General features: G+C 66.8%; 53 protein-coding genes and 2 tRNA genes (2 of these 55 running past the window's edge). 23 read left to right on the top strand and 32 right to left on the bottom strand.

Annotation, left to right across the window (positions count from 1 at the left end):
* Positions 1-1162 carry the 5' portion of a dihydroorotase gene (locus AC13GI_RS06095; protein ID WP_099821209.1) on the bottom strand. It extends 185 nt beyond the left edge of the window, so only the first 1162 of its 1347 coding nucleotides appear in the window; it begins with the start codon at positions 1160-1162; its stop codon lies off the left edge, out of view.
* A 1-nt stretch (position 1163) separates the two neighbouring features.
* Positions 1164-1418, bottom strand: coding sequence for a membrane protein insertion efficiency factor YidD (gene yidD, locus AC13GI_RS06090; RefSeq protein WP_014037867.1), 255 nt, complete (start codon positions 1416-1418; stop codon positions 1164-1166).
* 273 nt (positions 1419-1691) lie between these two features.
* Between yidD and dksA the strand changes: the two genes are divergently transcribed.
* Entirely contained in the window at positions 1692-2912 is a 1221-nt protein-coding gene (gene dksA, locus AC13GI_RS06085) for an RNA polymerase-binding protein DksA (protein WP_380651269.1), read from the top strand.
* 663 nt (positions 2913-3575) lie between these two features.
* On the opposite strand, the gene AC13GI_RS06080 is transcribed toward dksA, so the two are convergent.
* From AC13GI_RS06080 to cysS, 3 genes are read right to left on the bottom strand one after another with little or no spacing between them, the layout of a single operon-like run.
* The gene (locus tag AC13GI_RS06080; protein WP_265952588.1) at positions 3576-4823 is read right to left on the bottom strand and encodes an MFS transporter; all 1248 of its coding nucleotides are present in this window, start codon (positions 4821-4823) and stop codon (positions 3576-3578) included.
* On the bottom strand, positions 4820-5272 hold the full coding sequence (locus AC13GI_RS06075; protein ID WP_099821206.1) for a SufE family protein: 453 nt from the start codon (positions 5270-5272) through the stop codon (positions 4820-4822). The genes AC13GI_RS06080 and AC13GI_RS06075 overlap by 4 nt, the downstream gene beginning before the upstream one ends.
* Before the next feature lie 54 nt (positions 5273-5326).
* Entirely contained in the window at positions 5327-6703 is a 1377-nt protein-coding gene (gene cysS / locus AC13GI_RS06070; protein WP_482995794.1) for a cysteine--tRNA ligase, read from the bottom strand.
* A gap of 186 nt (positions 6704-6889) precedes the next feature.
* On the opposite strand from cysS, the gene AC13GI_RS06065 reads away from it, so the two are divergent.
* The 11 genes from AC13GI_RS06065 (at position 6890) to AC13GI_RS06015 (ending at position 18266) form a co-directional block, all read left to right on the top strand.
* On the top strand, positions 6890-7453 hold the full coding sequence (locus tag AC13GI_RS06065) for a glycine zipper 2TM domain-containing protein (RefSeq protein ID WP_099821204.1): 564 nt from the start codon (positions 6890-6892) through the stop codon (positions 7451-7453).
* A 329-nt stretch (positions 7454-7782) separates the two neighbouring features.
* Positions 7783-8793 carry an N-acetylornithine carbamoyltransferase gene (locus AC13GI_RS06060; RefSeq protein WP_025876421.1) on the top strand — a complete coding sequence of 337 codons (1011 nt, stop codon included), beginning with the start codon at positions 7783-7785 and terminating at the stop codon, positions 8791-8793.
* Between the two features lie 59 nt (positions 8794-8852).
* A complete protein-coding gene (locus AC13GI_RS06055) occupies positions 8853-10049 on the top strand; it encodes an argininosuccinate synthase (protein WP_089236225.1) in 1197 nt (398 codons plus the stop codon).
* A 140-nt stretch (positions 10050-10189) separates the two neighbouring features.
* Complete coding sequence (locus tag AC13GI_RS06050; protein WP_099821202.1) at positions 10190-11278, top strand: acetylornithine deacetylase; 1089 nt, start codon at positions 10190-10192, stop codon at positions 11276-11278.
* 74 nt (positions 11279-11352) lie between these two features.
* Positions 11353-12681, top strand: coding sequence for an acetylglutamate kinase (locus tag AC13GI_RS06045; RefSeq protein WP_180166388.1), 1329 nt, complete (start codon positions 11353-11355; stop codon positions 12679-12681).
* Between the two features lie 5 nt (positions 12682-12686).
* A complete protein-coding gene (locus AC13GI_RS06040; protein WP_482995793.1) occupies positions 12687-13286 on the top strand; it encodes a GNAT family N-acetyltransferase in 600 nt (199 codons plus the stop codon).
* Positions 13287-13296: 10 nt separating this feature from the next.
* Positions 13297-14253, top strand: a complete 957-nt coding sequence (argC, locus tag AC13GI_RS06035) for an N-acetyl-gamma-glutamyl-phosphate reductase (RefSeq protein ID WP_099821199.1) — start codon at positions 13297-13299, stop codon at positions 14251-14253.
* A gap of 18 nt (positions 14254-14271) precedes the next feature.
* Positions 14272-15567 (top strand): argininosuccinate lyase, encoded by a 1296-nt coding sequence (gene argH, locus AC13GI_RS06030; protein ID WP_099821198.1) that lies wholly within the window; start codon positions 14272-14274, stop codon positions 15565-15567.
* On the top strand, positions 15567-15830 hold the full coding sequence (locus AC13GI_RS06025) for a YciI family protein (protein ID WP_089236219.1): 264 nt from the start codon (positions 15567-15569) through the stop codon (positions 15828-15830). Before argH ends, AC13GI_RS06025 begins: the two co-directional genes overlap by 1 nt.
* Before the next feature lie 10 nt (positions 15831-15840).
* Positions 15841-16998 carry a glutamate 5-kinase gene (proB, locus tag AC13GI_RS06020; RefSeq protein ID WP_482995792.1) on the top strand — a complete coding sequence of 386 codons (1158 nt, stop codon included), beginning with the start codon at positions 15841-15843 and terminating at the stop codon, positions 16996-16998.
* Positions 16995-18266, top strand: coding sequence for a glutamate-5-semialdehyde dehydrogenase (locus tag AC13GI_RS06015; RefSeq protein WP_482995791.1), 1272 nt, complete (start codon positions 16995-16997; stop codon positions 18264-18266). The genes proB and AC13GI_RS06015 overlap by 4 nt, the downstream gene beginning before the upstream one ends.
* A gap of 567 nt (positions 18267-18833) precedes the next feature.
* Here AC13GI_RS06015 and pgaD read toward each other — a convergent pair.
* From pgaD to AC13GI_RS05965, 10 genes are all read right to left on the bottom strand, one after another.
* Positions 18834-19325: a poly-beta-1,6-N-acetyl-D-glucosamine biosynthesis protein PgaD gene (gene pgaD / locus AC13GI_RS06010; RefSeq protein ID WP_099821193.1), complete on the bottom strand. Its 492-nt coding sequence runs from the start codon at positions 19323-19325 to the stop codon at positions 18834-18836.
* On the bottom strand, positions 19322-20569 hold the full coding sequence (gene pgaC, locus AC13GI_RS06005) for a poly-beta-1,6-N-acetyl-D-glucosamine synthase (RefSeq protein WP_482995790.1): 1248 nt from the start codon (positions 20567-20569) through the stop codon (positions 19322-19324). Before pgaC ends, pgaD begins: the two co-directional genes overlap by 4 nt.
* A 7-nt stretch (positions 20570-20576) precedes the next feature.
* Entirely contained in the window at positions 20577-22475 is a 1899-nt protein-coding gene (gene pgaB, locus AC13GI_RS06000) for a poly-beta-1,6-N-acetyl-D-glucosamine N-deacetylase PgaB (protein WP_099821235.1), read from the bottom strand.
* Positions 22476-22485: 10 nt separating this feature from the next.
* On the bottom strand, positions 22486-24525 hold the full coding sequence (pgaA, locus tag AC13GI_RS05995; RefSeq protein ID WP_482995789.1) for a poly-beta-1,6 N-acetyl-D-glucosamine export porin PgaA: 2040 nt from the start codon (positions 24523-24525) through the stop codon (positions 22486-22488).
* A gap of 330 nt (positions 24526-24855) precedes the next feature.
* A complete protein-coding gene (locus AC13GI_RS05990) occupies positions 24856-26061 on the bottom strand; it encodes a CynX/NimT family MFS transporter (protein WP_380653995.1) in 1206 nt (401 codons plus the stop codon).
* A gap of 226 nt (positions 26062-26287) precedes the next feature.
* Positions 26288-26364: transfer RNA gene (locus AC13GI_RS05985), tRNA-Pro, on the bottom strand.
* A 138-nt stretch (positions 26365-26502) separates the two neighbouring features.
* Positions 26503-26579 (bottom strand) — tRNA-Pro (locus AC13GI_RS05980).
* 56 nt (positions 26580-26635) lie between these two features.
* Complete coding sequence (gene cydX, locus AC13GI_RS05975) at positions 26636-26749, bottom strand: cytochrome bd-I oxidase subunit CydX (RefSeq protein WP_025876452.1); 114 nt, start codon at positions 26747-26749, stop codon at positions 26636-26638.
* A 54-nt stretch (positions 26750-26803) separates the two neighbouring features.
* Positions 26804-27958, bottom strand: coding sequence for a cytochrome d ubiquinol oxidase subunit II (gene cydB / locus AC13GI_RS05970; protein ID WP_265955516.1), 1155 nt, complete (start codon positions 27956-27958; stop codon positions 26804-26806).
* Between the two features lie 15 nt (positions 27959-27973).
* Complete coding sequence (locus AC13GI_RS05965; protein WP_099821188.1) at positions 27974-29557, bottom strand: cytochrome ubiquinol oxidase subunit I; 1584 nt, start codon at positions 29555-29557, stop codon at positions 27974-27976.
* A 227-nt stretch (positions 29558-29784) separates the two neighbouring features.
* On the opposite strand from AC13GI_RS05965, the gene cydD reads away from it, so the two are divergent.
* Positions 29785-31527 carry a thiol reductant ABC exporter subunit CydD gene (cydD, locus tag AC13GI_RS05960; RefSeq protein WP_482995788.1) on the top strand — a complete coding sequence of 581 codons (1743 nt, stop codon included), beginning with the start codon at positions 29785-29787 and terminating at the stop codon, positions 31525-31527.
* Positions 31524-33203, top strand: coding sequence for a thiol reductant ABC exporter subunit CydC (gene cydC / locus AC13GI_RS05955; protein WP_482995787.1), 1680 nt, complete (start codon positions 31524-31526; stop codon positions 33201-33203). Before cydD ends, cydC begins: the two co-directional genes overlap by 4 nt.
* Before the next feature lie 173 nt (positions 33204-33376).
* Here cydC and AC13GI_RS05950 read toward each other — a convergent pair whose 3' ends face one another.
* From AC13GI_RS05950 to ccmA, 11 genes are all read right to left on the bottom strand, one after another.
* Positions 33377-33721: a DUF1294 domain-containing protein gene (locus AC13GI_RS05950; RefSeq protein WP_482995786.1), complete on the bottom strand. Its 345-nt coding sequence runs from the start codon at positions 33719-33721 to the stop codon at positions 33377-33379.
* Complete coding sequence (gene metX, locus AC13GI_RS05945) at positions 33721-34833, bottom strand: homoserine O-acetyltransferase MetX (RefSeq protein ID WP_482995785.1); 1113 nt, start codon at positions 34831-34833, stop codon at positions 33721-33723. Before metX ends, AC13GI_RS05950 begins: the two co-directional genes overlap by 1 nt.
* 148 nt (positions 34834-34981) lie before the next feature.
* On the bottom strand, positions 34982-35971 hold the full coding sequence (locus tag AC13GI_RS05940; RefSeq protein ID WP_482995813.1) for a tetratricopeptide repeat protein: 990 nt from the start codon (positions 35969-35971) through the stop codon (positions 34982-34984).
* Positions 35965-36423: a cytochrome c-type biogenesis protein gene (locus tag AC13GI_RS05935; protein ID WP_099821233.1), complete on the bottom strand. Its 459-nt coding sequence runs from the start codon at positions 36421-36423 to the stop codon at positions 35965-35967. The genes AC13GI_RS05940 and AC13GI_RS05935 overlap by 7 nt, the downstream gene beginning before the upstream one ends.
* A 4-nt stretch (positions 36424-36427) precedes the next feature.
* Positions 36428-37045 carry a DsbE family thiol:disulfide interchange protein gene (locus AC13GI_RS05930; protein ID WP_025876469.1) on the bottom strand — a complete coding sequence of 206 codons (618 nt, stop codon included), beginning with the start codon at positions 37043-37045 and terminating at the stop codon, positions 36428-36430.
* Positions 37046-37054: 9 nt separating this feature from the next.
* Positions 37055-38974 (bottom strand): heme lyase CcmF/NrfE family subunit, encoded by a 1920-nt coding sequence (locus AC13GI_RS05925; protein ID WP_482995784.1) that lies wholly within the window; start codon positions 38972-38974, stop codon positions 37055-37057.
* Positions 38975-39436 (bottom strand): cytochrome c maturation protein CcmE, encoded by a 462-nt coding sequence (ccmE, locus tag AC13GI_RS05920; protein WP_089236204.1) that lies wholly within the window; start codon positions 39434-39436, stop codon positions 38975-38977.
* Positions 39433-39618 carry a heme exporter protein CcmD gene (ccmD, locus tag AC13GI_RS05915; protein WP_099821182.1) on the bottom strand — a complete coding sequence of 62 codons (186 nt, stop codon included), beginning with the start codon at positions 39616-39618 and terminating at the stop codon, positions 39433-39435. The genes ccmE and ccmD overlap by 4 nt, the downstream gene beginning before the upstream one ends.
* Positions 39615-40379, bottom strand: coding sequence for a heme ABC transporter permease CcmC (gene ccmC, locus AC13GI_RS05910; protein WP_482995783.1), 765 nt, complete (start codon positions 40377-40379; stop codon positions 39615-39617). The genes ccmD and ccmC overlap by 4 nt, the downstream gene beginning before the upstream one ends.
* 43 nt (positions 40380-40422) lie before the next feature.
* Positions 40423-41118 (bottom strand): heme exporter protein CcmB, encoded by a 696-nt coding sequence (ccmB, locus tag AC13GI_RS05905; RefSeq protein ID WP_089236201.1) that lies wholly within the window; start codon positions 41116-41118, stop codon positions 40423-40425.
* Entirely contained in the window at positions 41115-41816 is a 702-nt protein-coding gene (gene ccmA / locus AC13GI_RS05900; RefSeq protein ID WP_482995812.1) for a heme ABC exporter ATP-binding protein CcmA, read from the bottom strand. The genes ccmB and ccmA overlap by 4 nt, the downstream gene beginning before the upstream one ends.
* Positions 41817-41959: 143 nt before the next feature.
* Between ccmA and AC13GI_RS05895 the strand changes: the two genes are divergently transcribed.
* The 3 genes from AC13GI_RS05895 (at position 41960) to AC13GI_RS05885 (ending at position 44472) form a co-directional block, all read left to right on the top strand.
* Positions 41960-43108, top strand: a complete 1149-nt coding sequence (locus AC13GI_RS05895) for a pyridoxal phosphate-dependent aminotransferase (protein WP_482995782.1) — start codon at positions 41960-41962, stop codon at positions 43106-43108.
* A gap of 14 nt (positions 43109-43122) precedes the next feature.
* Positions 43123-43929 (top strand): amidohydrolase, encoded by an 807-nt coding sequence (locus AC13GI_RS05890; RefSeq protein WP_482995781.1) that lies wholly within the window; start codon positions 43123-43125, stop codon positions 43927-43929.
* A gap of 105 nt (positions 43930-44034) precedes the next feature.
* Positions 44035-44472 carry a hypothetical protein gene (locus AC13GI_RS05885; RefSeq protein ID WP_089236197.1) on the top strand — a complete coding sequence of 146 codons (438 nt, stop codon included), beginning with the start codon at positions 44035-44037 and terminating at the stop codon, positions 44470-44472.
* On the opposite strand, the gene AC13GI_RS05880 is transcribed toward AC13GI_RS05885, so the two are convergent.
* On the bottom strand, positions 44459-44752 hold the full coding sequence (locus AC13GI_RS05880; protein WP_482995780.1) for a hypothetical protein: 294 nt from the start codon (positions 44750-44752) through the stop codon (positions 44459-44461). The two genes, AC13GI_RS05885 and AC13GI_RS05880, sit on opposite strands and share 14 nt — an antisense overlap.
* Positions 44753-44847: 95 nt before the next feature.
* The gene (locus AC13GI_RS05875; RefSeq protein WP_482995779.1) at positions 44848-45975 is read right to left on the bottom strand and encodes an MFS transporter; all 1128 of its coding nucleotides are present in this window, start codon (positions 45973-45975) and stop codon (positions 44848-44850) included.
* A 78-nt stretch (positions 45976-46053) separates the two neighbouring features.
* Here AC13GI_RS05875 and AC13GI_RS05870 point away from each other — a divergent pair, with 78 nt between their 5' ends.
* Positions 46054-46854: an AraC family transcriptional regulator gene (locus AC13GI_RS05870; protein ID WP_482995778.1), complete on the top strand. Its 801-nt coding sequence runs from the start codon at positions 46054-46056 to the stop codon at positions 46852-46854.
* Positions 46855-46871: 17 nt separating this feature from the next.
* Here AC13GI_RS05870 and AC13GI_RS05865 read toward each other — a convergent pair whose 3' ends face one another.
* The 4 genes from AC13GI_RS05865 to AC13GI_RS05850 are packed head-to-tail and all read right to left on the bottom strand — an operon-like array spanning position 46872 to position 51130.
* Positions 46872-47597, bottom strand: a complete 726-nt coding sequence (locus AC13GI_RS05865; protein ID WP_133119639.1) for a hypothetical protein — start codon at positions 47595-47597, stop codon at positions 46872-46874.
* A 27-nt stretch (positions 47598-47624) separates the two neighbouring features.
* Positions 47625-49346 (bottom strand): pseudouridine synthase, encoded by a 1722-nt coding sequence (locus AC13GI_RS05860; protein ID WP_482995777.1) that lies wholly within the window; start codon positions 49344-49346, stop codon positions 47625-47627.
* Positions 49339-50211 carry an SMC-Scp complex subunit ScpB gene (gene scpB, locus AC13GI_RS05855; protein WP_482995776.1) on the bottom strand — a complete coding sequence of 291 codons (873 nt, stop codon included), beginning with the start codon at positions 50209-50211 and terminating at the stop codon, positions 49339-49341. The genes AC13GI_RS05860 and scpB overlap by 8 nt, the downstream gene beginning before the upstream one ends.
* A 13-nt stretch (positions 50212-50224) precedes the next feature.
* Complete coding sequence (locus AC13GI_RS05850) at positions 50225-51130, bottom strand: segregation and condensation protein A (RefSeq protein WP_482995775.1); 906 nt, start codon at positions 51128-51130, stop codon at positions 50225-50227.
* A 372-nt stretch (positions 51131-51502) separates the two neighbouring features.
* On the opposite strand from AC13GI_RS05850, the gene AC13GI_RS05845 reads away from it, so the two are divergent.
* From AC13GI_RS05845 to AC13GI_RS05825, 5 genes are all read left to right on the top strand, one after another.
* Entirely contained in the window at positions 51503-51802 is a 300-nt protein-coding gene (locus tag AC13GI_RS05845) for a YciI family protein (protein ID WP_482995811.1), read from the top strand.
* Positions 51799-52074, top strand: coding sequence for a BolA family protein (locus AC13GI_RS05840; protein ID WP_482995774.1), 276 nt, complete (start codon positions 51799-51801; stop codon positions 52072-52074). Before AC13GI_RS05845 ends, AC13GI_RS05840 begins: the two co-directional genes overlap by 4 nt.
* Before the next feature lie 164 nt (positions 52075-52238).
* Positions 52239-53261 (top strand): LacI family DNA-binding transcriptional regulator, encoded by a 1023-nt coding sequence (locus AC13GI_RS05835; protein WP_099821232.1) that lies wholly within the window; start codon positions 52239-52241, stop codon positions 53259-53261.
* Between the two features lie 76 nt (positions 53262-53337).
* The gene (locus AC13GI_RS05830) at positions 53338-56394 is read left to right on the top strand and encodes a TonB-dependent receptor (RefSeq protein ID WP_482995773.1); all 3057 of its coding nucleotides are present in this window, start codon (positions 53338-53340) and stop codon (positions 56392-56394) included.
* Between the two features lie 244 nt (positions 56395-56638).
* On the top strand, positions 56639-57526 hold the 5' portion of the coding sequence (locus AC13GI_RS05825; RefSeq protein WP_482995772.1) for a glucoamylase family protein. Its footprint extends 717 nt past the window's final position; 888 of the gene's 1605 nt are visible here — the first part of the coding sequence; its start codon is at positions 56639-56641; its stop codon lies beyond the right edge, outside the window.

The following is a 57526-nucleotide window of genomic DNA, read 5'->3' as shown; positions in this document are numbered from 1 at the left end:
GCACCAGGTCGGCGAAGTAGCCTTCGCGCAGGAAGCCACGCTCTTCCACGTCGAACAACTGGGCGGGAGCATGGGCGAATTTCTGCACCACCTGCTCGCGGGTCAGCTTGCCTTCGTGCACGCGTTCCAGCGCGGCGACCAGCGCGTACTGCACCAGCGGCAGGCCGGACGGCGCCTGCGCATAGGGCTTCTGCTTCTCTTCCCAGGTATGCGGGGCGTGGTCGGTGGCCAGGACATCCAGTACGTCGTCAGCCAACGCGGCGGTGATCGCCTCGCGATCGGCGACGTCCTTGATCGCCGGGTTGCACTTGATCAGGTTGCCCTTGGTGGCGTAGTCCGGGCGGGCGAAGTGCAGGAAGTGCACGCAGGTCTCGGCGGTGATCTGCTTGCGGCTGCCGTCGGCGCGGATCAGCGGGCCCTTCTCGAACAGCGCCAGTTCGTCGGCGGTGGAGATGTGCAGCACGTGCAGGCGGGTGCCGTGCTTGCGCGCCAGCGACATGGCCAGCCGCGTCGACTTGATGCAGGCTTCGCGCGAACGGATGTCCGGGTGCATCTCCGGGGTCAGTGCGTCGCCGTACTTTTCCTGGAAGGCCTTCAGGTTGGCATCGATCATCGGCGTGTCTTCGCAGTGCGTGATGATCGGGGTCGGGCACTCGCGGAAGATCGCATCCAGGGTTTCCGGGTTGTCGACCAGCATGTTGCCGGTGGATGCACCCATGAACACCTTCACGCCCGGCGCCTTCTTCGGGTCGAGCGCGCGGATGGCCTCCAGGTTGTCGTTGCTGGCCCCGTGGTAGAACCCGTAGTTGGCCCAGGCACGGCCGCGCGCCAGCTCGTACTTGGCTTCAAGAATGGTCGAGTCGAGTGTCGGCGGGTTGGTGTTGGGCATGTCCATGAAGCTGGTCAGGCCGCCGGCCACGGCCGCAGCCGACTCGCTGGCGATGTCACCCTTGTGGGTCAGGCCCGGTTCGCGGAAATGCACCTGGTCGTCGATCATCCCGGGCAGCAGCCAGCGCCCGGCCGCATCCACCACCTGTTCGCCATCACGCGGGGTCAACCCCTTGCCGATCTGCGCGATGCGGTCGTTCTCGATGCGCAGGTCGCCTTCGAAGGTGCGGCCTTCATTGACCAGGCGGGCGTTGGTGATGAGCGTGGAGGACATGTCAGTGTTTTCCTGTGCAACGGCAAGAAGGGGCGTTGGGAGATTCGGGCACTGGATCGAAGCCGCCGGGATGGAACGGATGGCAGCGGCCCAGCCGTCGCGCCGCCAGCCAGCTGCCGCGCAGCGGGCCGTGCCGGGAGATGGCGTCCATGGCGTATTCAGAGCAGCTCGGCACGAAACGGCAGCGAGGCCCCAGCAGCGGGCTGATGAAGCGCTTGTAGAAGCGCAGCAGGGCGATGAGCAGGCGCGAGATCACTCAGTCATCTTAAGCCAGTTGGCATGAAGGCCGCATTTGTGCAGGATGGGCCGTTGGTCGCATGTCGTAGATGGCCTGCGACCGCTATCGGCACCCCTCCAGGTGCCGGACAGGTTCCGTACCGCGCAAGGCGGTCCGTGTTCGTCGGACCGCACCTTGGACCCGTTGACTCCTGGACTGAATGGAGCGGGTCCCCAAGGTTGCTGCTGCGGGTCGGGTAGGCTATAAAGGCCCGCTTTCCCGGGCCCCGGGGAATCCAAGGAAGAGCGTTTCGTGGCTGCTAAAAAAACTGCAAAGAAGGCCGTCAAGGCCGCCAAGAAAACCGCCAAGCCTGTTGTGAAGAAGTTGGCGGCCAAGCCCGTTGCCAAGAAGCCGGCCAGCAAGCCGGTGACCAAGGCGGCATCCTCACAACCGGCGGCCAGGAAGGCCACCGCAAAGAAAGCGCCGGCCAAGTCCGGCAAGCCGGCAGTGGCGAAGAAACCCGCTGCGCCGGTCAAGGCCAAACCTGTCGCTGCCAGCAAGAAGGCACCGGCGGTGAAGAAGGTTGCCAGCAAGGCTGCGCCGGTGAAGAAGGCCGCTGCCAAGCCGGCGCCGAAGAAGGCAGCAGCCAAGCCGGCGCCGAAGGCGGTGGTGAAGAAGGTTGCCGCCGCGCCTGCTGCGAAGCCGGCAGCCAAGAAGGTGGCGCCTGCCAAGCCGGCACCTGCCGCCAAGGCTGCCAAGAATGTCGCCGCGCCGGCTGCCAAGCCGACGCCGGCCCCAGTAGTGAAGTCCGCACCGAAGCCAGCTGCGAAGCCGGCCCCGGCCAAGTCTGTCCCGGCCAAGACCGCGGCAGTGGCAGCAGCCAAACCGGCCTCCAAGCCGGCCCCGGCCGCCGCTTCTGCAGCATCGACCGCCCCGCAATCCAAGAATCCCGTGCCCGTTTCGAAATCGCCTGCTAAAACCGCCGTGAAATCCGATTCCGCTCCGAAGACCGTGACCCGCCCCGTGGGCAAGGTCGCTGTGGCCGTCGCCGCCCGTTCGTCGGCACCTGCGCCGCGCAGCAAGTACAAGGTCGTCGAATACAAGACCGACGAGGCCACTGGCCGCCCGATCCTGCCGGCAGGCTACAAGCCGGCCTCGGACGAGGAGTACATGAGCCCGCTGCAGCAGGAATACTTCCGCCAGCGCCTGCAGAACTGGCGCGCCGATCTGGTGGAAGAGTCCAAGCAGACCATCGAGAACCTGCGTGAGGAAGTGCGTGACATCGGCGATGAAGCCGAGCGCGCGACCCGCGAGACCGAGAACTCGCTGGAACTGCGCACCCGTGACCGTTACCGCAAGCTGATCGGCAAGATCGACAGCACCCTCAAGCGCCTGGAAGCGGGCGATTACGGGTACTGCGTGGACACCGGTGAAGAAATCGGCCTGGAGCGCCTCGAAGCGCGCCTGACCGCCGAGCGCACCATCGACGCCCAGGAGCGTTGGGAGCACCTGCAGAAGCAGCAGGGCGACTGATTCCGGTTCGTTGTGATGTCATGCGAAAAGCCCGGCTTCGGCCGGGTTTTTTGTTGCTGCGCGATTGGCTGTGTAGAGCGGCGCCTTGGTTGTTCCGTGAGCGAGCGGGCGGGTCACCCGGGCCAGGACACGCCGTAAACCCATCCCTGGGGGCTCGGTCGCGCCATCCATGGCGCGAACGGTCCTGGCCCGGGTGACCCGCCCGCTCCAGACGGTTCCCGAGTGCGGCCGCTGTAGAGCCGAGCCCACGCTCGGCTCAGGCCGAAGCCGGAGGGCAGGGAAGAGCAGGAGCAAGAGCAAGAGCAAGAGCAAGAGCAGCCAAGCATGGCTTGACTCTACCAGGAGCGGTCATGCGTGCGCTCGCGGCTGTTGGGTCCGCCTTGTAGCGAGCCGAGCACCGCAGGGGAATCAGGGGCGAAGAGGCGCCGCTGTTTGAGCGCAGCGAGTTCGGCGCCGTCCCCTGATTCACCGAGGAGCGCAGGGCACCGGTGCGCAGCGCCGGCTCGCGGATGGCGGCGCGTTTCTTTGGTTACTTTCTTTGCGCGCGCAAAGAAAGTAACACCCCGCCGCGGTCGCGGAAAAGGGCCGCCGGGCATGGCCCGGCGCTACCGGTGCGTGGGCGCACGGAAATGCGCAGCCGAGCATGGGCTCGGCTCTACAGGATCACTGCAGATCGCGCAGATTCAATTTCCGCAGCGTCGGGTTCTTCCACGCGGTGATCCCGGCCACGCTCAGCACCGCGAACCCGCCCAGTACCACTGCTGGCACCAGCCCCAGCACCTTGGCCATCGTGCCGGCATAGAACGCGCCCAGTTCGTTGGACGAGCTGATGAAGATGCCGTTGATCGACGACACCCGGCCGCGCATCTCTTCCGGCGTGGCCAGCTGCAGGATGGTGGAGCGGATCACCACCGACACGCCGTCGAAGGCGCCGTAGAACAGCAGGATCAACGCCGACAGCCAGAAGTGCTGGGACAGGCCGAAGCCGATCACGCACAGGCCGAAGCCGGCCACCGCGAACAGCAGCACGCGACCGGCATTGCGGTGCAGGGGGTGGCGCGCCAGCCACAGGCCCACGCACACCGACCCCAGTGCCGGGGCCGCGCGCAGGATGCCCAGGCCCTCCGGACCGTGATGCAGGATCTCGTGCAGGAACGCCGGCAGCATCGCCACTACGCCGCCCAGCAGTACCGAGAACATGTCCAGCGCCATGGCACCGACCATGATCCGGTTGCCAACCACGAAGCGCGCGCCTTCGGCGATGCTCTTGAAGATCGGGGCGGCCGGGCCGGCATGCACCGGTTCTTCCACTTTCAGCGTGGCCAGGCAACCCATCGCCACCAGTGCGAAGGCCGTGGCCACCGCATAGGACAGGCCCTTGCCACCGACGCCGACCAGCACGCCACCCAGTGCCGGGCCGGCGATCATGCCGGTCTGGAACACCACGGCGCCGAGGCCGGCGCCACGGGCGAAATGTTCACGTGGCAGCACGCGGGCGAACAGGGCGTTGTAGATCGGTGACAGGAAGGCGCGGACCATGCCGGTCAGGGCGATGGCTGCATAGATCGGCCACACGCCTTCAACCGGCAGCCAGCCCTTGGCGACGCTGGTCAGCACCAGCGCGGTGGCGATCAGTCCGGAACAGGCGACCATGCCCAGCTTGCGGCGCGGCAGATGATCCACCAGATAGCCGGCAAACGGCGCCACGCAGAAGAACGGCAGCACCTCGGCCAGGCCGATCAGGCCCAGCGAGAACGGATTGCGGGTGACTTCGTAGATATGCCAACCGACGGTGACCGCGACCACCTGGTAGGACAGCATCGCGAAGATGCGGTACGCCAGCAGCCGGGCGAAACCGGGCCGGGACAGCAGGCCCAGCGCGGTGTCTTCGGCCGTGGCAGGTTCGCTCACGACGGATCGCGCTGCAGCTGGGCCTGCGCGGTCTCACGGATGAAGGCCAGCATCGCCGCCACGCCGTTGCTGCGGGTCGGCGACAGGTGGCGGGACAGGCCGATATCCTGGATATAGCTGGGTTCGGTGGCCAGGATCTCCTGCGCGGTGCGCCCGGAGTACACGCGCAGCGCCAGGAAGATCAGGCCGGAGACGATGGCCGAATCACTGATGGCGTGGAAACGCAGCGACTGCGCATTGCCTTCCGGCACGATCCAGACCATCGACTGGCAACCGAGCAGGCGGTGCTCTTCGGTCTTCCATGCTTCCGGGAAGGCGGGCAGCTTGCGGCCGAGGTCGATCAGGTACTGGTAGCGCTCGGACCAGTCGCCGAAGAAACCGAATTCCTCGGCGATGGCCGTCTGTGCCTCGGCGGCAGTGGGTTCAAGCGGGAATGGGGAGTCGATCACAACAGTCTCTACAGTGGGAGCGTGGCCGGCGGGCCGGCCACGGGGCAGGGCAGGTCAGCCGCGCTTGCGCGACCAGCGAACGCCCTGCGGGGTGTCTTCCAGCACGATGCCCTCGGCGGCCAGCTGGTCGCGGATGGCGTCGGAACGGGCGAAGTCGCGCGCCTGCTTGGCTGCCGCACGTTCGTCGATCAGGCCCTGGATGCGCGCGTCGTCGTCGCTGTCGCCGGCGGCGTTGCCGAACCAGTGCGCCGGATCGGCCTGCAGCAGGCCGAGCGCCAGGCCGGCGCCCAGCAGTTCGCCCTTCAAGCGTGCGCGTTCGGCCGGATCGGTGGCGCGGCGTGCTTCACCGGCGATACGGGCCACTTCGGCCAGCGCCTGCGGGGTGTTGAGATCGTCGTCCAGGGTCGCCTCGACGGTGGCCGGGATCACTGCGCTGGCCTCGACCGATGCCAGCTCGCGCAGGGTGCCGTACAGGCGGTCCAGCGTGCGCACCGATTGCTCGATCAGGCCATCGGACCAGTCCAGCGGCTGCCGGTAGTGGGCCGACAGCAGGGCCAGGCGCAGTGCCTCCGGCGGATGCTGGCGCACCAGGTCATGCACGCGCTCGATGTTGCCCAGCGACTTGCTCATCTTGGCACCGCCGAAGTTGAGCATGCCGTTGTGCAGCCAGAAGCGGGCGAAGATCCTGCCGCCGTGGGCGCATTCGCTCTGCGCCAACTCGTTCTCGTGATGCGGGAACTGCAGGTCGACACCGCCGGCATGGATGTCGATGGTCTCGCCCAGGTGGGCGGCGGCCATTGCCGAGCACTCGATGTGCCAGCCCGGACGGCCGCGGCCCCAGGGCGATTCCCAGCCGGGCAGGTCGTCGCTGGACGGCTTCCACAGCACGAAATCGCCCGGGTCGCGCTTGTACGGGGCCACGTCGACACGGGCACCGGCCAGCATCTCGTCCGGGTCGCGGCGCGAGAGCTTGCCGTAGCCGTCGAAGCTGGCCACCGCGAACAGCACATGGCCTTCGGCGGCGTAGGCATGCCCGCTGCTGACCAGCTGCTCGATCATGGTGATGATCTGCGGAATGTGCGCGGTCACTTCCGGCTCGATGTCCGGCGGTGCCACGCCCAGCGCGGCCATGTCTTCACGGTAGGCGGCGGCGAAGCGGTCGGTGATGGTGCTGATCGGCACGCCCTGCTCGCGCGCGGCGGTGTTGATCTTGTCGTCCACGTCGGTGATGTTGCGGGCGTAGCGCAGGCCACCGAAGCGCCGCCGCAGCAGGTCGGCCAGCACCCCGAACACCACCGGCCCGCGGGCGTTGCCGATGTGCACGTAGTTGTAGACCGTCGGGCCGCACACATACAGGGTCGGACAGGCCGGGTCGAGCGGGGTGAACGGTTCGAGCTGGCGAGTCAGGTTGTTGTGCAGGCGCAGGGTCATGGGTCTGTGACTGGGGGACAAGCCTGTGATTTTAGAACGTGTCGGGCCCCTTTGGGGGGCCGCTGCCACCGGTGGACGTCAGCGGCGGCCCGGGTGGGGTGGGCAGGAACGGCGCGGACGGGTAATGTTCAGCCCCTTGCGGTCACCACTGCCTACACTATTGCCGTGTCCCTGCTCCCTTCGCCAATGAAAACCACCGCGTTGCTGACCCTGGCCTGCCTGTCGGCGCTGCCCGCCGTGGTCCTGGCCCAGGAAGCCGAGCCCCGCAACCGGGTGGTGATCGTGGAGAACGTGAAGTTCGACTACGCCCAGGTGCTCAACGTGGAGCCGGTGTTCCAGACCCTGCGCGCGACCCGCACCGAGGAGCACTGCGAGCCGGTCTCGACCCGCACCCTGGCCCCGGTCAATGTCACCGGCGAGGAGCCGGTCGAGGACAAGGGCCGCATCGGCCGCCTGTGGGATTCGGTGCGCTCGATGTTCAAGCGCAGCGATGAGGAGGTGCTGGAGGAGCTTCCGGCGGAAACCCCCGCGCCGGCGCCGGCCAACACGGGCCCGATGCTGACCCGGGACTGTCGTATCGTCCCCGTCGGGCGCGAGTTCCGCCGTCCCATCGCCTATGACGTGGACTACGTCTACAAGGGCACCAAGTACCGTTCACGGCTGCCGGAAGACCCTGGCAACCGGCTGAAGATCCGGGTTTCGATCACCCCCTGGGTGGGCCCGGAGCAGGCTGCCGCCGGCACCCCCTGATTCTGCGACGCCGGCCTCTTGCGCCGGCCCCGGCCGCATGTAAAGATTGCCGACCAATGAAGCTCACCGACTTCCAGCACGACAGCAGCGCCGCCCGCCAGGCCACTGGCATGACGTCGCGTGCCCGTCGACCGGAACCCCACATTCTCGCTGGGTAATCCGGAGCTTTCTGCTGTTCGTCCGAAAAAAACCCAGCCCGCCGGCTGGGTTTTTTCGTTTCCGCGTTCTGAAAGCTTCATCTGCAACCTTTTCGTACCACCCTGGTTCCCGGTTTTCCCTTCCACCTTCCACCGCGTCGACCACCGGCGCCGCTCATGCAAGGAATGATGATGTCCCCCAAGCACTTCCTGAACACCCAGGACTGGAGCCGCAGCGAACTTGACGCGCTGCTGACCCAGGCTGCGCTGTTCAAGCGCAACAAGCTCGGCGACCAGCTCAAGGGCAAGTCGATCGCGCTGGTGTTCTTCAATCCGTCCATGCGCACCCGCACCAGTTTCGAGCTGGGCGCGTTCCAGCTCGGTGCCCACGCAGTGGTGCTGCAGCCGGGCAAGGATGCATGGCCGATCGAGTTCAACCTCGGCACGGTGATGGACGGCGATACCGAAGAGCACATCGCTGAAGTGGCCAAGGTGCTCGGCCGTTACTGCGACATCATCGCCGTGCGCGCGTTCCCCAAGTTCGTCGACTGGGCCTACGACCGCCAGGACGTCGTGCTCGAGAGTTTCGCCAGATACTCGCCGGTGCCGGTGATCAACATGGAGACCATCACCCATCCGTGCCAGGAACTGGCGCACGTGATGGCCCTGCAGGAGCATTTCGGTACCCAGGACCTGCGCGGCAAGAAGTACGTGCTGACCTGGACCTACCACCCCAAGCCGCTGAACACCGCCGTGGCCAACTCGGCGCTGACCATCGCCACCCGCATGGGCATGGACGTGACGCTGCTGTGCCCGACCGCCGACTACATCCTCGACGAGCGCTACATGGGCTGGGCCGAGCAGAACGTGGCCGAGAGCGGCGGTTCGCTGAAGATCAGCCATGACATCGACAGCGCCTATGCCGGTGCCGACGTGGTGTATGCCAAGAGCTGGGGCGCGCTGCCGTTCTTCGGCAACTGGGAACCGGAGAAGCCGATCCGCGACCAGTTCAAGCACTTCATCGTCGACGAGCGGAAGATGGCGCTGACCAACAACGGTGTGTTCAGCCACTGCCTGCCACTGCGCCGCAACGTGAAGGCGACCGACGGCGTGATGGATTCGCCGCAGTGCATCGCCATCAACGAGGCCGAGAATCGCCTGCATGTGCAGAAGGCGATCATGGCCGCTGTTGCCGGCCGCTGATTCTTTTCGATTCGAACATTTCCGCCGGGCATGGCCCGGCGCTACCAGGACATACCCCCATGAGCAACAAAGACGTCGTTCTCGCCTTCTCCGGCGGCCTTGATACCAGCTTCTGCGTGCCGTACCTGCAGGAGCGCGGCTACAACGTGCATACCGTGTTCGCCGATACCGGCGGCGTGGATGACGAAGAGCGCGATTTCATCGAGAAGCGTGCCGCCGAGCTGGGTGTCACCAGCCACCAGACCGTCGATGGCGGTCCGGCCATCTGGTCCGGCTTCGTCAAGCCGTTCGTGTGGGCCGGCGAGGGCTACCAGGGCCAGTACCCGCTGCTGGTGTCGGACCGTTACCTGATCGTCGATGCCGCGCTCAAGCGCGCCGCCGAACTGGGCACCAACATCATCGCCCACGGCTGCACCGGCATGGGCAACGACCAGGTGCGTTTCGACCTGGCAGTGAAGGCGCTGGGTGACTACCAGATCATCGCGCCGATCCGCGAGATCCAGAAGGAACACACCCAGACCCGCGCCTACGAGCAGAAGTACCTGGAAGAGCGTGGCTTCGGCGTGCGCGCCAAGCAGCAGGCCTACACCATCAACGAGAACCTGCTGGGCCTGACCATGTCCGGCGGCGAGATCGACCGTTGGGAAGCACCGGGCGAGGGCGCCCGTGGCTGGTGCGCACCGCGCAGCGAATGGCCGGAAGCACCGCTGACCGTCACCCTGAAGTTTGTCGAAGGCGAAGCCGTCGAGCTCAACGGCAAGGCCCTGCCGGGCGAGCAGATCCTGGCCCAGCTCAACAAGCTGTTTGCCCCCTACGGCGTCGGCCGTGGCGTGTACACCGGCGACACCGTGATCGGCCTCAAGGGTCGCATCGTGTTCGAGGCGCCGGGCCTGGTCTCGCTGCTGGCCGCGCACCGCGCGCTGGAAGATGCGGTGCTGACCAAGCAGCAGAACCGCTTCAAGCCGGACGTGGCGCGCAAGTGGGTGGAGCTGGTGTACGAAGGCTTCTACCACGACCCGCTGAAGACCGACATCGAAGCCTTCCTGAAGTCCTCGCAGGCCAAGGTCAACGGCGAAGTGGTGCTGGAAACCCGTGGTGGTCGCGTCGACGCCGTTGCCGTGAAGTCGCCGCACCTGCTCAACACCAAGGGCGCCACGTATGCGCAGTCGGCCGACTGGGGCGTGGAGGAGGCCGAAGGCTTCATCAAGCTGTTCGGCATGAGCTCGACGTTGTATGCGCAGGTCAACCGCGGCTGAGCCGCGATCGACCTGCCCGCGCATTCCTCCTTAACCCCGCGCCGTTGGCGCGCCCCCTTCAACAAGAAGGGGGCTCTCCTCCAGACGCGTTCCGGTAGCGCCGGGCCATGCCCGGCGGAAATCCACAGGATTGTTGATTCATGCTTGAACAGACGCTCGATCACCTGCAGGCGCTGGTGTCCTTCGACACCCGCAACCCGCCGCGTGCGATCACCACCGGTGGCATCTTCGACTACCTGCGCGACAACCTGCCCGGGTTCAATGTCGAGGTGATCGACCATGGCGCCGGCGCAGTCAGCCTGTACGCCGTGCGCGGTACGCCGAAGTACCTGTTCAACGTGCATCTGGACACCGTGCCGGACTCGCCGCACTGGAGTGCCGACCCGCACGTGATGCGCCGCCTGGACGACCGCGTGGTCGGCCTCGGCGTGTGTGACATCAAGGGCGCGGCCGCGGCGCTGGTGGCGGCGGCCAATGCCAGCGATGGCGATGCCGCGTTCCTGTTCTCCAGCGATGAAGAAGCCAACGACCCGCGCTGCATCGCGGCGTTCCTGGCCCGGGGCATCAAGTACGAAGCGGTGCTGGTGGCCGAGCCGACCATGAGCGAAGCGGTGCTCGCGCACCGTGGCATCAGCTCGGTGCTGATGCAGTTCGCCGGCCGTGCCGGCCATGCGTCGGGCAAGCAGGATGCCGCCGCCAGCGCGCTGCACCAGGCGATGCGCTGGGGCAACCGCGCGCTGGACCACGTCGAATCGCTGGCTTCGGCACGCTTCGGTGGACTGACCGGCCTGCGCTTCAACATCGGGCGCGTGGAAGGTGGCATCAAGGCCAACATGATCGCGCCGGCGGCGGAAGTGCGCTTTGGCTTCCGGCCGCTGCCGTCGATGGATATCGATGCGCTGCTGGCGACCTTTGCCGGTTTCGCCGAACCGGAAGCGGCGGTGTTCACTGAAACCTTCCGTGGCCCGAGCCTGCCGGCCGGTGACATCGCCGAAGCCGAGAACCGCCGCCTGCTGGCGCGCGACGTGGCCGATGCGCTGGACCTGCCGATCGGCAACGCGGTGGACTTCTGGACCGAGGCGTCGCTGTTCTCGGCCGCTGGCTACACCACGCTGGTGTTCGGCCCGGGCGACATCGCCCAGGCCCATACCGCCGACGAGTTCGTGACGCTGGAGCAGCTGCAGCGCTACGCCGACGCCGTACACCGGATCATCGCCGCCGGCGCCTGATCGACCTACAACGCCGCTGCGCTTCTGCGCGGCGGAACTGCAACGCGGCGACCGCCGCCTGTGACGAAACCGAAATGTCTCCTGCCCTCCAGCCCCACCGCCAGACCCGCCAGACCATCGTGCGCCTGCTCTCGAGCATGGCCAGCGCGAAGGAGATCAGCCAGTACCTCAAGCGCTTCTCGCAGCTGGACGCCAAGCGCTTCGCCGTGGTCAAGGTCGGCGGCGCGGTGCTGCGCGACGATCTCGACGCGCTGACCTCCTCGCTGTCGTTCCTGCAGGAGGTCGGCCTGACCCCGATCGTGCTGCATGGCGCCGGCCCGCAGCTGGATGCGGAACTGGCGGCCGCCGGCATTGAAAAGCAGACGGTCAACGGCCTGCGGGTGACCTCGCCGGAAGCGCTGGCGATCGTGCGCCGGGTGTTCCAGCAATCCAACCTGCGCCTGGTCGAAGCCCTGCAGCAGAACGGCGCGCGCGCCACGTCGATCACTGGTGGCGTGTTCGAGGCGGAGTACCTGGGCCTGGATACCTACGGCCTGGTCGGCGAGGTGAAGAAGGTCAACCTGGCACCGATCGAAGCCAGCCTGCGTGCCGGCTCGATCCCGGTCATCACCAGTCTTGGTGAGACCGCCGGCGGGCAGATCCTCAACGTCAATGCCGACTTCGCCGCCAACGAACTGGTGCAGGAACTGCAGCCGTACAAGATCATCTTCCTGACCGGCACCGGCGGCCTGCTGGACGAAGCGGGCAACGTGATCGATTCGATCAACCTGTCCACCGAGTACGACCACCTGATCGCACAACCGTGGATCCACGGTGGCATGAAGGTGAAGATCGAACAGATCAAGTCGCTGCTGGATCGCCTGCCGCTGGAATCGTCGGTGTCGATCACCCGGCCCGCCGACCTGGCCAAGGAACTGTTCACCCACAAGGGCTCGGGCACGCTGGTGCGCAAGGGCGAGAAGGTGCTGCGTGCAACCGCCTGGAGCGAGCTGGACCTGCCGCGCCTGAAGGGCCTGATCGAATCCAGTTTCGGTCGTACCCTGGTGGCGGACTATTTCCAGAAGACCACGCTGCTGCGCGCCTATGTCAGCGAGAACTACCGCACGGCGGTGATCCTCACCGATGAGGCCGAGGGCGTGTACCTGGACAAGTTCGCCGTGCTCGACGACGCGCAGGGCGAAGGCCTTGGCCGCGCCGTCTGGAACGTGATGCGCGAGGAAACCCCGCAGCTGTTCTGGCGTTCGCGCAACGGCAATCCGATCAACCATTTCTACTACGCCGAATCCGATGGCTGCTACAAGCAGGGCCATTGGAAGGTGTTCTGGTACGGTGCCGATGGCATCGACCGGATCAGGACCTATGTCGACCACTGCGCCGTGCGCGCACCGAGCCTGGAGGGCTGAGCGCGATGAACCACGCCGACTGGACCCGGGTACCCACGCTGACCGGCACGCATGCGCGGCTGGAACCGCTGCAGATGAGCCATATCGATGGCCTGCGCGGTGCGTTGGGTGACGGCGCGTTGTCGAAGCTCTGGTACACCCAGGTGCCCGATGCGAAGACCATGACCGGCTACGTGCAGGCCGCGCTGCAGGCGCAGGCCGAAGGCAAGGTGCTGCCGTTCGTGGTGTTCGATGCCAATGACCAGATCGTCGGCACCACCCGCTACTACGACCTGCAGGCAGACGTGCCGCGGCTCAGCATCGGTTACACCTGGTACGGCGAGTCGGTGCAGCGCACCGGGGTCAACACCGAAACCAAGCTGATGCTGCTCGGCCATGCCTTCGAGCGCTTGCAATGCCTGAGCGTGGTGTTTGAAACCAGCTGGTTCAACTTCACCTCGCGCACCGCGATCGCACGCCTGGGCGCCAAGCAGGATGGCGTGCTGCGCAATCACCGTCGTCATCCCGACGGCACGCCACGCGACACCGTCATCTTCTCCATCATCGACGCGGAATGGCAGGGCGTGAAACGCCACCTGCAGCACCGCCTCGACTCGCACGCATGAGCACGTACGCATGAGCACTTCCTCCTCGTTCACCGTCGGCATCGTCGGCGCCCGCGGCCATACCGGCGCCGAGCTGATCCGGCTGGTGGCCGCACATCCGAACCTGCAACTGGGCTTCGTGTCGTCGCGCGAACTGGCCGGGCAGCGCGTGTCCGACCACTACCCGCAGTGGCAGGGTGAACTGCAGTTCGAGAATCTCGACGCCGATGCCGTGGCCGCCAAGGGCGTGGATGCGGTGATCCTGGCTCTGCCCAACGGTCTGGCCGCTCCGTTCGTGGCGGCGCTGGAAACGGCGAAGCCGGACACGGTGATCGTCGACCTGTCGGCCGACTACCGTTTCGACACTACCTGGTACTACGGCTTGCCCGAGCTTACCCGCAGCCGTTACCGCGGGCAGAAGCACATCAGCAATCCCGGCTGCTACGCCACCGCAATGCAGCTGGCGATCCATCCGCTGCGGGAACTGCTGGCCGGCCCGCCACAGTGCTTCGGCGTGTCTGGCTACTCCGGTGCCGGCACCTCGCCGTCGGACAAGAACAATGTCGAGCTGCTGGCCGACAACCTGATGCCGTACGCGCTGACCAACCACGTGCACGAGCGTGAGGTGTCCGTGCAGCTGGGCGTAGCGGTTGAGTTCATGCCGCACGTCGCGCCGCATTTCCGTGGAATCACCCTCACCGCCAACCTGTGGTTGAACCGCGTGCAGACCCGCGAGCAGATCGTCGAGCGCTTCCAGCAGGCCTATGCCGGTGAAGCACTCATCGAGGTCGTGGACGAGGCGCCGTGGGTGAGCCGCATCGCGGGCCGCCATGGCGCCCAGGTCGGCGGCTTCACGCTGGCCCCGGGCGGCAAGCGGGTGGTGGTGGTGGCGACCCTGGACAACCTGCTCAAGGGCGCGGCCACCCAGGCCATGCAGAACCTCAATCTCGCGCTGGGCATCGACGAACTGACGTCGATCCCGCACTGAAACCGCACAGGAGCCCCCATGGCAGACCTTCTTTGGCAGAAGCCCGGCGTCGCTGTCGATGCCCAGATCCAGACCTTCCTCGCCGGCGACGACGTGATCCTCGACCGCGAATTCTTCCTGCATGACATCGCCGCCAGCGCCGCGCACGCGCAGGGCCTGCAGCACATCGGCATCCTCAGCGCCGATGAACTCGCTGGCCTGCTGCGCGAACTGGAGGTGCTGGCGCAGGACTTCCGCGAAGGCCGCTTCGTGCTGGATACGCAGTATGAAGATGGCCATTCCGCCATCGAGGCACGGTTGACCGAGCGCCTGGGTGATGCAGGCCGCAAGATCCACACCGGCCGCAGCCGCAACGACCAGATCCTGGTCGCCACCCGGTTGTGGTTGAAGGAGAAGCTGCAGCGCGTCGCGCAGGTCAGTGCCGAAGTGGCCAAGGTGGCGCTCGACCGTGCGCAGGCCGAGCAGCATCTGCCGATTCCCGGTTACACCCACATCCAGCGTGCCGTGGTGTCCTCGGCAGGCATGTGGTGGGCTGGGTGGGCCGAGGCCTTCATCGACAACGCTGTGCGTGCCCGCGATACCCATGCACTGGTTGATGCCAATCCGCTCGGCACCGCCGCCGGTTACGGCGTGAACCTGCCGCTGGACCGCGAGCACACCACCCGCGCGCTTGGCTTTGCGCGCATGCAGATCTCGCCGATCTACGCGCAGCTGTCGCGTGGCAAGTTCGAACTGGCCGCACTGGAAGCGCTGGGTGGCGCGACCCTGGACCTGCGCCGCATCGCCTGGGACCTGTCGCTGTTCACCAGCGCCGAATTCGGTTTCGTGGCGCTGCCGGCGCAGTACACCACCGGCAGTTCGATCATGCCCAACAAGCGCAATCCGGACGTGATCGAGCTGATGCGGGCGACCCATGCCAGCGTCGCCGCTGCACGTACCGAGATCGAGCAGCTGCTGTCGCTGCCGTCGGGTTACCACCGCGATCTGCAGTCGTCCAAGGGCGCGATATTCCACGGCTTCGGCCGTGGCCTGGCCGCGCTGGAGCTGCTGCCGGCGCTGCTGGCCAACCTGGAATGGCGCGATGACAAGCTGCGTGCGGCGATCGATTCGGGCATGTACGCCACCGACGTAGCGGTGGAAGCCGCGGTCGCCGGCGTGCCGTTCCGCGAGGCCTACAAGGCCGCTGCTGCCGGCGCCGACAGCGCAGGGCAGGGGCGTACGCCGGAAGGCAGCCTGGCGGCGCGGGTATCGCCGGGTTCGGCGTCGGACCTGCGCCTGGATGAACTGCGCGCGCGCTGGCAGGCGCTGTCCTGATGGCCGGCACCGTTTACCTGGTGCTGGCGATGCGCCAACCGGGCTTCACCGACGCCGTGGTGCAACCGCACCGCGACTTCCTCGATGCTTTGCAGGCCGAAGGCAAGCTGCAGCTGACCGGCGGCTTTGCCGATGGCAGTGGCGGTGCCTATGTGCTGTGCAACGTCGACAGCCTGGCGCAGGCACAGGCCATCGTCGCCACCGATCCGCTGGTGACGATGCAGGCATCGGCGCTGAGCGTCCACGAATGGAATACCCGCTGAGGCGCTCCTGATGACTGTCCACGCCGCCACCGTTGCATCGCCGTTCCCCGAACAAGCGCTGCCGTCGTGGCGGCGTGCCGTGCTCAAGGTCGGCAGCAGCCTGCTCGCGGCCGATGGCGGTGGCCTGTCGCCGCGTCATGCGCTGGGCCTGGCCCAGTTCGTCTCGGCCAACGTGCTGGCTGGGCGCGAAGTGGTGATCGTCTCCTCCGGCGCGGTCGCTGCCGGCCGCGCGATCCTGCCCAGGGCCGATGAACCCGGTGCAGCGATGGCTGCGCGACAGGCGTTGGCGGCGCTTGGCCAGGCGCAGCTGATCGGTCTGTGGCAGCGCTTCTTCGAGAGGCCGGTGGCGCAGGTGCTGCTGACCCATGACGATCTGCGCAACCGCCGTCGCTATCTCAACGCGCGGGCAACCCTCAACGAGTTGTTGCGGCTGGGTGCGCTGCCGGTGGTCAACGAGAACGACACCGTGTCGGTGGACGAGCTCAAGCTCGGCGACAACGACAACCTGGCCGCGACCGTGGCGGCGCTGGTCGATGCCGATGCACTCTTCATCGCCACCGACATCGATGGTCTGTACAGTGCCGACCCGCGCACGCATGCCGATGCACGGCCGTTGCACGAGGTGCCGGAGTTGAATGATGCCGTGCTGGCGATGGCTGGCGGTGCCGGTTCAGTCGCCGGTACCGGCGGCATGCGCACCAAGCTGGAGGCCGCGGCCAAGGCCGGCCGTGTCGGCATCGAAACCTATCTGTTCAACGGTCGCAGCGGCGAGGTGGTGCGCGCGCTGGCGCAGGATCGCCTGTTCGGTACCCGCATCCACGCGGCGCGCAGCCGCGAGGCCGCCCGCAAGCACTGGCTGCGGCACGCGCCGCTGGCCGAAGGCGCGATCCTGATCGACGCCGGTGCAGCGCAGGCGATGCGCGAGAAGGGCGCCTCACTGCTGCCCGGTGGCATCACCGGTGCCGACGGCGCGTTCCGCCGTGGTGACATGGTGCAGGTGTGCTGGAACACCGACGCCGGCCGGGTCTGCGTGGCCCGCGGTGTCAGCCAGTACGCCGCCGATGATGTGCGCCGCATTGCCGGCCGCCACACGCGCGACATCCAGACCGTGCTCGGCTACAACTACGGCGGTACCGTCGTCCATCGCGACGATCTGGTGCTGCCATGAACCCATTGCAGGATGCCCCGATGAGTGAGATCGATTCGCAGGCCCGCGCCTGCCGTGACGCAGCCCAGGTGGTCGCTGGCCTCGACAGCGGTGCGCGCAGGGCGCTGCTGCAGGCGATGGCGCAGTCACTGGAGGTCAATGCCGGGCAGATTCTTGCAGGCAACGCGCGCGACCTCGCTGCCGCCCGCGACAAGGGCGTGGGCAGTGCGATGCTCGACCGCCTGGCGCTGGACCCTGCGCGCCTGCTGGCAATGGCCAACGCCGTGCGTGAGGTGGCGAGCCTGCCGGACCCGGTCGGGCAGGTGACCCGCGACGACGTGCGACCGAACGGCATCCGCGTACAGAAGGTGCGCGTGCCGCTGGGGGTGATCGCGATGATCTACGAAGCGCGCCCGAACGTGACCGCCGAAGCCGCCGCACTGTGCCTGAAAGCGGGCAACGGCGTGATTCTGCGTGGAGGCTCGGAGGCGATCCATTCCAACACTGCCATCGCCCAGGCGTTGGCCGCAGCATTGAAGGCCAACGGCGTGCCCCCTGCTGCCGTGACGGTGCTGACCGACCTGCGCCGCGAAGCCATGCTGGAACTGCTGCAGCTGCATGAACTGATCGACCTGGCGATCCCGCGCGGTGGCGAGGGCCTGATCCGCTTCGTTGCAGAACACGCGCGGGTACCGGTGATCAAGCACTACAAGGGTGTGTGCCATCTGTTCGTCGATGCCAGCGCCGACCCTGTCAAGGCGCTCGATCTGCTGGTGGATGGCAAGTGCAGTCGCCCTTCCGCGTGCAATTCACTGGAAACCCTGCTGGTGCACCAGGACATTGCTGCGGACTTCCTGCCGCGTGCTGCGCAGGCGCTGGCCGACCGCGGCGTGCAGCTGCGTGCCGACACGCGCGCGCAGCCGTTGCTGCCGGGAAGCATCGTGGCCAGCGAGGACGACTATGCCGCCGAGTTCCTTGATCTGGTACTGGCGGTCCGCGTGGTCGATGATCTTGACGCAGCGATCGCGCACATCCGCACCTACACCTCCGACCACACCGAAGTGATCGCCACCGAAGACGCGGCCAGTGCCGAACGTTTCGTCAACGCGTTGCGCTCGGCGGTGGTGATGGTCAACGCGTCGTCGCGCTTTTCCGATGGCGGCCAGCTTGGTCTCGGCAGCGAAATCGGCATCTCCACCACGCGCCTGCATGCCTATGGCCCGATGGGACTGGAAGCACTCACGGTCGAACGTTTCGTGGTACGCGGCGAAGGCCAGGTCCGAAGGTAGGTTCACGGCCGGGCTGCGCCCGGCACCTGCAGAAGCAACGGCAACAGCCGAAGCAACTGCAACGGCCGAAGCAACGGCAACAGCTGGGTTCCTGTGGGATGGCGGGGTGGGTCCGGTTGCGGGGGACGCCGCAAGTACGTCCCTGTAGGCTTGGGCGCGCCATCCATGGCGCTTACACCCCCGCAACCGGACCCACCCCGCCTTCGACAGATTTCCGCGAGCTGTCGGAACGGCATTCTGTGCTGCTGTTGGTAGGTGTCGACCTTGGTCGACACCTGGATCCACGCCATGCGTGGATGCTCTTCATTCCGAATTCGAAATATTCGATTCCGATGGAGATTCACCCACGCATGACGTGGATCTACCAGACTGCGGAAATCTGTCAGAGGTGGGGTGGTGTCGGATTGCGGGGTGTCCGCGGCATGGATGCCGCGGCCAAGCCTACAAGGACGTACTTGCGGCGTCCCCGCAATCCGACACCGCCCCGCCATCCCACGGAATGCCAGCTGTTGCTGTTGCTTCGGCCGTTGCCTCTGCAGGTGCCGGGCGCAGCCCGGCCGAACCCCGTCACCGCAACAGCTGCGTGGTCATGCCCAGCGGCCGCGCATGCTCATCCATGTGCAGGGTGATGGCCTTCGCATTGAACATCTGTTCGGCAAGCTGGTCGCTGGCGCCAAGCGAATGGGCGATCTCCGAGCGGCTGGCGTCCACCCGCGGGTGGCGACGCTCCTTGCCGGCGAAGCGGTAGCGGTTGTACTCGGCCCAGGCGATCAGCAGCAACGCACAGCCGGCCAGGATCACCGGCAGGGCGATGATCACGAACGGGTCGAGATGCTGCTTGCGCTCGTACAGTTGCAACCACGCCAGGTGTCCACCCAGCAGCCAGGACACCAGGGTGACCAGTGGCGCCCACAGATAGAAGTAGAACCCCCAGAACGCCAGGGTCACAAACCCCCAGGCGGTGCGCTGCAGGCGGGGCTGCTTGCGCGGTTTCTGGATCAGGCGCGAGTCGAAGCGGTTGGACGGCCGGCTGGCCGCCGTCTGGCGATGTGCGTTCATCGGATACCTCTGTCTGGGCTGACCCAGGTGGCACGCTTGCCACGCCGCCTGAGCAGCGTCTTCGGCAGTGCCACCAGCGTGGTGAACAGGCTGATCAACCAGTACGCCATCGGGTACCAGATGACCCAGAAATAGTTGCGGCCGATATGCGTTTCGTAACGCCTGTCGATGATCAGGCTGCTGGCGAACTGCAGCAGGCAGACCAACGCCAGGATCACGCCATGCCATTGCGGCAGCAACGTGTCGATGTACAACTGCGGCGGCACCGGGATGAACTTGCCCAGTGCCCACAGCAGGATGATCGCGAGCATGGTGTAGGCCCACAGCACGCTGAGGATGTATTCCAGCAGCACGCCCCACATGCGCCGCTTGCGCCAGCTGAACAACGAGGAGCCGTGGCGCAGCAGCACTTCCACACCGCCCTGCGCCCAGCGCAGGCGCTGCCGCCACAGTCCCTTCAGGGTTTCCGGCATCAGGATGAAGCACAGTGCGTTGGGCTCGTAACGGATGTCCCAATGATCCAGCTGCAGGCGCCAGCTGATGTCGATGTCCTCGGTGACCATGTCATCGGCCCAGTAGCCGATGCGGTGCAGTGCCGTGCGACGGAACGCGGCGATGACCCCGGACACGGTGAAGATGCGGCCGTAGACACGTTGGGCGCGCTTGATCATGCCGATGATCGAGGAGAACTCCGCCACCTGCAGGCGGCCGAGCAGGGTGGAGCGGTTGCGGATGCGTGGATTGCCGGTCACCGCACCCACGCGTGGGCCGCTGGTCAGGTGCCAGACCATCCAGTGCATGGCGAATTCTTCCAGCATGGCATCGCCGTCGATGCACACCAGGTATTCCGATCGCGCAGCCAGGGCGCCCATGCGCAGCGCGTTGGCCTTGCCCAGGTTGCGGTCCAGATGGACCACGCGCAGGCGTGGGTGCAGGGCCGCCAGCGCATCCAGGCGGGTACCGGTGTCGTCGCTGCTGCCATCGTTGATGGCGATCACTTCGAAGTCCGGATAGCGCTGGGCCAATGCCGCGCCGAGGGTGTCGTCCAGGTTGGCCGATTCGTTGTGGCAGGGAATCAACAGGCTGGCGAACGGATACTCCGCCATGGGCGGTGGATCGTTGCGCGGCCGCGACTTCCGCTCACGGCGGAAGAAGTAGTACAGGCCACCCGACATCCAGAAGAACGCCATCACCATGGGGTAGAAGAAGGCGAACTGGAACATGGCGTTGAGCCACGGGTTCATGTCCACGTCACTTCTCCGGATACGGGAAGTTGCGCGCGGACATCGCCGCGCGTGCATCCTGGGTCGACGGCTTGTCGGCAATGAAATCGTCCGGGTACCACGCGAAATGGCGCACGCCCTGCGCTTGCAGGCGGCGGATCTGCGCGCGCAGCTGTTCGCCGCTGATCGGCGTCTGCGTGCGCCAGTCCACGGTCTGCAGCTCGAACATCGTGTGCTTCAGGTCCGGATCGTGCTCGCGCACTGCCACCACCAGGCGGTCCATCCAGCGCTGGGGACGGCGGCTGCCTTCCATCCACGGCATCGCCATCAGCGCGGTGCGGTCATAGGCCTTGTTGAACAGGTCCAGGCGCTGGGCAAACCATGCCGCACTCTGCGGCTCCAGCACCGGCTGCGCGTACAGGTTGCGTACGGTGCCCAGCTTCGGGCGCCAGCGTTGTGCGCTGTCACGCAGTTCCAAAGTGAAATCGATCAGCGCCTGGGTGCGGCCACCGTCGCTGCCTTCCTGTGGCAGCTGCGCCAGTTCGGTGTCGCGTACGTAGCCGTCATCGTGGAACAGCAGGCCTTCGAAGTACGAATTGATCGCCAGGTCTTCGTAGATGTCCTTGATGATCTGCCGTGCCTGCGGCTTGGTGAAATCCAGGCGGTACATGCCATCGCGTTCCGGGCTCTGGATGCCCAGCGCCGCACGCTGCGCAGCGTCGGGCAGTTCATAGCCCAGCACCGGCAGCCACGCGTAGACCTTCACCCCGGCGCGGGTTTTCAGCTGCCAGGCGACGCGGTTGAACAGGTCCGCGCGCATCGGCAGGTGCCGGTTCGGGAAGTACAGCGCATCGGCGGTGTTGTTGCCGTCCGGGTCGGCGAAGGCCTGCAGGTAGACGTGGGTCGGGCCGATCCGCTTCACGCGCTCGATCAGGGCATCCAGGTTGCGTGCCTGCTGTGCAGGGTCGCTGTCGTAGACCGAGTCCATATCGATCTGCAGTGCACGGGTACCGTCCAGGTTGACGTTGCGACGCAGCTCGAAGGCCAGCGAGGTGACGTTCGGATTGCTGGTCACCAGCAGGCGTGCCAGGCCGTGCAGGTCGGCAGTCACCGGCGTGCTGCGTCCTTCCAGGTCGAAGGAAACCGGCATGCCCAGCTGCTCGGCGATGTCATTGCTCAACTGGTTGTAGGCGGCATACGGCCAGACGATCGCTTTCGGGCGTACGCCCAGTTCCTTCTCGATGCGCTGCACGCTGCGGCCCAGATCATCGCGCAGGCGCTTCTCGTACTCCTGCGCGCTTTCATAGCGCTGCGCCTTGGGGTCGTAGATGCGGGTGATCACCGCCGGGGTCTGGTTGCCCTGCGGATTGGACTGCACGCCGTGGTGCAGGTTGTCGGTGTGGCTGGCCAGTTCGATCAGGCCGCTGGCCTGCATCTCGCGCAGCTGGTCCCAGGTCAGGAAGTCGTCATGGCCGAACGGACGGTAGCCGTAGTCGATGGTGCGGCCCGGTGCCATGTCCACGTAGTCGGTGATCACCGCCACCAGCGCCGGATAGTTGTACGCGCGCAGCAGCGGATAGACACGGCTGTACACGCTGCGCAGGCCGTCGTCGAAGGTCAGCAGCACCGGCCGCGGCGGCAGCTTTGCTTCTCCACGCGAGGCCTTGATCAGCTGCGACAGCGACACCGGGTGATAGCCATGGGCGGACAGCCAGTCCAGGTGTGCGGCGAAGTTCTGCGTGCTGACCGCGTAGGCGTCGGCATCGGATTTCTCCAGCACATCATCGCGCACGTCGTGGTAGCTGAGGACCAGCAGGCCGTTGTCGGCCGCGTCCAGTTCCGCGGCCGAGCTTGCGCGCTGGGCTGCGGCGGGCAGGGCCAGGCACAGCAGCGCCAGCAGCAGTACGGTCGTCAGGTTGCGAAGCATCCGTTCCATCTCATTCTCCCCAGCGCAGCGCGGCATCGAAGCCGATATGTCGTTCACGTTGGCCGTCGTAGACCGGCCGCGACCAACTCACGCCGTACTCGAGGATCCGCCCCTGATCGAACTGCCATTCGTGGCGGTAGGCCACGGTCGGAATGATTGAACTGCCAAAGCCTTCCTGCCAGTAGTTGCCAACGGACACCGTCAGGCGATGGCGGAAGTGGCGCTCGTAATGGCGCCACAACTGCTGGTCGATGCGCAGGCCCACTTCCACCGACCGGTCCCGCGAAGGGTTGAAGTACGGCGCATCGTCGCGGCTGCCACGGCTGGTATAGACACTGCCCAGGCCATCGATCAACAGGCGCGGGCGGGTCAACAGCCGTTGTTCGATGGCACTGTTCAGCGTATCGCGGCGGTTGCCATCGTCGTAGCGGAACTGGCTGCCACCGATGCTCCAGTGGGTGCGCTCGTTGCGCGTGTAATCCACGGCAACGGCGACGCTGTCGGCGGTAATGCCGGCCACGCGCGCCTGCATCGACGCTTCCGGGTCATTGCGGGCAGCGGTTACACCCGCGTGCCAGCGATCGTTGAACTGCCAGCCGACGCTGCCACGCAGGCCGGTGTCGCCGATGCTGTCGTTGGGGCGCATCACCGCGGCCTCGGCATCGAGGCGGTCGAAGCGGTAGCGCACGCCGGCACCGATCCACAGCGGATCGATATCCTGGTCCTGGAAGGTGACCGAACGGCGGTCGGCGAAGGCGAACAGCCGCCAGCGGTCGTTGAGCACCGGCGAGGCGACTTCCATGCCGTAGTGCAGGTCGTCGTTGCCCAGCGGCGAGGTGCCGCCACCGCCGGAACTGCGGCCGCCCTCGACCTTGGCCAACAGCTGCCAGCCGCGATGGGCGCGCCAATCGCGGTCCATGCGCTGCACCGACGGCTGGCTTGGATAGCGGGCCAGCAGGTCGTCATGCAGCGGTCGCGCCAGGTCGTCGCGTTGCAGCTGCACGTAGGATTCATACATGCCCAGGCGTGGCGCGATGTCACGTGGGTCCAGGGTGTAGGCCATCTGGTGGCGTTCCAGTGCGCGCCGTGGCCAGCCGCGCATCTGGTAGACGCTGCCCAGCGAGGTCTGCAGGCTGCCATTGCCCGGGCCGACGTCGACCAGCGCTTCCAGCTCACGCTGGGCCGTGGGCAGATCGCCGCTGTAGGCCCGCACCATTGCCAGGTTCAGGTCGGCTTCGTAGCGCGCCCAGTTCTGGAAGGGGGTCTTGCCGCCGCCCCAGCGCCATGCCGGCTCATCCTTCTGCCAGGCCTGCAGGTAGCCCACCGCCTTCTCCGCCTGCTCGGTTTCAAGATAGGCATAGGCCAGCTCCGAGCGCGACTGGAAGCGCGAGGGATCGTTCTTCGCGGCGGCCTCCAGCAATGGGATGGCTTCCTCCGGATTCCGGGTGGACATCAGCGAGTCGCCGACCGCCGGCAGCACGTAATCGGGCAGGGCATGGCCCTCGCGCTGCAGCGCCCGCGCCTCGTCACGCACCTGCGCGTGGCGGGCCAGGCGGTTGAGCAGGATCAGCCGGTCCATGCGGATCCGCAGCGGCGCCTGCGCCTGCGCGGTGCCATCGCGCTCGACGTACTGCTCCATTTCCGCCAGCGAAGCCTCGGCCTCGTCCAGCCGGGTGTCTTCGGTTTCGCCGTAGGCCAGGCTCCAGTTGACCAGCTTGGCCACATAGTTGGCCTCCAGCCGCGCTTTCTGGTCCTGGTCGAACAGGTTGGGCCGGGCCTGGTAAAGCCGCCAGGCGCGATGGGCATTGCCGATGTCGCCCAGGGTCAGAACCTGCAGCTTGTACAGCAGGTCGTCATTGGGCTCGCGCAGCTGCGCCCGCTCGATCGCCGCCAGGGCATCGACCCAGCGCGCCTGGTCACGGTAGTGGCCGATTTCGGCGAGCCGGTCGGCGCGCGTGGTCGCGGTGGGCGGCGAGGCCGCGTGGGCCCAGCACGCCAGAGTGGCGCAGGCCAGGCCGACGCACAGCGCCAGCGGACGGTGAACAACCATGAGACCCCCTAAGCATCCATTGCTGAACGATGTGCTGAAAAGTGTGACGCACATCACATGCCAACTATAGCCGACGTTCTGTCGCTGCGACCAGTTCCGGTCCGTATCTGGTAGACGCGGGGACCTTGAAGGAACGGCCAGCCCGGTTCAGGTCAGTGGCAAGGTGGCGCCGTCCCCCAGGTGTGCGGCACGCTTGCAGGGCGGTTCCCGACACAAAACGGGTCAGCTTTGGACACGCTACGTCACCCGCTGCGGTGGCGGTGTGTAGACGGTGGTAGCGGGGTGTGTGGGTCCGGCTTCACGGCGGCGGACGTAAGCCCGCCGGTCCGGTCACCACAGGTCTTCCAGCTTGCGCGGCTTGCAGGCCACCCACGAGGCGCACAGCATCAGCACTGCGCAGCCGAACAGGAAGGCGAAGGGCAGGGTCCAGCCCTCGCTGACGGTGTGCAGCCAGCCGACCAGGAACGGGCCCAGGCAGCTGAAGCTGTAGCCCACGCCCTGCATGAAGCCGGACAAGGCCGCCGAGCCCGTCGGGGTGCGCGTGCGCAGATTGATCAGGGTCAGCGCCAGCGGGAACGTGGACGGCCCGACGCCCAGCAGGCAGGCCCACAGCAACGGCGCCTTCATCGGCGCGAACAGCAGGCCGGCGAAGGCGATGACGAAGGCCGAAAAGCCGATCAGCACCAGCGGGAACGGATTCTGCAGGCGCACGGCCAGCGACGGGATCACCAGCGATGGCAGCAGGCCCAGGGCCGAAAACACCGCCACCATCACCCCACCGAAGGCGGGCGTAGCACCGGCTTCGACCACGATGCGCGGCAGCCAGGTGAACATCGAATAGGTCATCAGCGAAGTCATGCCGAACATCAGCGTCATGCTCCAGCCCAATGACGTGCGCCAGACCTTGCCGTGCGGCTGCACGGTGGGGTCGCTGCTGTCCAGCACCGGTTTCGGTGCACGGCGGGCCAGCAACAGCCATGGCAGGGTCGCCGCCAGCGCCAGCAGCGCCCACATGCCCAGCGACACCCGCCAGCCTGCGGCGTTGGCCACCGGCACCGCCAGCAGCGCCGGCATCATCGTGCCCAGCTGCAGCACGCTGATGTACAGCGTGCTCATGGTGCCGACCTTGTTGGCGAAGTAGCGCTTCACCAGCGGCGGCACCACCACGTTGCCGATGCCCATGCCGGCCAGTGCGATCACCGAGCCCAGCAGCAGGGTGCCGACATTGCCGGCGCTGGAGCGCAGCAGCAGGCCGGCGGCGGCCATCAGCATGGCCAGCAGGGTGGTGCGCTCAAGGCCCAAGCGTCGTGCCAGCGCCGGGGTGGCGACGCCGAACAGCGCGAACGAGGCGGTCGGCAGCATGCCCAGCACGCCGGTCATGGTGGTGCCGAAGCCGAACTGCTGGCCCAGCACGTCCAGCAGCGGGGTGATCGAGGTGACGGCAGTACGCAGGTTGACCGCGGCCAGCAGGATTGCGGCGAACGCCAGCAGGCGACCATGCAGCAACGATGGCGAAGAGGAGGTGGGGGACGTCATGCGGTGTTCCTTGCAGGTGGCGCACGCCGCGCAGGTGGCGTGCAGCGCCCGCACCGGACGGGGCCGGTGTGGCAGGTGGGGGAGTGGCGGCCATTGTACGTGGCCGGGCCGGGTCAGGTCCCCGGCGGCATGTGCTGATGGCGGCGTAGCCGGTTGTCCCGGATTTCAGGCACAAAAAAACCCGGAGGACACTGCTGTCTTCCAGGCTTCTTGGTGACCACCGAAGTGGTCGGGGAGACAGGATTCGAACCTGCGACCTCTACGTCCCGAACGTAGCGCTCTACCAGACTGAGCTACACCCCGAAGGGAGCCGCCTATTCTAGCCATTTCCCCCGATGGCGGCAAGGGGGAAGACCGTTCTGCTTCGCTGCCGTGACAGCGACTCCTGCGGGAACAAAAAAGCCTGGAAGACTTCACCAGGCTTCAATGCGACCACCGAAGTGGTCGGGGAGACAGGATTCGAACCTGCGACCTCTACGTCCCGAACGTAGCGCTCTACCAGACTGAGCTACACCCCGAAGGAGCCGCCAAGAATACGGTGTGAAGGCCGTTCCGGCAACCCTTTTTTACAGTTTCAACGCACTTCCTTGTCGGCGCGCGCGCTTTCGCGTGCTTCGAACCACATCCCGTTGAGGATGGCCACGACCGAAGCCAGGCCAGCGCCGAGAATCCAAGCGAAATACCACATGGTCAATCTCCTGTGTGCGAGGGGTGTGCCGACCCTGGGCCGGCACACAGGCAATCAGTACGCGTTGGGGTTGTCGTCCATGTCCTCGACCGTCGTCTTGCCCTTCAGCACGCGGTACACCCAGGTGGTGTAGGCGAGGATGATCGGCAGGAAGATGGCCGTGGCCAGCAGCATGACCCACAGCGTGAGGTGGCTGGACGAACTGTCCCAGACGGTCAGGCTGGAGGTGGGCTGGCTGGAGGACGGCAGCAGGAACGGGAAGATCGCAAAACCGACGGTGAGGATGATGCCGGCAATGGACGCGCCCGAGGCGATGAAGGCCAGGCCGCCACGACGCGCGCGCAGCAGCACCGCACTGGCAAGCGCACCCAGCAGGCCCAGCACCGGGAACACCAGCGTTGCCGGCATGCTGCTGTAGTTGCGCAGCCAGCCGCCTGCGGCGGTACCCAGTTCGGCAGTCTTCAGCAGCGGATTGGTCGGCCCGTCGGTCACCACCTGCGAAGTGATCTGATAGCCCGGCAGGCCGAAGGCTACCCAGGCACCGGCAGCGGCGAACAACACGAAGCTGATGAGGGCGGCGATGCTGCCGTAGCGCGCTGCACGTTCAGCCACCGGGCCGTCGGTCTTGAGCACCAGCATGGCCGCACCGTGCGATACCAGCATGGCCACGCTGATCAGGCCGGCGATGAGCGCGAACGGCGTGAGCAGGCCGAAGAACGAACCGGTGTAGGTCACGCGCAGCGTGTCGTCGAAGTGGAACGGTACACCCAGCAGCACGTTGCCCACCGCGACGCCGGCAATCAGGCCCGGCAGCAGGCCACCGACGAACAGCACGCGGTCCCAGTTGTCGCGCCAGCGCTTGGACGGCAGCTTGCTGCGGTACTTGAAGCCGACCGGGCGCAGAATCAGCCCGAACAGCATCGCAAACACCGCCAGGTAGAAGCCGGAGAAGCTGACCGCATACAGCGGCGGCCATGCGGCGAAAATCGCGCCGCCACCCAGCACCAACCAGACCTGGTTGCCTTCCCACACCGGGCCGACGGTGTTGATCACCAGCCGGCGTTCTTCATCGGTCTTGGCCACGAACGGCAGCAGGGTGCCGACGCCAAGATCGAAACCATCCATCACGGCCCAGCCGACCAGCAGGATGCCGAGCAGCAGCCACCAGATCACGCGGAGCGTGGTGTAATCAAGTGCAATGAATTCCATCTGGATTCTCCTGCCTCAGGCCTGGCCGGGGGCAACGGCATTGGGGGAAACAGGGCGGATGTCGGCCTGCAACGTCGGCAGGATGTCATCAGGACCCTTGCGGACCGCCTTCAGCATCAGCTTGATTTCGATGATCAGCAGCACCGTGTACAGGCTGGTGAACACCGCCAGCGTGGTCAGGATTTCATGCAGTGCCAGGCCCGATGCCGCATAGAAGGTCGGCAGCACGCCATCCACCGCCCACGGCTGGCGGCCATACTCGGCCACGAACCAGCCGCATTCGATCGCGATCCACGGCGCCGGCAGGCTCCACACGGCCAGCTTCAGGAACCAGCGCTTGTCCTGGAAGTTGTTGCGGCACGAGTAGTAGAAGGCCAGCGCGAAGAAGGCGATCAGGTAGAAGCCCAGCCCGGCCATGATGCGGAAGGTCCAGAACAGCGGAGCCACGCGCGGCACGGTATCCATCGCGGCCTTGGAGATTTCCTCCGGCGTCGCGTTGAGGATGTCTTCGCGATAGCGCTTCAGCAGCAGGCCGTGACCGAGGTCCTGCCAATGGCGATCGAACATCTCCCGTGCTTCGAGATCGTTCTTGTCCTTCTTCACCCGTTCCAGCGCGCCGTAGGCGATCTGGCCACCACGGATGCGGTGCTCTGCACGGTCGACCAGTTCCAGGATGCCGGGAATCGGCTGGTCCAGCGAACGGGTGGCGATCAGGCCCATCAGGTACGGGATCTTGATCGCGTAATCGTTGGTGTGGGTGTCCTGGTTGGGGATGCCGAAGGCGGTGAAGTCCGCCGGTGCACGCTCGGTCTCCCACATCGCTTCGATCGCGGCCAGCTTCATCTTCTGGTGTTCGCTGGCGGCATAGCCGCTCTCGTCACCCAGCACGACCACCGACAGCGACGACAGCAGGCCGAAGGCTGCAGCGACCGCGAACGAACGGCGGGCCATGTCCCTGTGCTTGTTGCGCAGCAGGTACAGGGCGCTGATCGACATCACGAAGATCGCACCGGTCACGTAGCCGGCACTGACGGTGTGCACGAACTTGGCCTGCGCCACCGGGTTCAGCAGCACCGCGGCGAAGTCGACCACTTCCATGCGCATGGTTTCGGGGTTGAACACCGCACCGGTCGGGTTCTGCATCCAGCCGTTGGCGATCAGGATCCACACCGCCGACAGGTTGGTGCCCAGCGCCATCAACCACGTCACGGTGAGGTGCTTGACCGGGCTCAGGCGCTTCCAGCCGAAGAAGAACAGACCGATGAAGGTCGCTTCGAGGAAGAACGCCATCAGGCCTTCGATCGCCAGCGGCGCACCGAAGATGTCACCCACGTAATGGCTGTAGTACGACCAGTTCATGCCGAACTGGAACTCCATCACCAGGCCGGTGGCCACGCCGATGGCGAAGTTGATGCCGAACAGGGTGCCCCAGAACAGGGTCATCTGCCGCCAGACCTGCTTGCGGGTCATGACGTACACGCTTTCCATGATGGCCACCATGAAGGACAGGCCAAGCGTGAGCGGTACGAATAGGAAGTGGTACATCGCGGTCAGAGCGAATTGCAGCCGCGACAGTTCTACGACTGTCTGATCAATCATGGCCTGGCTACCTCGTTGGATAGTGCCGTTGCAGGTGGCGGGAAGGGTGGTCTACGGGGTGAATGATGTGACCGACTACTTCAAACAGCCTTGATCCAGATCAATGTATGAACAGGTGTTCAGGGGGATCGTATGCCAACCCGATGAAGACTGCGACCGCCGGCCGCAGGGGAAGGCGGTTGCCTGCGCCTACAATGCCGTCCATCCCCTGCTGCCTGTGAAGAGCCTTGAGCGCTGCCGAACCGACCGCTGACGCCCCTGATCGGGATGACGAATCGACCCGCCTGCGGCGTGTCCGCACCGCGTGGCTGGCCGATCTGGCCCGCGCCGCGAAGGGACGGCAGCGGCTGGCGTCGCTGTGCATCAGCCTGTCAGGTGCGCTGTTGATCGGCCAGGCCGCCGCCATCGCCTGGCTGGTGCAGCAGGTGCTGGTGGAGCGCGCGCCGTTAGCCCAGGGCCCGGTGCTGGCCGCGCTGGCGGTGATCCTGGTGGTGCGGACCCTGCTGGGCAGTGTCACCCAGGCGGCGGCCGGTGACGTTGCCGATGCCGCACGCCTGTCCCTGCGCGAGCGTGTCTTCGCGCGCCTGCTCGGGCACGGCCCGTTGTGGCTGCGGCAGCGCCGCACCGGCGAGCTGGGCGAGCTGATGCTGCATCACGGCGATGCGATCGAGAACTACTACAGCGGTTTCCTGCCGGTACGCACCGAAGTGGTGGTGGTGCCCTTGTTGATCCTGGCTGCTGTGGCCTGGGTCGACTGGGTGGTCGCACTGATCCTGCTGTTCACCGCACCGCTGGTGCCGTTTTTCATGATGCTGGTGGGCTGGGGCGCTGAAGCGGCCGGACGCGCGCAGCTGGGCGAACTGGCGCGGATGAGCGGACACTTCGCCGATCGCATCAAGGGCCTGGGCCTGCTGCGCCTGTATGGCCGTGGGGAGGCGGAACTGGCCGGCATCGAGGCTGCGGCCGAGGGCGTTCGAGTGCGCACCATGAAGGTGCTGCGCATCGCCTTCCTGTCCTCCACCGTGCTGGAATTCTTTGCGTCGGTCAGTGTGGCGATGGTGGCGTTGTATCTGGGCCTGAGCTATCTGGGCCTGATGTCGCTGCATGCGACCGTGCCGACGCTGGGGGCGGGCTTGTTCTGCCTGCTGCTGGCGCCGGAGTTCTACGCGCCGTTGCGGCGCCTGGCCGCGCACTATCACGATCGCGCCAATGCACTGGCCGCTGCCGCCGAGGTGGAGCGCCTGCTGCAGGCGCTGCCGGAAGACGAGGCGCCCAGCAGCGACGGCAGTACGCCGCTGGCACCGGAGCCGGCCGAAGCCGCCTTGCCGCCGCTGCAGGCGCACGGTCTGGTACTGCGTCCGTTGGGCGCTGCGCACGACGTGCTGCAGAACCTGGACCTGCAGCTGGAACCGGGGCAGCGCCTGGCCCTTGTCGGTCCCAGTGGCAGCGGCAAGAGCACGTTGCTGGAAGCGCTGGCTGGTTGGCTGCCGCCGCGTGCGGGCCGGGTGCAGCTGCGGCCGGGGCTGCAGGTGGCCTATGCCAGCCAGCGTCCGTATCTGTTCCACGGCAGTATCGCCGAGAACCTGCGCCTGGCCGATCCCGGTGCCAGTGACGCGCGTCTGCGCGCCGTTGCCGAAGCCGCACAGGTGCTGCAGTTCGCGCAGCGCCTGCCGCAGGGGCTGGATACGCTGATCGGCGAACGCGGCTTCGGCCTGTCCGGTGGCGAGGCACGACGCATCGGCCTGGCCCGTCTGCTGCTGCGCGATCCGCAGGTGCTGCTGCTGGATGAGCCTACTGCCTTCCTCGACGCCGAAACCGAAGCGGCGCTGCTGCGCAGCCTGGCCGCGTATGCGCGCGGACGCAGCGTGGTGGTGGCCACCCACAGCCCGGCGGTGATCGCCTGGGCCGACCGCTGCCTGCTGTTGCCCGAAGGGCGCCTGGTTGAGCCGGCGCAGGCGGTACGCGCATGAGCCGGTCTGCCGATTCGCTGCGCACGGTGTTCCTGCGCCATCGCCCGCGCCTGCTGCTGGCGGTGCTGCTGCTGTGGACCACGATGCTGGCCGGCACCGCACTGCTGGGCCTGTCGGGTGGCTTCCTCACTGCTGCAGCGCTGGCCGGTGCAGCGGGCCTTGGCCAGGGCTTCAATTTCTTCACCCCGTCGGCCGGCATCCGCGGGCTGACCATGGCGCGCATCGCATCGCGCTACTTCGAAAAACTGGTGGGGCATGACGCCACCCTGCGCATCGCCCGCGACCTGCGCGTGTGGTTCTTCCGCCGCGCGCTGCCACTGGCGCCGGCACGGCTCGGTGCGACCCGCACCGGCGATCTGCTCGCGCGGCTGCTGGGCGACATCGGCGAGATCGATGGCCTGCTGGTGCGTGCCATCGGCCCGTTGCTGGCGCTGGCTGCGTTGACGCTGGTGGGCGTGGGCTCGGCGGCGTTGATCCTGCCATCGGCAGCGCTGCTGCTGGCGGTACTGGCGCTGCTGATCGGCATTGGCGTGCCGTGGCTGGGCGTACGTGGCCATGACAGCGAAGAGGCCGACCGCGCTGCCCATCGTGCGGCGCTGCGCACGGCGGCATTCGAGGGACTGGAAGGGGCGGCTGATCTGGCCGCGCTGAATGCTGGCAACGCCTGGCAGTTGAAGGTGCGGGTGGCGGCCAAGCAGGTGGCCTCGCGCGATCGTCGTCGACGCCTGCGGCTGATCGCTGCATCAACGCTGCATGGCGTGCTGGCCGGGCTCGGCCTGGTGGCGATGCTGGCGCTGGCGCTGCATGCGGCCGAACAACAGCGCATCGCACCGGAAATGGCCGCCGGGCTGGTGTTCCTGACGGTAGCGATGATCGAACTGTGGGCGGGCATGGGCCTGGCCTGGCAATCGCTGCAATCGGGCCGCATTGCCGCCGCGCGCCTGCAGGCCATCGTCGAGCAACCGCCTTCGGTGCAGGAGCCGGCATCGCCGCAGCCATTGGCGCCAGCCGCGACCGTGCACTGGGACGATGTGCACTTCCAGTGGCCGGGCGCCGCACGGCCGGTCCTGTGTGGCCTGCAGCTGACGCTGGCACCGGGCGAGCGCATCGCCATTCGTGGCGACAGCGGCAGCGGCAAGACCACGTTGTCGAGCCTGCTGCTGCGTCTGTGGGATCCGCAGCAGGGACGGCTGACCTACGGTGACCAGGACCTGCGCGATGTCGCCCAGGCCGACTGGCACCGGCACCTGGCGTGGCTGCCGCAGAACGCGCCGGTATTTGCCGGCAGCGTGGCCGACAACCTGCGACTGGGTGATCCCGAGGCCAGTGACGAGGCGTTGTGGGCGGTGCTGCAACGGGTACGGTTGGGCGAATGGGCCGAGCGCAACGGCGGCCTGCAGGGCTGGGTGGGCGAGAACGGCGCGACGATGTCGGCCGGCCAGGCACGTCGCCTGGCTTTGGCCCGCGCGCTGCTGCGCAACGCACCGATCCTGTTGGTGGACGAGCCCACCGAGGGGCTGGACGTGGATACCGCGCGCGCGTTGCTGCAGGACCTGCCAGCCCTGCTGGACGGACGCAGTCTGTTGATGATCACCCACGATGACCTGCCGGCGGGTGTGGTGGATGTGCAGTACCGGTTGCGCGATGGGGTATTGGTCCGCGAACCGCTTCAGTAGATGCCGACCTTGGTCGGCATATCCACGCGTGGCGTGGATCTACGGCGTTGGCCTGCTCGCACGACCAGAGCACCCACTGGAACTGCACGTTGCAATGGGGGGATTCGCGAACCGCTTCGGTAGATGCCGACCTTGGTCGGCATATCCACGCGTGGCGTGGATCTACAGGGCAGCTACCGCGAATATTCGCGCAGCATCACCGCGATCGAGGCCACGTTGGCCAGCACGCACAGCCAGAACACCCACTGGAACGGCATCTTGCGATGCTTGTGGCGGAACAGCGCCTGGCCGAGCAGGGCACCAGGCCAGCCGCCGGCAAAAGCCAGCAGCTGCAGCGTGCGTTCCGGCGTCCGCTGCTGTTTTCGCTGCGCTGCGCGCTTGTCGTGCCCATACAGAGCGAACGACACCGCGCTGGCCAGCGCGCACCACGCCCCCAGCCACAGTGGAAACACGCCGGTTGCGGTCAAGCCGATCAACGCACCGAACGCGGCCAGCGCCAGATTGCGCCGCCACACCATTACAGTTCGTCGAGGAAGCCGCGCACGGCCGGGCCGAAACGTTCGAAGTCGACCAGGAACGCGTCATGGCCCTGCGGTGATTCCAGACCGATGAAACGCGCATCCGCGCCGCCGGCGCGCAGGCCATCGGCCACCTGTTGCTGCTGCTGTACCGGGAACAGGATGTCGGTGTTCGCACCGATTGCCAGTGCCTTGCCGACGCGGATGCTGGCCAGTCCGGCCAGCACATCGCCATCGCCATATTCGGCCAGGTCGAACCAGTCCATCGAGCGGCTCAGGTACAGATAGCAGTTCGGATCGAAGAAACGCACGAACCGGCGTGCATGCCCTTCCAGATAGCTTTCGACCTGGAATTCCAGACCGAACGGATCATCGTCGGTCTGGTCGGAATCCAGCCGCACGCGACCGAAGCGACCATCCCATTCCAGCGCCGAGCGGTAGGTGATCACGCCCAGCTTGCGTGCCATGCGCATGCCCGATTCCGGGTATGCCTCATTGTCGTAGTGGCCACCGTTCCAGCGCGGATCCAGGCGGATGGCTTCGCGCTGCAGCGAACGGATCGCGATGGAGAAGGGCAATGCCTGCGCGCTGCCGGAAATGTTGATATGGCTGCGGGCGATGCCCGGATGCAGCAGCAACACCGCCAGCGCGGTCATCCCGCCCATCGAATTGCCGATCACGCAGGCGAGCTGCTCGACGCCCAGCGCGCGTACCACGTCAACTGCCGCGCGTGCGCCGTCTTCGATCGACAGTTCCGGAAAATCCAGACGATACAGTTCGCCGCTGGCTGGATTGATCGACGCAGGGCCGGTGGAGCCCTTGCAGCTGCCCAGCGAGTTCACGCAGATCACGAACCAGCGGTCGGTATCGATCGGTTTGCCGGGGCCGATCATGGCTTCCCACCAGCCCGGTGCGGGATTGGCTTCGTTGGCCGCCGCATGCGCGTCAGGCGACAGGCCGGTGACGATCAGGATCGCGTTGCTGGCGTCTGCGTCGAGCGCGCCCCAGGTCTCGTAGGCCACGCGCGCGCCATGCAGGGCGCCGCCGCGTTTGCACGGAAAGGGCGAGGGCAGGGCATGGAAGCGGGTGCCGGGCGGAATGAATTCGGTCATGCGGGCATTCTAGCGGGGCGGCAGGTGCAGCTGGCGACACGCAGGTTTCCATGGGCTGCGATTGGGCAGGCCGGCGGTCGCATCCACGCATGGCGTGGATCTACTGTAGCGCCGGGCCATGCCCGGCGAGCGCAGCGGCGCGGGTACGTTACGGGAACCGCAGCTCGACCACGCCGTCATGCGGCAGGCTGACCTTGACCGGCGCGGTCTGCAGGTCGTCTTCGCTGCGGTTGGCGCTGCCGCTGCGCGAAATGCGCGCCAGTACTTCCACTTCGCGATGCGCCGACAGCGGTGCGGTCGGCATCGGGCTGTCGCCGTCGCCGAGGCCGACCGTTGCAGGGAAGCTGGCCAAGGGCAGCTTGCGTGCAGCCACCGGCATCGGCGGGCCGCCCACCGCGCGCGCCAGCACGAAGACCTGGGTGCTGGCCGGCCAGTCGCCTGCTTTCAGCGATGCGGGCAGGTGCACCCGCACCTGCAGCAGCGCCGGTGCAGTTGCCGGTGCGTCCGCCGGCTGGCCGGCCGCGTCACGGGCGATGGCGATCTGCGCCTGCAGCGCCTGCGCCGCGCCCGGCTCCAAGCGAGGCAGCAGCGTGCTCCAGAGATCGGCGGCCTCGGCGTTGCGGCCACGCTGGCGCAGCGCGATGCCAAGCAGCCAGCTTGCGCGTTCGGCATCGGGCGACAGGGTACGTGCACGCTGCAGCCATGCCAGCGCGGTGTCATCGAACTGCTTGCCCGGATCGGCCTGCGCGCGTGCCTGCGCGGCCTCGACCAGCACGCCCGGTTCGTCCGGCGCCAGGGCTGCGGCGCGGTTGAAGGCATCGGCCGCAGCGGCGGTATTGCCGAGCTCGGCCTGCGAACGGCCCAGCAGCGCCCAGCCATCGGCGCGTTGCGGGTCACGCTGCAACGCCTGCTGCAGTGCTTCTACGCCGTCACGCAGGGTGGCGACCGACGGCGCAGGCTGCACCTGTGCGGCGCGGGGATTGCCAACCAGCAGGTACAGGCAGGCACCGGCCACGCCCAGTGCCACCACCCCCAGCACGAAGCTGCGACGGCCTTGCTGGCGCAGCGGCCACAGCACCACGGCCGCCAACAGCGCAGCGGCCACCGCAGCAACCATCGGCAACCAGTGCGTCACCAGTCCTCTCCCTCGGTTGGGTTCACTGCAGCAGATGCATCCATCTGCCGGCTGCGACGACGGACGATGCCCATCACCACCAGCGCGCCGCCACCCAGTACCAGCAGCGGACCGCCCCACAGCAGCCAGGTGCCCGGTTGCAGTGGCGGTTGATAGAGCACGAACTCGCCATAGCGGGCGACCAGGAACTGCTTTATCGCCGCATCGTCGAGGCCCTGCTGCATCAACTGCAGCACTTCACGGCGCAGATCCTGGGCGATCTGCGCATTGGAATCGGCCAATGACTGGTTCTGGCACTGCACGCAGCGCAACTGCGCGGCCAGGTCGTGGAAGCGCGCTTCCTCGGCCGCATCGCGGAACACCAGCGGCCGCGCATCATGCACCGGTTGCTGGGCAAGGCCGGCGATCGGCAGCGCCAGGGTCATCGCCAGCAGCAGCGGCAGCAGCCAGCGCATGCGCTTACGGCGAGGCGTGCAGGGTGTTGCCGGCATCGCCCTGGGCCTTTTCAAGCTTTTCCAGCGCCGGAATCAATTTCTCGTCGACCACCTGCTGGGTCATCGCACCGCTGTACTTCCAGCGCACGATGCCACTGCCATCGACCAGGAAGGTCTCCGGTGCTGCGGTCACGCCCCAGTCGATGGCGGTGCGGCCTTCGATGTCGCTCAGCACGACCATGAACGGGTTGCCCAGCTGTTCCAGCCAGTGCAGCGCGTCGGTCGGTTCATCCTTCCAGTTGTAGCCGATCACGCGCACGCGCTTGCTCTCGGCGAAGCGGGTCAGCACCGGATGTTCTTCGCGGCAGGCCGCGCACCAGCTGCCCCAGACGTTGAGCAGGTAGGGCGCGCCACGCAGTTCTTCGCTGCGCACGATCATCTGCGGGTCATGCAGCACCGGCAGCGCGAACGCCGGCGCCGGCTTGTCGATCAGTGCCGAAGGCAGCACATCGCGCTGCGGATCGCCCGATTTCATCACCCCGTAGATCATCAGGCCAAGCAGGCCGAAGAAGAACAGGACGCCAATCACGATGGCTACCGGCGGCAGCGGGCGGGAAGGGCGTGGGGCGGGCGACTCGGACATGGGGAACTCCTACGGACGACGAAAGCGGCGATCGGCGGCGGCGATGAATCCGCCCAGGGCCATCAACAGCGCGCCCAGCCAGATCCAGCGCACGAAGGGCTTGATGTGCACCCGTACCGCCCACGCATTGTTGCCCAGCGGCTCGCCCAATGCCACGTAGACATCACCGCTGAGGCGTGCATCGATGCCGGCTTCGGTCATCACCTGACCGCCGCTGGCGTACTGGCGCTTCTCCGGATGCAGCAGGGCCAGTTCGCGACCCTCGCGCAGCACCCGCAGATGGCCGCGGTCAGCGATGAAATTGGGGCCTTCGCGGTGGTCCACGCCCTCGAAGCGGACTTCGTGGCCGGCGACCACCACCTGCTGGCCCGGCGACAGCGCGACTTCGCGCTGCACGTTCAAGGCTTCCACCAGCAGCGCGCCGGCCAGGAACACCGCGACACCGGCATGGGCGACGATCATGCCAAGCATCTCGGCAGTGAAGCGGCCATTGCCGCGCAGGCGCTGCCAGACGAAACGGGCGGTGCCCATGCCGACCCAGGCTGCGGCCGCGACGCCGATACCGGCCTTCCAGCCATTCTGCGGCGCCTGCCACCAGGCCCAGGCGCCGAGCAGCACGGCCAGGCCCGCCCATGGCAACAGCACTGCCAGTGCGCGCGAGGATTGGTCGCGCTGCCACTTCACCAGCGGACCGAACGGCAGCAGCATCACCATCGGCGCCATCAACAGCAGGAACAGGCTGCCGAAGTACGGCGGCCCCACCGAGATCTTGCCCAGCGACAGCGCATCGGCCAGCAGCGGGTAGAGCGTGCCGAGCAGGACCATCGCGCAGGCGCTGGCCAGCAGCAGGTTGTTGGCCAGCAGCAGGGTTTCGCGCGAGGTTGCGGTGAAGCCACGGCGTGGATCGCCGGCATCCACCGCCAGCCGCGGCGCACGCAGCGCATACAGCAGCAGGCTGCCACCCACCAGCACCGACAGGAAGATCAGGATGAACAACCCGCGCGAGGGATCGGCGGCGAACGAATGCACGCTGGTCAGCACGCCGGAGCGGACCAGGAAGGTGCCCAGCAGCGACAGCGCGAATGCCGCGATGGCCAGCAGCAGCGTCCAGCTGCCGAAGGTGCCGCGCTTTTCGGTCACCGCCTGTGAATGGATCAGCGCCGCGCCAACCAGCCACGGCATGAAGCTGGCGTTCTCGACCGGGTCCCAGAACCACCAGCCGCCCCAGCCCAGTTCGTAGTACGCCCACCAGCTGCCCAGTGCGATGCCCAGCGTGAGGAAGCCCCAGGCGACGTTGGTCCAGGGCCGCGTCCAGCGTTGCCAGCGCGCATCGACGCGGCCTTCCAGCAGCGCCGCCACGGCGAAGGCGAACGGCACCGCGAAGCCCACGTAGCCCAGGTACAGCATCGGCGGATGGATGATCAGCCCCGGGTCCTGCAGCAGCGGGTTGAGATCACGGCCTTCCAGCGGCACCGGGTTCAAGCGCAGGAACGGATTGGAGGTGAAGATCAGGAAAGCGAGGAAGCCGACACTGACCACGCCCATCACCGCCAGCACGCGCGCCTGTACCGGTGCCGGCAGATGCCGCGAGAACAGCGCCACCGCGCCGGTCCACAGCGCCAGCACCAGCGCCCACATCAGCAGCGAGCCTTCGTGCGCCCCCCACACCGCCGAATAGCGGTAGATCAGCGGCAGCAGCGAATTGGAGTTTTCGGCGACGTAACGTACTGAGAAGTCCTGCTGCACGAAGGCCGCCGTCAGTACGGCGAAGGCGCCGGCCAGCAGCAGAAGCTGGGCAAGTGCAGCCGGACGGGCAACGGCCATCCATGCATCGTTGCCGCGCTGCGCACCGACCAGCGGCAACACGGCCTGCAGCAGCGAGGCCAGCAACGCGCAGAGCAGGAGGATCTGACCGAATTCGGGAAGCACTCAGCGCACCTCGGGCGCCGTGACCGGCACATCGTGCTTGCGATGCGCATCGCCCATCTTGTCGGCCACTTCCTTGGGCACGTAGTTCTCATCGTGCTTGGCCAGCACCTCGTCGGCGACGAAGATGCCGTCCTGCAGGCGGCCGCTGGCGACCACCGCAGTGCCCTCGCGGAACATGTCCGGCAGGATACGGTCGGTGCTGACCGGCAGCGTCGCATCGCCGTCGGTGACCACGAAGTGGGCCTGCAGCGAGCCGCTGGGCCGATCGAAGGATCCCTTCACCACCATGCCGCCCAGACGGAAGCGCGACTGCGCATCCACGTCCCCGCGCAGTACTTCCGAAGGCGTGTACAGGTAGGCGATGTTGCGCTGCAGGGCGAAGGCGACCAGGGTGGTCGCCAGCGCTGAGGCCAGCAGCAGCAGGAGCACCCAGATCATGCGGCGTCGCTGTACCGGCGTCATCGGCTGAGCTCGGTGGCCAGCGGCGCCTGTGCCGCCGCGTTGCCACGCGCCTGCAGCCGCTGTTGGCGGCGTTGCGCCAGCTGTCGGGCGCTGCGCAGGCGCAGCCACGAGCCCAGCGCATCGGCGCCCAGCACCAGCAGGAACACCGCGAAGGCGGCGATGAGGTAGGGCAGGTGGGTCATTGCCGTGCCTCCCCATCCGCGGTGCCGAAGCGCTCGCCGATCCAGGCCTTGCCGGCCTCGCGCGCGATGTTGTCGGCACGCGCCTTGGCCAGCAGCGAGCCGACGAACCACAGTTTGGTGGCGACCACCATCCACCACAGCGGGGCGATCAGTTCCGGCCGCACCGCGTTCTCGCCGAACACGTTGATCGACTGGCGCTGGTGCAGCGCCCCCCACCAGTCCACCGAATAGCGGATGATCGGCAGCAGGCCCACCCCCACGATGGCCAGCAGGCCGGCCGCGCGTGCGGCGCTGCGGCGGTCTTCGATGGCGTGGTACAGGCCGATCACACCCAGGTACAGAAACAGCAGGATCAGCTCGCTGGTCATGCGCGGGTCCCAGTCCCACCAGGTGCCCCAGGTGCCCTTGCCCCAGATGCTGCCGGTCAGCAGGGTGATCAGGGTGAAGCCGGCGCCCATCGGCGCACAGGCCATCGCCAGGATCTCGCAGATCTTGATGCGCCAGATCAGCGCGATGGCGGCGTAGGCAGCCATCAGCGCAAACACGAACAGGCTCATCCAGGCGCTGGGGACATGGATGTAGATGATGCGGAAGGCATCGTGCTGGTTCTGTTCCGGCGGCGCCACGAACAGGCCCTGCCACAGGCCGATCAGCAGCACAGGAGCCGCCGCGGCGTAGAACACGCGGGACCAGCGTGAGGCGAAACGATCGAAGGTCGGGGGCGAACCGAGTTGATGGAACCAGCGGACGATCGGATTCATGCGTGGCGGCTATCCAGCAGGGGTGGATTGGCTCTCAGCTCGGTCAACTCAGAGAAATACGGATCGCAGCAGCGGTGGCCAGCGGTGCCAGCACCAGGGCGATCACCAGTCCGGCGCCCAGCATCAGCAGCGCACCGACCGGATCCTGTCCGCGGCTGGCTGCCGCCAGGCTGCCGGCACCGAAGACAAGCACCGGTACGTACAACGGCAACGACAGCAACGCCACGAGAATACCAGAGCGCCGGATGCCCACGGTCAGTGCAGCGACCACGCCACCGATCAGGCTCAACAACGGTGTTCCCAGCAGCAACGATGCCAGCAGCATCGGCAGCTGGTCATGCGGCAGATGCAGCATTTCCGCCAGCAGCGGGCTCAGCAGGATCAACGGCAGGGCGGTGGTCGCCCAGTGCAGCAGCACCCGCACCAGCACCAGCCAGGCCAGCGGCACCGGCGCCAGCAGCCATTGTTCGAGCGAACCGTCTTCAGCATCGGAGCGGAACAGCGAATCCAGTGCCAGCTGCCCGGCCAGCAGCACCGCCAACCACAGCACCGCACCGGCGGTGGCGGCCAGCGGCTGCGGGTCGCGGCCCTGGGCGAGGGCGAACAGCACGACCACCAGCAGGGCGAACAGCACCGGCTGCAGCGCATCGCCGCGGCGGCGCCAGAGCAGGCGCAGGTCGCGCGCCACCAGGGCACGGGCGGTCTGCCACAGGCCCGGTTCAGTGCCCGGCGCGATCATGCTTCACCGCCCAGATCGAGCTGGCGGGTGCGTACCGGCGGGGCCGCATAGGCGCCATGGGTGGTAACCAGGGCGGCGCCGCCGCTGCGCAGGTGTGCGGAAATCATCCGGTTGACCAGGTTGATGCCTTCCAGGTCGAGGTTGGCATAGGGTTCGTCGAGCAGCCACAGCGGGGCCGGCGACAGCCAGATGCGGGCCAGCGCCAGCCGCCGCTTCTGTCCGGCCGACAGGTGCCGCACCAGGGTGTCCTCGTAGCCGGCCAGACCAACGATGGCCAGCGCATTGCCCGGCATCTGCCGTGCGCGGCGGCCATGCAGGCCACACAGGAAATGCAGGTTCTCCAGCGTGTCCAGGTCCGGCTTCAGGGCAGGCAGGTGGCTGAGGTAGGCGACATAGCGCGCGCGCTCGGCGTTGCTGGCCGGCTTGCCGTCGATCAGCACCTGGCCCGCGCCCGGGCGTGCCAGGCCCGACAGCACGCGCAGCAGGGTGGTCTTGCCGGCACCGTTGCCGCCCTGCACCAGCAGCGCCTCGCCGGCATCCACGTGGAAGTCCAGCGGGCCGAACACCGGCTCGTCATTGCGGGAGAAGCTCAGGCCGCTGGCGGCCAGCAATGCAGGGGTGTTCAAGGCGCAGGGGTCTTCATGCGGGAGTGCGGCGGCAATTGTAGCGGTGAATGTGACCCGGTCGCGCCGGGCCATGCCCGGCGAGCACGCGGCGCGGCTTGCCATCGGTGCGGCATGTGCAAAGAGCCGCCGGGCATGACCCGGCGCTACCGTCGGCGCCGCAGGCCGGGTCGGGATTTCGTACACTTCCAGCCCTTGTTTCCCCACAGCCCAGGCCGATGCAACCGAACACCAAGCTGCCCAAGGTCGGTACCACGATCTTCACCGTGATGTCCCAGCTCGCCGCCGAACATGGCGCGGTCAATCTCGGCCAGGGCTTCCCGGATTTCTCTGCGCCGCAGCGCCTGATCGACGAAACCAGCAAGGCGATGGCCGCCGGCCTGAACCAGTACCCGCCGATGACCGGGGTGGCACCGCTGCGCCAGGCCATCGCGCAGAAGTCACTGGACCTGTACGGCGCACAGGTCGATCCGGACACCGAGATCACCGTCACCAGCGGCGCCACCGAGGCGATCTTCAACGCCATCCACGCCGTGGTGCGTGCCGGTGAGGAAGTGATCGTGCTCGACCCGGCCTACGACTGCTACGAACCGGCGATCGAACTGGCCGGTGCCACTGCAGTGCATGTGCCGCTCGACCCGCAGACCTTTGCGGTGGACTGGGACCGCGTGCGTGCGGCGATCACCCCGCGCACCCGCCTGCTGATGGTCAACACCCCGCACAACCCGTCCGGCGCGATGCTGGACGAAGCGGACATGCAGGCCTTGGCCGACGTGCTGCGTGGCACGCAGATCTACCTGATCTCCGATGAGGTGTACGAGCACATCATCTACGACGGCCGCCGTCATGAATCGGCACTCCGCTACCCGGAGCTGCGCGAGCGCACCTTCGTCATCTCCAGTTTCGGCAAGACCTACCACTGCACCGGCTGGAAGATCGGCTACGCGGTGGCGCCGCCGGCGATGACCGCCGAATTCCGCAAGGTGCACCAGTACAACACCTTCACCAGTTTCGGCCCGGCGCAGTACGGTTTTGCCGCGATGATCCGCGACGAACCGCAGCATCACCTGGAACTGGGCGCGTTCTATGAAGCCAAGCGCGACCGCTTCCGCGAGCAGCTGGCTGGCACCCGCCTGAAGGCGCTGCCGGTGCCCGGCGGCTACTTCCAGCTGGTCGATTATTCGGCCATCAGCGACCTGCCGGACCACGAGTTCGTGAAGTGGCTGACCATCGAGAAGGGCGTCACCGCCATCCCGCTGTCGCCGTTCTACGAAACCGCGCCGGCCGGCCAGCGCCTGGTGCGCCTGTGCTTCGCCAAGAACGAGGCCACCCTGGACGCGGCGATCGAACGCCTGCGCCTGCTGTGAGCGGAGAAGACAGCATGCAGGACCTGCGCATTTCCCTCGTCCAGGGCGACACCCGCTGGCACGACCCGGCGGGCAACCGTGAGTACTACGGTGCGCTGCTGGCGCCGCTGGCCGGGACCACCGATCTGGTGATCCTGCCGGAAACCTTCACCAGTGGCTTTTCCAACGAGGCCATCGCCCAGGCCGAAGGCATGGACGGCCCGACCGTGGCCTGGGTGCGCGAACAGGCCAAGGCCGTGAACGCGGCGGTGATCGGCAGCGTGCAGCTGCGCGATGGCGAGGGCGTCTACAACCGCCTGCTGTTCGCCACCCCCGATGGTGACCTGCAGTACTACGACAAGCGCCACCTGTTCCGTTACGGCGGCGAGCACGAGCGCTATGCCGCCGGCCGCGACCGCCTGTGCGTGGAATGGAAGGGCTGGCGGATCAATCCGCAGGTCTGCTACGACCTGCGTTTCCCGGTGTTCTGCCGCAACCGCTACAACGTCGAGCGTGTTGAACAGCTGGACTTCGATCTGCAGATCTTCGTCGCCAACTGGCCGTCGGCGCGCGCCTATGCGTGGAAGACCCTGCTGCGCGCGCGGGCGATCGAGAACCTGTGCTTCGTCGCCGCAGTCAACCGCGTGGGCGTGGATGGCAACCAGCTGCATTACGCCGGCGACAGCGCGGTCATCGACTTCCTCGGCCAGCCGCAGGTGGAGATCCGCGAGCGCGAGCAGGTGGTGACCACCACCATCTCCGCCGAAGCGCTGGCTTCGCACCGTGCACGCTTCCCGGCGATGCTCGATGCCGACGCCTTCCATCTGGATGTGCAGGCCTGATACGGCGGCTGAACGCCTGCCGCCTCACCGCGCGCGCCTGCATCCAACGTGCACGCGCGCGCTGCTAGATTCGCCCACATTCCGACCGATGTGGACGTGTTGCCGATGAATACCAAGCCCTTTGCCCTGCTGCTGGCGCTGGCCGCCGCGTCGCTGGCCCCGACCGCTCAGGCCGGCGGCAACCTCGATTGCCAGCTGCGCTACAACCTGTCGGGCTGGTCGCTGATCTACAAGACCGCCTCGGGCAACGGCACCATCCACTGCACCAACGGCGCCAGCATGCCGGTGCGGATCCAGCTGAAGGGCGGCGGCCTGACCGTCGGCAAGTCGAAGATCACCGATGGCCGTGGCAGCTTCACCGGCGCCAGCAGCGTCGGCGAGCTGCTGGGCACCTACGCCTCGGTCGGTGCACACGCCGGTGCGGTAAAGTCCAGTAACGCGCAGGTGATGACCAAGGGCGATATCTCGCTGGCCCTGTCCGGCACCGGCAAGGGCTGGGACCTGGGCGTGGACGGCGCGGCGTTCACCATCAGCCGGCGTTGATCGGGGATGGCCCGACGCCTTCCCAGCTGATGCGGATGTAATGCTGCTCGGCGTCGCTGGGCAGCCGTTCGACACCGAAGCGGTTGTTCAGCAACTGCTCGACGACACCGTCGACGAGGCGCTCGCTGGCCAGCGCCTTGTTGAAGCCGAACACGATGTAACGGCGTCCGTTTTCCGAGCCCACCTGGATCGATTTGTCGAGATCGCTGTAGTACTGCTCGACCGGTCGAGTCGCTGCGTCGGCGTTTTCGCGTGCCTGTTCCGCGGTGATGGTGATCATGGGCATCTACCTCGTCGGGGGGAGTCCGCACGATAGCCAGCGCTGCCGCGCGGTTTCCGGCAGTGGCGCACAGCGCAGCGCATTTGCAGCAATTCCTAGGCCATCCCGCGTCGCCGCCGCAGCAACCATAGCGCCAGCAATGCGCAGGCGATGATGGATGGCGCCAGCATCTGCAGTGCGCCGACAACGGCCATCGCCGCGCCGATCAGCAGGTAGTAGAGCAGGCCGAACAGGGCGCCGGCACTGCCCAGGCAGTGTGCATAGCCGCGTAGTGCCTGCCCGAGCACATTGGGGATGGCCAGGCCGAATCCCGCTACGACCGGCAGCATCGCCATCACCATGACCGGTTGCTCGCGCAGCAGCGCGGCCAGGACGCCACCGGCCAGTACCAGCGATGCCGCGATTCGGATGCGCGTCAATGCAGGGACGCCGGCACGCAGCAGGCGCCCATTGCCCCAGGCGCCCAACGCCGAGCCCAGCGCCAGCACCGCACCGCTGGCGCCGAACCAGCCGACCGGCCAATGCAGGCGTGCAAACACGAATGGCCCCAGCGCGTACCAGCTGTACATGGCCACGTTGAAGGCCATGACCAGCAACGCCTGCGACCAGATCCAACGGTCGCCCAGCAGTTGCCGCAGCAGCGGCCGCAGCGGTACGGGTGCGATCTGCGCGGGTCGGCTTTCACGCAGCCCGGTCACGCAGCCGAGCATCAGCAATGCCGCGATCAGCAGCAGACCCGCCTGCACGCCGGCGTAGCCATCGGCGGCAACCAGCAACGCGCCCAGGGCCAGCCCGATCGCCGGGCTCAGCGCCAATGCCATCCCGATCCAGGAAAACGCCTGCGCCAGCGCCGGTCCTTGCAGGTGGTCGCGCAGCACGGTCTGGGTCACGACCGAGGTGGCGGCGGCTCCCGACGCGGCCAGCATCTGTGCCGCCAGCACCTGGCCGAACGTGCGTGCGGTCAATCCGCCCAACGCGGCCACAACGAAAACGACCAGGCCACCCAGCAGGGCGGGGCGCCGACCCACGCGGTCGGCCAATCGTCCCCACAGCAGGACGCCCAGCGCGAAGCCCAGCAGGTACAGGCTCATCGCCTGGCTGGCGGCGCTCGCCGGCAGCGCAAAGCGTTGCGCCAGAGCGGCGAGCGCCGGGCTGTACAGGGTCTGCGCCAGCTGCGGAAACATCAGCAGGGCAATGGTGAGCAGCAGCAGGCGAGGCGACATCAGGGCGCTCCGGAAACAGGGGCGCGCATTGTCGTGGCCCCGGCGATGACGCACTCTAGGGATCAGGACAGTAAATGGATGAAATCGGACATGGCGTGGCTGCAGCCCGACGCTCTCTTCGATGCCGATGCCTGGAGCGCACCGGTGATCGGTATCGCTGCAACCCTGGCCGAGCACGACTCGGGATGGCACCAGCACGCACGTTCGCAGCTGCTGTACACCCGCGCCGGTTGCACGCGGCTGACGTTCGGCGATCGCATCAGCCTGCTGCCGCCATCGCGCGCGGCGTGGATTCCCGGTGGCCTGCTGCACCGCGCGCAGATGCGGCAGGCGGTGGACTATCGATCGCTGTACTTCGATGCCGCGTTGTCGGCGCAGTTGCCGCAGCAGCCAGCAATCATTGGTGTCGGTCCGCTGCTGCAGGCGCTGCTGGAGCCGATCGCGCAGGCGCCGTTCGCCCATGACTGGCAAGCGTCGCGAGCGCGGCACCAACTGGCCCTATGCGTGCTGGAGATTGCCGCCGCACCGGCAGAGCCGATGGAGCTGCCATTGCCACGCGATCCGCGCATCGCCCGCTCCTTGCCGGTGGCCGAACAGCTTCCCCCCGAGCTGGGTGAGCTGGCCGCGCGCAGCGGCCTGAGCGAGCGCACGATCAGCCGCCTGATGCAGCGTGATACCGGGATGGGCTACCAAGCGTGGCGCCAGCAATGGCGGCTGATGCGGGCCATGGAATTGCTGCTGCTCGGCCATCGCGTCGCGCATGTGGCGTTGGAGCTGGGGTTCTCGGCGGAGAGTCCTTTCATCGCCTTTTTCCGCAGCATGGCTGCGACCACGCCCGCGGCCTTCCAGCGTGCGGCCAGAGGCAGCCTCGCGGAGTGAGGTGTCCGTTGCTGCGCCTACTGCTGGGCCATCAGCCAGGCCAAGGTGCCGCGATGCGGTTCGGGCACGGTGGAGGATGCGGCATCGAGCAGCATCAGTGATGCCCAGCAGACATCGGCAGCCGGTGCAGTTTCCATCCGCGGCAGTATCGCCAAGGCACGCTCGCGTGTGCTTTCGTCGGCCATCGAGGCGAGCAAGGCCTCGGTCGCCTCGGCAATCTGCTGTTCACTGGCAGGGGTTGCGGGTCGCTGTTCGAGCTCGGCGAGGCTGGCCTCATAGCTCATCTCGAACCAGAAATCGATGTCCTGCGACGGTCGCTTCTCCAGTTCGTCGAACAAGGTCCTGCCCACCTGCGCGATGTCCGACGCCGTGGTTGCGCGGGCGATCATTGCGCATTTCTCCACCGGCATTCCGCGCAGCATTGCGGCCAGCAACTGCGCACGGCGCTCCAGCATGGGGCGGGGCAGGCGGCCGATTCCATCCAGTGCAAGCTGTGCACCAGCGACAGCAGCCTTGTCCTTGCTGCCGGCCTGCTTGATGCGGGTGAGATAGCGCTCATCGACGATCAGCCGACGCAGCATGCGGTCGGCCGGATCATGCAGGGCCGAAGATTTCGGCCAGGGATTCTGCGTGGCGGCGATTTCCTGCTTGAGTCGGTCGGCAGCGCGTTCGCAGCCGCCGACCAGCAGAAGAGCCACCAGCAGGGCGCCCATGCGGGCGCCCAGAGACAACATCCGTGTCATCGATCGTTCCATCCTGGTTGGGTTGGATCAGCCGCCGCGCGGGCCGCTGCGACGCGGGCCACCCGGGCCACGGTTGCCGCCGGGGCCACCCGGGCCGCGGTTGCCACCCGGGCCGCCCGGACCACGGTTGCCACCGGGACCACCCGGACCGCGGTTGCCACCCGGACCACCCGGGCCACGGTTACCGCCCGGACGTGCATTCGCATTGCCGCCCGGACGACCGTTGCCGGCCGGACGCGAGGTGCCGTACGGACTGAAGCCCGGATTGGCGTGGTCGGACGGGAAGCTCGGGGCATTGCCCGGATGGCCGTACGGGTGCTTGTTGCCCTGGCCCTGCGAGCGGTTGCCCGCACCGGCCGGACGACCCTGGCCGCCGGCGCCACCGCGTCCTTCGCCACCGTAGCCGCCGCGACCTTCACCGCCGTAGCCGCCACGACCCTGGCCGCCACCGGCGCCTGCGCCCGGACCCTTCGGCTTGCCGTACGGACGGCCCTGGCCGCCGGCGCCTGCACCCGGACCACGGGCACCCGGGCCACGTGCACCTGGACCGGCATTGCGGTGGCCGCTCGGGCCGGTGCTGACGCCATCCGGCACGTACCAGGTACGGAATGCAGCCGGGTTGCCTTCCGGCAGCGAGCGGTCGTTCTTCGGCGCGCGCTGCTTGAACGGGCGCTGCGACTGCTTGGCTGCGGCTTCACCGCTGACCGTCAGGCCGCCCTTGAAACCACCGCCACCCTTGCCGCCGCGACCGCGGCCGCGATCTTCGCGCACGTTGTCGAAACGACGCAGTTCGCGGCCTTCATCGGCGGTGTTGTGACCGTTGACGTAGGCGTTGCCGCGGCCACCTTCGCGCACGCGCACGGTGGTCTTGGCGGCACGACGCTGGCCGATCACCGGCTGCAGGGTCAGGGCCGACGGCGCGCCTTCTTCCAGCTTCAGTTCGGCGCGCAGCGCTTCGACCTGGCTGCCCGGCAGTTCGACGGACTGGCCGCGGGCCAGTTCGCGCGGCAGGCTGACCTTGCCGTAGCGGGTGCGCTTGAGGCGGCTGACCTGGCAGCCCTGCGATTCCCACAGGCGGCGCACTTCGCGGTTGCGGCCTTCCTTCACCACGACGCGGAACCAGTCGTGCGAATCGGTACCGCCGATGCGTTCGATCTCATCGAACTTGGCCGGGCCATCTTCCAGTGCGACACCACGGGTGAGGCGGTCGACGACGGCGTCAGGCACCTTGTCCTCGCCTTCCGGGGCACGCACGCGCACCACGTACTCGCGCTCGACCTCGAACGAGGGGTGCATCATGGCGTTGGCCAGCTCACCGTCGGTGGTCGCCAGCAGCAGGCCGGTGGTGTTGATGTCCAGGCGGCCGACGGCGATCCAGCGGGCACCCTTCAGTGCCGGCAGGGATTCGAACACGGTCGGGCGACCTTCGGGGTCTTCGCGGGTGGTCACTTCGCCTTCCGGCTTGTTGTAGACCAGCACGCGCGAGGGCTCGGCCAGCGCGGTGGCGACGAAGCCGCGACCGTCGAGCTCGATCTTGTCGCCGCTCTTGACCGACATGCCGGTCTGCGCGACTTCACCGTTGACCTTGACCAGGCCTTCGGCGATGCGCTGTTCCAGCGCACGACGCGAGCCGAGGCCGGCCTGGGCCAGGACCTTGTGCAGGCGTTCTTCCAGCTTGAACTGTTCGGACGTGGCTTCGCGCTTGAGCGAAAGCTTGTTCAACGAGGGCTTGCGGGGGGTGTCACTCATCAGTTTTGCTCCGGCCGACGGTTTCGAGGTCGGCCTCTGGTTCGGAATCGGCTTGGTCAACAGCCACGGTCGTCTTCGCGACGGCGTTGTCTTCGCGTTCGTTCACTGTCACCGCGCGCTCGCCCGGCGCGGAATCGGGGTGCCCATCATCGGAGGGCGAAGGTGCTTGCTCATCGTCGGCCGCCGCAGGCAATGCGTCGGCAGAATCGGGGGTGTCGCCGGCGGTCATGCCGGTGTCGTCATTTGCAGCGGCGTCCGGGTCGGCGCTCACGTCCGGGCCGTCGGCACTGGCGACCGGCGGTGCGTCGCGATCCAGCGCCAGCTGCGGTTCCAGGTCGCCCAGGTCCTTCAGCTCGGAAAGGGGCGGCAGTTCGTCCAGGCGTTTCAGCCCGAAGTAGTCCAGGAAGCCCTTGGTGGTGCCGAACAAGGCCGGCTTGCCGGGTACGTCGCGGTGGCCGACCACGCGGATCCACTCGCGCTCTTCCAGCGCCTGGATGATGTTACTGCTGACCGCCACGCCGCGCACCTGCTCGATCTCGCCACGGGTGATCGGTTGCCGGTAGGCGATCAGTGCCAGCGTTTCCAGGGTGGCGCGGGTATAGCGGGTCTTGCGTTCGGTCCACAGCCGGCTGATCCAGCCATGCACTTCGGCGGTCACCTGGTAGCGGAAGCCGGAGGCCACCTCCACCAGTTCCACGCCACGGTCCTGGCAGCTCTCGCGCAGCCGTTCCAGCGCACGTTCGATGCTGCCCGGCGGTGCCGGCTCATCTTCCGGGAACAGGTCCTTCAGCTGGGCCAGGGTGAGCGGCTGGCTGGAGGCCAGCAGCGCACCTTCGACAATGCGGTTGATCAGCGTTTGATCCATCGGCAGTCAGCGCTCACTCGTTTTCATTGGCGGCGTCGTTGTCGTCGAATTCGCTGCTGAACTGCAGCGGGGCATTGGTGTTGCCGGCGGCCAGGGACTTCACGTAGATCGGCGCCAGCGGTTCTTCCTGCACGAGGTCCAGCAGCTGCTCCTTGGCCAGTTCCAGCACCGCCAGGAACGTGACCAGCACGCCCAGCTTGCCTTCTTCGGCGGTGAACAGGTTTTCAAAACGATAGAACCTGCCGTCTTCAAGCCGTCCCAGCACTTCGCCCATGCGCTGCCGGACACTCAGTGCCTCGCGCTTGATCGCGTGGCCGGTGAACAGCTCGGCGCGCTTGAGCACGTCGTGCAGCGCCATCAGCATTTCCTTCAGGTCCACCGGCGGCGGCAGCTTCACTGCGGCGCGCTCGGGCATGAAGGCATGCGCCACGGTGGTGTCGCGGTCCTGCCGGGGCAGGGCGTCGATATCCTCGGCAGCCTGCTTGAAGCGTTCGTACTCCTGCAGCCGTCGCACCAGCTCCGCACGCGGATCGGCTTCCTCGCCCTCCATGCTGGGGGGGCGGGGCAGCAGCATGCGCGACTTCACTTCCGCCAGGATCGCCGCCATCACCAGGTACTCGGCGGCAAGCTCGAAGCGCAGCTCGCGCATCACGGTGATGTATTCCACGTACTGCCGGGTGATCTCGGCCACGGGGATGTCCAGCACATCCAGGTTCTGCCGGCGGATCAGGTACAGCAGCAGGTCCAGCGGTCCTTCAAAGGCGTCCAGGATGACTTCCAGCGCATCCGGCGGGATGTACAGGTCCTGCGGAATCTGCAGGACCGGTTGCCCATGCACCACGGCCAGCGGCATTTCCTGCTGCTGGGGGGCGGGCGGCCGGGTTGGCGTGTTCGCGTCGAGCGCGAGTTCGGAAGTCATCTAATGGAGATCAGGATTGCAACGGACCAGTCGCGGCAGCTGGCACACCGGGCAACTGCCACGGACCGCCAGGACACCAGGCACGCCTGTCTCGGCGCGGTTCCACACATCAAACAACAGGACGCGCCGCAGGACACGGCAGCGACAGGACTACGGGAGGTCGTCTACGGGGCCCGGTCGTGTGGACCGGTTCGAAGCAGCGGGTCGGTCGTCGGGGGCTGCGTTGGCCGCAAAAACCGACGGGCTGCTGCATCCAGCCACGTGCAATGGTTGCTAGGGTAAGCCTTTGCCGCGCCAGTGTCCAGCCGAGGCCGGGCAGGGGGCGGGATTGGCTAGAATCGCTTCACCAGCAACGCGAGCGAGGAAATGCCGGTGTGGTATGTGATTGAAGGTTATGACGGCCAGGATTTACTGGCCCAGCGGCTGCAGGCGCGGCCCGAGCACCTGGCGCGGTTGACCGCACTGCGCGATGAAGGCCGCCTGCTTCTGGCGGGGCCGTGTCCGGCGATCGACAGCGAAGACCCGGGCCCGGCAGGGTTCAGTGGCTCGGTGGTGATTGCCAGCTTCGACTCGCTGCCGCAGGCCCAGGCCTGGGCCGATGCCGACCCCTACGTCGCCGCAGGCGTCTACGTGCGGGTGCAGGTGCGTCCGTTCCGCAAGGTGCTGCCGTGAACGCGAAACGCATCGAGCAGATTCGTGATGCGCTGCAGCAAGCGCTGGCCCCCAGCGTGCTTGAGATCGAAGACGACAGCCATCGCCATGCAGGCCACGCTGGAGCGCGCGATGGTCGCGGCCATTTCAACGTGCACGTGGTCAGCGAACGCTTCGCGGGAATGGCCCCGCTGGCCCGTCATCGCGCGGTCTACGCGGCGCTGGGCACGCTGATGGAAACCGACATCCACGCGTTGTCCATCCGCGCACATACCCAGTCAGAGCAGGGCTGAAACCCTGTCCCGAGCTGTCCCGGCAGGTCCGTCGAGAGGCCCGCCAAGGACAGATTCCTGTGTCCGTTTAGGGACATTCGCCTAACGGACTGTTTACAAGCGCAGATGGAAACGCTTACATTCCGCGCCATTGCTGGTGGATCCAAGCCGTGGAGGGCGGCTTCGTGAACAAAGCAGCCATAACAATCAAAGACGTCGCCCGTGAAGCCAAGGTCTCTGTGGCCACGGTTTCGCGCGCGCTCAACGGGCATGAAAATGTCGCCGAACCGGTCCGCCAGCTTGTGCTGGAGGTGGCCGCACGGCTGCGTTACACCCCGCACGCCGCTGCCCGCAGCCTGAGCAGCCGCCGCACCAATACGGTGGGCGTGGTGCTTCCAGACCTGTACGGCGAATTCTTCTCCGAACTGATGCGCGGCATCGACAACGTCGCCCGCAGCCGGCGCCAGCACCTGCTGGTGTCGAGCTATCACGGCGACCAGGAGCAGCAGGGCGCAGCCCTGCGCGCCATGCGCGGCCGGGTCGACGGTCTGCTGGTGCTCTCGCCCTATGCGGAGAGCCCGGGGTTCCTGACTGACAACCTGCCGCAGGCATTGCCGACGGTACTCATCAACACCTACCTGCCTGGGCAGGACCATCCGGTGTTGAGCATCGATGACCATGCAGGGGCGATGGCGATGACCCGCCACCTGCTCGACGTCGGTCATCGGCGCATTGCATTCATTTCTGGCCCGGACCTCAACTTCGACGCGCGTGAGCGCCTGCGCGGCTTCCGTGATGCGCTGGCGGCTTTTGGCGGTGGCGCCGAGGGGATCGAGTTGCCCGGTGATTTCGACGAAGCTTCCGGCCATCGCGCCGGTCAGGAGTTGCTGGCAGCCGGCACGCTGCCCGATGCCGTATTCGCCGCCAACGACATGATGGCCCTGGGTTGCCTGTATGCCTTCGCGCAGGCAGGTGTCCATGTGCCCTCCGATGTCGCCCTGGCCGGTTTCGATGACATTCCGCTTGCGCGTTTCGTCCACCCGTCGCTGACCACCATGCAGGTCAGCATCGCCGAGCTGGGCGATCGGGCGATGTCGCGTTTGTTGCAGTTGATGGACGGCACCTCCACGGATGGGACAGGTGACAAACAGACCCTGGTCCCGCGCCTGATTGTTCGCGATTCCACCACTCCGCCATCCGGCCATTGAAGCCAGAGGCGTTCCTTCTTTTTTGATTGATCGCAGGTGCCGCGCAAGCGGTCACCGCCACCCGGAGATTGAGTTGATGATGCATTCCACGATCCGCACGCCGGCGCGCCGGCTGCTGAGCACCGCCCTGGTCAGCTGCCTGATGCTGGCCGCCGCCCCGAACGTCATGGCGCAGTCTGCCAACGCCAGCCTGCGTGGCCAGGTGTCCGGCGCGCAGGCCGGTGCCGAAGTCACCGCCACCAACATCGCCACCGGTACCGTGCGTCGCGGCACCGTGCGCGCCGACGGCAGCTATTCGCTGATGGGCCTGGACCCGGGCACCTATGACGTGGTGGCCAACGGCCAGACCCAGAAGGTCACCGTCACCGTCGCCTCGACCTCGACGCTCAACTTCGCTGGCGCCGCCGCCGGTGGCACCGGTACGACCGCCGCCACCAACCTGGACACCGTCAACGTCGTCGCGCCGACCCTGCTGCAGGAAGTGCGCACCTCCGAAGTCGGCAAGACCGTCAGCCTGCAGCAGATCCAGACCACCCCGCAGGTGTCGCGCAACTTCCTGGAGTTCGCCGACGCGGTGCCGGGCCTGATCTTCACCCGTGATGCCAAGGGCAACACCTCGCTGCGCGGCGGTGCCACCAATTCCGACGGTACCAACGTCTACATCGACGGCGTGGGCCAGAAGAGCTACGTCAAGGGCGGCGGCGTGGCCGGCCAGTCCGGCAGCGCCGGCAACCCGTTCCCGCAGCTGGCCATCGGCGAATACAAGGTCATCAGCGGCAACTACAAGGCCGAGTACGGTCAGGTGTCGAGCGCCGCAGTGACCGCTGCCACCAAGTCCGGTACCAATGAATTCAAGGGTGAGGCGTTCTACCGCTACACCGATGAGGACATGCGCGCCAAGACCCCGGCCGAGCGCCAGGGCGGCAAGGACAAGATGGTCTCGGCCGAGAAGGAATACGGTTTCGCCCTGGGCGGCCCGATCATCCAGGACAAGGCCCACTTCTTCGTGACCTATGAAGCCAAGCGCTTCGACCTGCCGGTCACCATCGCGCCGGACGGCGCGGTCACCGGTGCTGCCGGCCTGCTGCCGCCGGCAGGCGCCGCCGGCCTGGGCCCGGCCAGCCAGCCGTTCCAGCAGGATCTGATCTTCGGCAAGATCGACTTCGAGCCGACCGACAACGATCGCATCGAGCTGACCTTCCAGGACCGCGATGAAACCCAGTCGCAGTTCAGTGGCCAGACCTCGCCGGAAGCCGGCCGTGAAGTGGTCAACACCGACCGTCGTTACGCCCTGCGCTGGAACCACAGCGGCGAGCGCTACTACAACGAAATGATGGTCACCCATGAAGATTCGTTCAACAACCCGACCCCGCTGACCCTGGCCAACGGCATCACCTACACCGCACCGGATGGCACCGAAGACCGCACCGTGGTGAAGATCGGTGGCGCATCGGCACTGGATTCGCAGGTGAAGGGCCAGAAGGGCTGGTCGATCGAAGACAACCTGACCCTGGACGGCATCCAGTGGGCGGGCGACCACACCATCAAGATGGGCGTGAAGTACAAGGCGATCGACCTGTACGCCTCCGACGCGGCGCAGATCAACCCGACCTTCACCTACAGCCTGGGCGATCCGGACTTCCCCGATTCCATTCCGTACAAGGCGCAGTTCGTCAAGCCGGTGACCGGCGTGGATGGCGTGTCCGGTGAAGTGCGTTCGAAGTCCAAGCAGTACGGCGTGTTCATCCAGGACGACTGGCAGGTCAACGACCACCTGCAGCTGAACATCGGCCTGCGCTGGGACTACGAAAAGACCCCGTCCTACCTGGACTTCGTCACCCCGCAGGCCGTGGTCGACGCGATCTATTCGCAGGATCCGCGCGGCCCCGCCGGCCAGACCTACGCCGATTCGCTGGCGCTGGGCGGCCTGGACATCAGCGACTACATCAGCAACGGCCACAACCGCAAGGCATTCAAGGATGCCTGGCAGCCGCGCCTGGGCTTCTCGTATGACATCAACGCCGACGAGCAGCACGTGATCCACGGTGGTGCCGGCCGTTCCTACGACCGTGACCTGTTCGACAACCTGCAGCTGGAAACCACCAAGCTGGCCCTGCCGCAGCCGACGATCTACTTCCGCAACCCGGCCACCGGCACCTGCATCAACGGCCAGGCCGCCTGCTATGACTGGAACCCGAACCTGCTCAACGGCATCGGCAACCTGCAGAGCCTGGTCGGTGCGACCAGCAATGCTGGCCTGGAAGTGGATCTGCTGAACAACAAGCTGAAGGCTCCGTACTCGGATCAGTTCAGCCTGGGCATGAGCAACCAGATCGGTGACTGGCTGACCGACGCCACCATCGCTCGTACCCTGAGCTACGACGGCTTCGCCTTCACCCTGGGCAACCGTTACCCGACCGGCCAGTTCTTCGATGACCCGCGCCTGTGCGGTGGCACCGAGCCGGGCCTGAGCCAGGCATGGAGCTGCAACGTGCCGGGCTTCGGCAGCCTGATCATCGGCCAGCAGGGCATCAAGACCCGTGCGACCCAGATCCTGCTGTCGGCGCAGAAGCCGTTCACCCAGGAAAGCGGCTGGGGTACCTCGATCGCCTACACCTGGACGACCGCGCGCCACAACCGCGACATCAACGAGAAGTACGCCTTCGACCGCGGCCTGATCGAGGATTACCCGACCATCCGTTCCAACGGCGCGCCGCGTCACCGCTTGGTGGTCACCGGTTCGTACGCGGGCTTCTGGGGCATCACCTTCGGTGGCAAGATCACCCTGGCCACCCCGACCGCCGTCAATGACTGGTACCCGGTGCCGCAGGCAAGTGGCTACAACTTGCCGACTCCGCAGGCGGCCGTGCCCAACGCCAATGGCAAGTTCCTGCTGGGCGGCAAGATCTTCGGCTACCGTTCGGTCGACCTGCAGGCGACGAAGACGTTCAAGCTGGCGGGCGATACGGAGCTGTACGCGCGTATCGACATCATCAACGTGTTCAACTTCGACAACTTCTCCACCTACAACTACGTCAAGAGCAACGGCAAGCTGCAGGCCAGCTACAACGAGACCGGCGACATCATCGGTACGCCGCGTCAGGTCAAGGCCGAAGTGGGCTTCCGCTTCTGATTGCGGGAAGTTGATGCAGTACGGAGCCCTCGGTTCGCTGATGGCTCCGGTTTCAACGGCAATGGCCGGCCTCCGGGCCGGTCCATTGTCCAGGCCATTGCCAGACAGGGGACAATGGCGTGGGCAATGACCGCGGTGTCATCGACCACGTTTCCGTGGTTTTTTAAGACCGCACTTTGTAAACGATTTCAGGTCATTGGACGTTATGCTCTTTCATCGATCAGCCCACCGGAGGAACCGCGCCATGCAGGCACGCCACCTGATGACCGCCGCTGCGATGACCCTGGCCATCGCCGCCTGCAAACCGGCCCAGCAGGAGCCTGCCAAGCCGCGTCCGCCGGTGATCCTGATCGAGGCGGACGCACCGCCTCGGCCGATGAAGCCTGAGCTGCCGCCGCTGTTCGATGACCTCGAGCGCCGCACCTTCCAGTTCTTCTGGGATACCACCAACGAGATCAACGGCCTCACCCCGGACCGCTATCCGTCGCGGCCGTTTGCCAGCATCGCCTCGGTCGGCTTCGCCCTGACCGCCTATCCGATCGGCATCGAGAACGGCTGGATCAGCCGCAACCAGGCGATCGACCGCACCCTGACCACCCTGAAGTTCTTCCGTGATGTGCCGATGGGCCCGCAGCGCACCGGCAAGGCCGGCTACAAGGGCTTCTACTACCACTTCCTGGACATGCAGGAAGGGCGCCGCTACGACAGCTGGGTGGAACTGTCCTCGGTGGACACCGCGCTGCTGATGATGGGCGTGCTGTTCGCCCAGTCGTACTACGACGGCGACGATCCGCGCGAGAAGGAAATCCGGCAGATCGCCGACACCCTGTACAAGCAGGTCGACTGGCCGTGGCTGCAGCAGCGTGCGCCGCTGATCTCGATGGGCTGGTTCCCCGAGAACGGCTTCATCGACCATGACTGGATGGGCTACAACGAGGCGATGATGGTCTACATCCTCGCCCTGGGTTCGCCCAGCCATCCGGTCAGCCCGGATGCGTGGACGGTGTGGACGCGCACCTACGACAACGACTGGGGCGTCTACCAGGGCCAGGAATACCTGTCCTTCGGCCCGCTGTTCGGCCACCAGTACAGCCACGTCTGGATCGATTTCCGCGACATCCAGGATGCCTAC

The sequence above is a fragment of the Stenotrophomonas sp. 82F1 genome (assembly GCF_056861525.1).
This window is presented reverse-complemented; position numbering and strand designations above follow the sequence as displayed.

Bases quoted from the DNA above. Each gene is read 5' to 3' on its own strand.
- cysS (WP_482995794.1), bottom strand. From the start codon at position 6,703: ATGACCCTGCGCCTGCACAACAACCTGACTCGCCAGCTCGAACCGTTC.
- AC13GI_RS06065 (WP_099821204.1), top strand. From the start codon at position 6,890: ATGAAAACCACCGCGTTGCTGACCCTGGCCTGCCTGTCGGCGCTGCCC.
- AC13GI_RS06060 (WP_025876421.1), top strand. From the start codon at position 7,783: ATGTCCCCCAAGCACTTCCTGAACACCCAGGACTGGAGCCGCAGCGAA.
- AC13GI_RS06055 (WP_089236225.1), top strand. From the start codon at position 8,853: ATGAGCAACAAAGACGTCGTTCTCGCCTTCTCCGGCGGCCTTGATACC.
- AC13GI_RS06050 (WP_099821202.1), top strand. From the start codon at position 10,190: ATGCTTGAACAGACGCTCGATCACCTGCAGGCGCTGGTGTCCTTCGAC.
- AC13GI_RS06045 (WP_180166388.1), top strand. From the start codon at position 11,353: ATGTCTCCTGCCCTCCAGCCCCACCGCCAGACCCGCCAGACCATCGTG.
- AC13GI_RS06040 (WP_482995793.1), top strand. From the start codon at position 12,687: ATGAACCACGCCGACTGGACCCGGGTACCCACGCTGACCGGCACGCAT.
- argC (WP_099821199.1), top strand. From the start codon at position 13,297: ATGAGCACTTCCTCCTCGTTCACCGTCGGCATCGTCGGCGCCCGCGGC.
- argH (WP_099821198.1), top strand. From the start codon at position 14,272: ATGGCAGACCTTCTTTGGCAGAAGCCCGGCGTCGCTGTCGATGCCCAG.
- AC13GI_RS06025 (WP_089236219.1), top strand. From the start codon at position 15,567: ATGGCCGGCACCGTTTACCTGGTGCTGGCGATGCGCCAACCGGGCTTC.
- proB (WP_482995792.1), top strand. From the start codon at position 15,841: ATGACTGTCCACGCCGCCACCGTTGCATCGCCGTTCCCCGAACAAGCG.
- AC13GI_RS06015 (WP_482995791.1), top strand. From the start codon at position 16,995: ATGAACCCATTGCAGGATGCCCCGATGAGTGAGATCGATTCGCAGGCC.
- pgaD (WP_099821193.1), bottom strand. From the start codon at position 19,325: ATGAACGCACATCGCCAGACGGCGGCCAGCCGGCCGTCCAACCGCTTC.
- pgaC (WP_482995790.1), bottom strand. From the start codon at position 20,569: ATGAACCCGTGGCTCAACGCCATGTTCCAGTTCGCCTTCTTCTACCCC.
- pgaB (WP_099821235.1), bottom strand. From the start codon at position 22,475: ATGCTTCGCAACCTGACGACCGTACTGCTGCTGGCGCTGCTGTGCCTG.
- pgaA (WP_482995789.1), bottom strand. From the start codon at position 24,525: ATGGTTGTTCACCGTCCGCTGGCGCTGTGCGTCGGCCTGGCCTGCGCC.
- AC13GI_RS05990 (WP_380653995.1), bottom strand. From the start codon at position 26,061: ATGACGTCCCCCACCTCCTCTTCGCCATCGTTGCTGCATGGTCGCCTG.
- cydX (WP_025876452.1), bottom strand. From the start codon at position 26,749: ATGTGGTATTTCGCTTGGATTCTCGGCGCTGGCCTGGCTTCGGTCGTG.
- cydB (WP_265955516.1), bottom strand. From the start codon at position 27,958: ATGGAATTCATTGCACTTGATTACACCACGCTCCGCGTGATCTGGTGG.
- AC13GI_RS05965 (WP_099821188.1), bottom strand. From the start codon at position 29,557: ATGATTGATCAGACAGTCGTAGAACTGTCGCGGCTGCAATTCGCTCTG.
- cydC (WP_482995787.1), top strand. From the start codon at position 31,524: ATGAGCCGGTCTGCCGATTCGCTGCGCACGGTGTTCCTGCGCCATCGC.
- AC13GI_RS05950 (WP_482995786.1), bottom strand. From the start codon at position 33,721: ATGGTGTGGCGGCGCAATCTGGCGCTGGCCGCGTTCGGTGCGTTGATC.
- metX (WP_482995785.1), bottom strand. From the start codon at position 34,833: ATGACCGAATTCATTCCGCCCGGCACCCGCTTCCATGCCCTGCCCTCG.
- AC13GI_RS05935 (WP_099821233.1), bottom strand. From the start codon at position 36,423: ATGCGCTGGCTGCTGCCGCTGCTGCTGGCGATGACCCTGGCGCTGCCG.
- AC13GI_RS05930 (WP_025876469.1), bottom strand. From the start codon at position 37,045: ATGTCCGAGTCGCCCGCCCCACGCCCTTCCCGCCCGCTGCCGCCGGTA.
- ccmE (WP_089236204.1), bottom strand. From the start codon at position 39,436: ATGACGCCGGTACAGCGACGCCGCATGATCTGGGTGCTCCTGCTGCTG.
- ccmD (WP_099821182.1), bottom strand. From the start codon at position 39,618: ATGACCCACCTGCCCTACCTCATCGCCGCCTTCGCGGTGTTCCTGCTG.
- ccmC (WP_482995783.1), bottom strand. From the start codon at position 40,379: ATGAATCCGATCGTCCGCTGGTTCCATCAACTCGGTTCGCCCCCGACC.
- ccmB (WP_089236201.1), bottom strand. From the start codon at position 41,118: ATGATCGCGCCGGGCACTGAACCGGGCCTGTGGCAGACCGCCCGTGCC.
- ccmA (WP_482995812.1), bottom strand. From the start codon at position 41,816: ATGGCCCGGCGCGACCGGGTCACATTCACCGCTACAATTGCCGCCGCA.
- AC13GI_RS05895 (WP_482995782.1), top strand. From the start codon at position 41,960: ATGCAACCGAACACCAAGCTGCCCAAGGTCGGTACCACGATCTTCACC.
- AC13GI_RS05890 (WP_482995781.1), top strand. From the start codon at position 43,123: ATGCAGGACCTGCGCATTTCCCTCGTCCAGGGCGACACCCGCTGGCAC.
- AC13GI_RS05885 (WP_089236197.1), top strand. From the start codon at position 44,035: ATGAATACCAAGCCCTTTGCCCTGCTGCTGGCGCTGGCCGCCGCGTCG.
- AC13GI_RS05880 (WP_482995780.1), bottom strand. From the start codon at position 44,752: ATGATCACCATCACCGCGGAACAGGCACGCGAAAACGCCGACGCAGCG.
- AC13GI_RS05875 (WP_482995779.1), bottom strand. From the start codon at position 45,975: ATGTCGCCTCGCCTGCTGCTGCTCACCATTGCCCTGCTGATGTTTCCG.
- AC13GI_RS05870 (WP_482995778.1), top strand. From the start codon at position 46,054: ATGAAATCGGACATGGCGTGGCTGCAGCCCGACGCTCTCTTCGATGCC.
- AC13GI_RS05865 (WP_133119639.1), bottom strand. From the start codon at position 47,597: ATGACACGGATGTTGTCTCTGGGCGCCCGCATGGGCGCCCTGCTGGTG.
- AC13GI_RS05860 (WP_482995777.1), bottom strand. From the start codon at position 49,346: ATGAGTGACACCCCCCGCAAGCCCTCGTTGAACAAGCTTTCGCTCAAG.
- scpB (WP_482995776.1), bottom strand. From the start codon at position 50,211: ATGGATCAAACGCTGATCAACCGCATTGTCGAAGGTGCGCTGCTGGCC.
- AC13GI_RS05850 (WP_482995775.1), bottom strand. From the start codon at position 51,130: ATGACTTCCGAACTCGCGCTCGACGCGAACACGCCAACCCGGCCGCCC.
- AC13GI_RS05830 (WP_482995773.1), top strand. From the start codon at position 53,338: ATGATGCATTCCACGATCCGCACGCCGGCGCGCCGGCTGCTGAGCACC.